Genomic DNA, 57671 nt, shown 5'->3' with positions numbered 1-57671 from the left:
GACTAGATGTATCAAAACTGTACTGAAATCGTGCCCAAAACCGTAAAGGGATCGCCCGGTCTGATGCCGCTACCTTCGTAATAAGTTTTGTCGAACAAATTCCTAAAATTCAGCCCCACTCTCCAGTTTTCGCGCCTATAAAAAATCGCCGCATCGGTACGAACATAGGAAGGAAGCACAAAAGTATTGGGCAATCGCGCCTCTCTATCTCCTAGATAAAACAACCCAATGCCAAAACCCAATCCTTGTAAATCGCCCTCTTGTATTTCATAAGTCGTCCACAAGCTAGCCCCCTCTCCAGGTGCATTGACTAAGGTATCTCCTTCTGGACTAAATTCGTCTCCTTCGGTGACAGTAGTATCGTTGAAAAACAGAGATGCAATAATTCGCCAACCTGGTAGCGGTTCCCCAGCTACATCTAACTCGATCCCTTCGCTTTCCACTTCTCCTACGGGAATCAAGAAACCCGATCCGTCTGGATCTAGAGTGAGAACATTGGTTTTAGTAATCTTATAAGCGGCTAAAGTTGCTGCCAGTTTTCCATCTAAAAATTCGGTTTTGATGCCGATTTCGTATTGCGTCCCTCGCGTCGGTTCAATGAGATCTCCTTCTCTGTCAAAGGTATTACTGGGAACAAAAGAACGGCTATAACTGGCGTAGAGTGAAATCGGTTCGATGGGTTGATAGACGAGTCCAATCCGTGGCGAGAAAGCTTCATCATAAAAAGACTCTTTTGTCTCTTCGCCTAGTAGCGTTCGTCCGTCGAGATCGAAATTTTGATTGACAGTTTGTGCGTCTATAAAATCGTATCTTCCACCAATTAACAACTTCAGATTAGGCAAAAATGAGATGAGATTTTGAATGTAAAATCCTACCGTCTCGCGCCTGAGTATATTGCGAAAGGGGCCGTAATCGAAAGACGTGGGAACTGGCGCGCCATAGTTGGGATCGAAGATGTCAATGGGTTCGGTAAAAGCATACAGCGTGTAGTCGTCAGAGGTATATCGCTGATACTCAAAACCGACTAGTAACTCATGCTCGATGGGGCCTGTTTTAAATTTGCCGATAACATCGTTTTGTAGGGAATAAGCATCGTTTCTTTGATCGCTATCTTGAAAGTATCGGAGCAGGGTTCGACCGTCGGGACTTACTCCATCGAACTCGTTTCGGAATGCAGATATTTTTGTGTTAAAAAACTGCAAGGAAAAACCGCTACGGAGTTTCCAGTTGTCACTGAAGCGATGTTCTAGGGTTAGGTTAGCCAAGTGCGACTCTCGTTGTAACGAGTCGTCGGGTTCTCCCAAAAATCGGCTTCTCGGCAAATCGAAAGCGACTGGATCGATGGGCAATCCATCATAGAAAGTGCCATCGCTTTTTAGGAACTCATAAGATAGCGAAATATCTGTAGAATCGCCAATTTTATAAGTTAAGGTCGGCGAAACCTGGATCTCTTCGCGATCGACAAAATCGACAAAACTACCAGAATTTTCGTAAGCAACATTCAGACGATAGAGCAAGCTATTATCTGAGGTTATGGGGCCGGAAAGATCGAAAGAAGGTTTATAAAAGTCGTAATTGCCAATTTCAAATTCTGCTGCATAGTATGGTCGCTCTAACGGTTGTTTGGTAATGAAATTTATAATGCCGCCCGGTTCAAATTGACCGTATAAAACCGAAGCTGGCCCCTTCAGTACTTCTACCCGTTCGATATTACTGGGATTGACATCAACGCCAGGTGCAAAGAAACCATTGCGAAGGCGATCGAAGGTTTCAAATCCTCTAATAACATAATCATTATTCGACCCGCCAAATCCAGATCTGACGCTTACACTGCTGACGTTGCGAGTGACATCGGAAATGCGAGTAATGCCTTGGTCTTCAATGACCTGGCGCGGAATGACTTGAATCGATTGGGGAATGTCGCGAATAAGTGCGTCGGTTTTGGTAGCAGTTGAGGCATCGGGGACGCTATAGCCCGTCTCTTGTTCGCCTGTCACTACTAGCTCAATCTCATCTTCTCCTTGGGCTGAGGGAGCTTCTAAGTCGGTTTGAGCGCTAAAAATTAACCCTTCTTCGGAATCAAATAACTCTACCATCGGCTGTTTTTCTTCTCCGGTTACTGTCAGGCGAACGGTATTTTCATTTTGATTGGTTGCCGTTACCTCGCTAACCCCTTCTACGGGTTTTTCTTGTCGGAATGGTTGTTGTAACTGGGCGTTGGGAATGTCGGCAATAAAGTTATTCCCCTCAGAAACATTAACCACGCGCAACTGTTGTGCAACTCCTGTGGGAGTCAGTAAAAGTACTTCAAATCCCGTCTCGGTTGGATTGAGTTGTACGCGATCGATAAATACAATTTCTCCTTCTGTTGGGGGTTGAGAAGGCGAGGTTTGTGCCGACGAGTCAGTCGGAGTAAAGCTAAAAATTAATCCTTCATCCGAGTCAAATAATTCTACTTGTGGAATCGTTGTTTCTCCGGTGGCGGTAACTCGAATCGTACTGGGATTAAAGTTAGTCACCGTGACCTCGCTAATTCCCGCTATTGGTTTCTCTTGGCGGAATGGTTGACCGCTTGGTAACTGTAATTGGGCGTTAGAAATCTCTGTAATAAAACGATTCCCCTCGCTGAGATTGTTTGGTTGCAGGAGTTCGGCACTTCCTGGTGGAGTTTGTAAGATTAGTTCTAAACCCGTCTCGCTGGGATTGAGTTGAACTCCGGTAACTGGGATTATTGTCCCTTCTGTTGGGGATTGAGTAGGTGGGGTTTGTGCTGAGGAGTCAGTTGGAGTAAAGCTAAAAATTAATCCTTCATCCGAGTCAAATAGTTCTACTTTTGGAACGGTTGTCTGACCCGTAACAGTTAATCGAATCTTATTGGAGTCTTGATTGGCGATTGTTATTTCGCTAATCCCTTCTATGGGTTTTTGGGCACGGATTGGCTGACCCGATCGCAAGTCTATCTGGGCGTTAGGAATCTCTACAATATATGAATTGCCTTCACTATTGGTTGTAATTTGTAAGTTTTCACTCTCAGTCGTGACTAAAATTATCTCAACTCCTGTATCGGTTGGGTTGATTTTGACTTCGCTTACTCGTACTATCGCGCGGTTGTTAGGTTGTTGAACTAATAAATCGGCAGCACTAGTTGAATTCTTTTTTAAGTCGTTAACTCTAAGAATTTGACTTTCGCTTTCTAAGCGTTTTTCTTGCGCCCAAGAAGGCTGCGCGATCGCTAGTGACACAGTTGTAATCGCAATCTTCAAAACAAGTAATGCTATCTGCCAATTTTTCACTTCCTAACCTCACACGCAAAAAATACCAACGGAAAGAATTCTTTACTTATCCCTTTGCACGAGAGAAAAGCAAAGTTGAGTTTAAATACTCTGCTTATTGAAAGAATCTCTCAAAAATACTGTGCAAAGAGTATAGGGAATTTACGCCATTTAGATCTACTCTCAGAAGGCGACATCGATCCCGCGAAGGCGAATGAGACGCGATCGCAAATCTAATCAGCAGCCTGCAATCGGCTTTTCTCCAGTACGAAAAGTGCTGGGCGTTATCCCAAACTTACGCTTGAAAGCTGCCGCAAAGTGACCTGGATTGGCATAACCTACCGTACAGGCGATCGCGGTTACTCGCAGATTAGTTTCGCAAAGCAGTTGTCTGGCTTTTTCCATGCGGTAGTCGTGCAGATAACCAAAGACTGTCGTACCAAACACATCATGAAATCCTTGCTTGAGTTGATGGTGATTCAATCCGACTTGCTGGGCTAAATCGAGTACAGAAGGGGGATTATCAAGATTTTTCAGCAAAATTTCTTTGGCATGATACAGGCGATCGCGTCGTTTGATATCCAATAACTTAGTAGAATTTAGTGGCTCGTTATTATTTATCTGTTCGAGTCGCAGGGCTATTAATTCTAGGACTTTGCTCTCTAAATAGATTCGCCTAATTAATCCTTGATAGGGACAGTGCAAAATCTGATGGATAGCCATTTGCATCGCAGGGGTAGTGACGCTTAATTGAAAGAAATCTCGATCGCTTTGCTCTTGAAGTACTCTTTGTAAATTTAAGGGAAGTTGTTCGAGTCGATCCCTCAGAAGTACCCTAAATAGCAGAACATCGATGTGGATGTCAAATTTAAGTATTTGTCCGGCTTGCCATTTAAACTCCCCTCCTTCGCCATACAAACCAGCACAAACAAAATTTTCTCCCGCCTGCACTCCCTCGCTTCGATTGTGACCCGAAATCTCAAAACTAAACTCTACTCCGTAGCTAGGTTCGCTAGAAGGGACTTTCACTAATAAATCTTCATGTAAGGTGTATTCATCGATGAGAAAATCTAAGCCAGGACAAAGCTCTGTGTAGCGACGATATCCCTTACTTATATGCTTGGGGTCGTTTAGGCACATCTCTATGCTTTCTGAGTGCAAGTCTTCGCGATCGCCCGATTTCTTTTGGGTTAATTGTTCGTAAAATTCTGTTTCTGAGAGAATCAGGGTCATGGTGTTACGGTCAATGGCAATATTTTAGTGAAAAGAATGGGTTTTAAATAAGAAAGATTATCAACTATTAACAAAAAAGAAGCAAGAAATCTTTATTAGTCTTGTTTGACTTAAGATATCTGTTGAGCCAGACTTTGAAGTAAAAGCGATCGTGCTGAGTGAAGGAAAAAATGATCGCCTGGAAACATCTGTAATTGAAAAGAATCGTGCGTCTGCTCCCGCCAAGCTTCCAACTCGATCCCGCTAACATCTCGATCTTGTAAGCCACCAAAAACCGCGATCGGACAAGCAAGTGGAGGCTCTGGAGTGTAAAGATAGGTTTCTAGAACGGCAAAATCTGCCCGCAAGATAGGAATCATTAACTCCATTAATTCCTTATGTTCTAAGACTTCGGCAGGCGTGCCATTAAAAGCGCGTAATTTTTCTAAAAACTCGGTTTCTTGAAGGTCGTAAATGGGAGCATGAGAATTGGGAATTTGAGGGGCGCGACGACCGGATACAAACAGATGAACTGGAAAAATCCCCCATTCTCGACGTAAAAAACGGCTTACCTCAAAGCTAACCAGTGCGCCCATACTGTGACCGAAGAAAGCAAACGGTTTGTCTAAGTAGGGTTGCAGGGCGATCGCGATCGCTTTAACTAGAAGCTCCATTCGCGTAAACGGGGAGGACAAGATCCGAGTTCCCCGTCCGGGAAGTTCGAGCGCACAGACTTCAACATTAGTAGGTAAGTTGCTATGCCAAGTGCGAAAGTTCCAAGCTGCACCGCCTGCATAGGGAAAGCAAAATAGTCTCAGTTTTGCTTGAGGATTTGGTTTAGGACAAGTAATCCAATCGTTAAAAGTTTGGGTATGGGTCATGATTTTATCTACAAATCAAATAAGCAAAGCAATCCTAAAATCATTCAGAAGATAAGCTGGAGTGCGAGCATCTTGCTCGCGTTTGATGTATTTCTCCTAATTTCATTAGGATTACTACGGCAACCTGTAATAAAGGGAGGAAGCGATCGCATAAATCCCTTCTTTACATTTGCACTAAGCGTTACTATAGCGAGTCTATTTCATTGATGAACGCTAATTTTTATGTATTGCGAAGCTCAAAGTCCGCGCGGGCAAGATGCCCGCACTACTGCTATATTCGTGATTCATTTCGACTTGCTATAGCAGCTTCATCCATCTGCTTGCGGAGGCTCAAAGGTCGCATATCCGTCCAAACTTCTTTGATGTAATCAAGACATTCTTGTTTTAAGCCGCTTTTTCCTACGTCTTTCCAGCCAAGAGGGTTATCGCGATCGATTGCCCAAATAGAATACTGTTCTTCATGATTGACTACAACTTTGTAGATTGTAGTGTCTTCTCTGTCATTGTTACTCATGTTAATCTCCTGTAATGTATTAAGGTAAAAAACCGACTTCTCGCAGTTCTTGGACGCTATCTTTAACTGCTTGAATGACGCGATCGCAATCTTCATTTGTATGTGCTGTAGACATTAAACCGCCACCTGGTAAGATAAATATTCCTTTATCGATAAGGTGATAGTAAATTAAATCGATATCTCCTCCAGGATGGGAATTATCTAAAACATCAGCATTGTCCAAAGGAACAGAATTAAAAATCGAGCCACAATTCGCAAGTGCGATCGATACTCCTTCTTCTTCAAAATAGTTATTGAGCGTGTTAATGAATTGGTTGGTTTTTTCGTTGAGTCGTTCCTGTAACGTAGTCCCTTGACTTTTGAGATATTCGAGAACCGCTTTAGCCGCCGCCATCGCTAATGGATGCTTGCAATAAGTGCCCGCAAAGAACGTCTTTTCGACTTGAGGCGAGGATGAATCCCCATATTGCCACATTCCGCCGTCAATCTTGTCCATGTAGGCAGCTTTGCCAGCAATAACGCCGATGGGCATTCCACCGCCGACGATCTTTCCATAGGTAGCGATATCTGCTTCGATACCGAACCATGCCTGCGCGCCGCCGAGATGAATGCGAAAGCCAGTCAGCATTTCATCGAAGATTAATGTAATTCCCGAACTTTGCGTTAACTGCCTTAACTGATGCAAAAACTCTCGCGGTTGTAAGCCAGGGCGATCGTTTTGGATGGGTTCGATGAGAACGGCTGCTAATTCATCGGCATTCGCTTTGATGATTTCGAGTGCTTGGAAATTGCCATAATCAAGAACTATAACATCTTTAACACTATTGGGCGAGACACCAGGAAAACTCGGTATTGCATGGAAATTTTGGTTTTCATCTGTCGTGTTAGCTTTGACCAGAGTTCCGTCAAAATGTCCGTGATAGGAATTTGAGAACAAAGCAATCTTATGGCGACCTGTTGCCGCTCGTGCTAAACGTAACGCTGTCATGACAGCTTCCGTGCCCGTATTGCTGAAGGTTACGCGCTCCATTCCCGTAAGTTCGCTAAATAACTCAGCAACTTCACCCGCGAGATCGGATTGCGGCCCAATGTGTATGCCTTGTTCGAGTCTTTTTGCCAATGCTTCTTTAATAAAGGGGGGATTGTGACCGAATAAATTGACCCCAAAACCCATAACGAGATCGATATATTCATTGCCATCAACATCCCACATCTTAGAGCCAGATGCTCGATGCCCGATGATGGGATAGACGATCTCTTTGATGACAGAATGGAATCCCGCCGAACCCCTGACATCAGCGAGAACGGGACGATAGGTTTGGGTCATTTGTTTTGAGGTTTTCGTCCGCTGAGAGTAGCGTGCGATTAAAGTCTCTAGATGTCTCTGTTGAAGTATTTCAGGGCTAACGGGCGGAGATGTTATAGAATCGGTTGATAAAGTAGATTTAGCTGACTGCATTGTCTTTATTTCTCCTTTTGTGAGTTATTGGTATTAGGACTTATGCACTCAATGGCTAAAGACTCGATCCCCCCTAGCCCCCCTTTTGAAGGGGGGAATCCGAAAGCCCCCTTGAAAAGGGGGTTGGGGGATCGACTGGTAAGTCCTGGGTATGAGAGGATGGCGGATTCAAGAAGCCGCCTTGTGCGAGGTGAGCGAGGTAAGTTGCAAGCAGTTGCTTGTCGATCGCGGGACAAGCGATCTCTGTACCTGCTAGTCCTGTTAGGGTATTGTGACAATCGAACTGTAAAGACGCGATATATCGCGTCTCTACCGAACCAGAAGGTTTTTCTTGGGATTCCCTTGCTGGAAAGAACGGGACGAGAGGATATAAAGGATGTTCGGGGGAATGAGTGGCAATTTCGATTAGTTTTTCTCGCCAGCGATCGTAAGAAACTTGTTGTAGGGGATAGCCAAGGGAATGAATTGCGTCGATTAGCATATCGGAGTGAAGCAATTGAGGATTGACGAGGTGAAAAGCTTTGCCAAGAGAAGTTGTTTGTCTCGATAAATGCGCGATCGCGCGACTGACATAATCGACGGGCATAATGTCCTCCATAATGTCGCCTTCTGGTGCAATGCCCAGTCGAACGCAGCCTACAATTAATCTGTATAAAAAGTCATTGGCATTAAAAACACCCGTTTGGCTGTGTCCCGATACGCGCCCCAAGCGATAAATAGAGATAGGAAGTCCTCGACTCTGGGCAATTTTAATTAGCTTTTCGCTAACCCATTTCGTCTGAACGTAGCCATTATCGGGAAGGAGAAAATCATTAAAACTATCTCCTTCTTTAACAACTTTAATTTTCTCAAAATTAGAGGCACAAAAGACACTAGAAGTAGAAATGAAATGGACGGGTTTGGTTTTGCTTTGACAAGCCAATCTAAGAACTTCTTGTGTGCCTAAAACGTTAGCAGCTTTGAGTACGGAGTAAGGATAGATATGATGAACCCATGCGCCATTGTGATAAATAAGATCGATTGTTTGTGCTATTTCGTGGAAATTTTCTTGAGAAAGTCCTAAAAGTGGCTTAGATAAATCTCCTATTACTGGGACGATTCTAGAGCTAAAAGATTCTTGCCAAATCAAATAGGATTCCAGACATTTTTGCAGTTTATTTTTTCCTTCCTCAAGATTAGAAGCACGTACCAAACAATAAATATTGGCTTGGGTTTGTTGCAGAAGTTCGTAGAGTAAAAAAGCTCCTAGAAATCCGGTCGCTCCGGTCAAAAAGATTGAATTTGGATCGGTTGTTAGTTCGACTAAATTATTTTCTGGGAAAATTGTATCATCGAGAACGGCTTCAGCATTTAAATCTAAAATCGTTTCTTGACTCAATGTGTGGGACAATCCTGCTTTAAAAATTTGTTCTAAACTTTCGGCTAAACTTGCGATCGTAGGCGATTCAAAGAGAATCCGCAGAGGCATATCTACCCGAAAAGCTTCTCGAATTTTGACCATCAGTTGAGTGGTTAATAAAGAATGTCCTCCCAATTCAAAAAAGTTGTCATGAATGCCGATGTTTTCTACCCCTAAAATCTGAGTCCACAGATTAGCAAGAACTTTCTCTAATTCGGTGCGAGGTGCAATAAAGGTTTCCTCTAATTCGCGTTCTGGGATAGGTAAGGCATGGCGATCGATTTTTCCATTGGGTGTCAGCGGCAATGACTCCAACCAGACAAAGGCGGAGGGAACCATATAATTAGGCAATCGTTCTTGTAGGAAGCGTTTTAGAGTAACGTTAGAGCGATCGCTATTAGAAACGATATAAGCGACTAAACAGCTATTCCCGTACAAATCGTTTCGTACTAAAACCGCCGTCTCTCGCACGGTTGGGTGTTGTCTTAAAACTGCTTCAATTTCTCCTAATTCGACGCGAAAACCGCGAATTTTTACTTGATGGTCGGTACGACCGAGTAATTCAATGTTTCCGTCGCTTAAATAACGTCCCATGTCTCCCGTTTTATAAAGACGAGTTCCCGTGCTAAAAGGGTTGGGGATGAATTTTTGAGCGGTTAAATCTGCTCGATTGAGATATCCTCTAGCTAAACCCAAACCGCCGATATAGAGTTCGCCAATAACGCCAATGGGAACTGGCTGGAAGTAAGAGTCTAAGATATAAATTTGGGTATTGGTGAAAGGAGATCCAATCGGAACTAACTTTTCTGTAGGTACGACTGTCCCTGCTTCAAAATAAGAACTATCAATGGTTGCTTCGGTTAAACCAAAGGAGTTGATTAGTCGCGTCTGAGAACCGCAAAAGGTTCGGAATTGTTCGTACTCTTTCACGTACCAACTATCGGAACCGCAGATTAACAACCGCATGAAATCGAGACGCTGTTGGCTAGACTCTAAATATTGGATGAGGTTTCTTAGCACGACTGGCACGAATTCAGCACAGTCAACTTTTTCTCGAACCATTAATTGATAAAGTTGTTGGGGTTCGAGCAGTATTTCTTTTGGACAAAGAACGAGTTTACCGCCGGAACACAAAGCGCGAACTAAATCCCCAGCAAAAACATCGAATGAAAAACTCGCCATCTGTAAATGACTTGTGACTTCTCGCAGGCGATAAGCTTCTTCCCAGGCAAAATAAGCATTGACTAGATTACGATGACAAACCATTACGCCTTTTGCTTGACCTGTAGAACCGGAAGTATAAATTACATAAGCAAGGTTTTCTGGAGTAACTTCGCTGACGAGATTTTCTTTTTCTTGTTGGGCAATTTTGGGATCTTCTAGAGTAACGATCGCTGCTTGGTTAGTTGGCAATTGATTTGTTAGTTGAGTTTGGGTAACTAGCACGGAAACTTGAGCGTCGGCTAACATAAAAGCTAATCGCTCTTGAGGATAGGCGGGATCGAGAGGAAGATAAGCGCCACCTGCTTTAAGAATTCCTAAGACTCCCACGACTAAATCTAGGGAACGTTCCACACACAGTCCTACTAGCGTTTCTGGTTTAACGCCGAGCGATCGCAGGAAACGAGCGAGTTGATTTGCTTTAGCATTTAATTGCAAATATGTCAACTGTTCGCTTTCATAAACCACAGCGATCGCATTGGGTGTTAGTTTTACTTGTTGCTCGAATAGGGTATGGATGCAGCGATCGATTTTGGATTTTCGATTTTGAATTTTAGATTGGTTAAACTCTACAAGCAGTTGTTGGCGTTGGGAGTCGGTGAGGATTGGCAAGTCTGATATAGTGCGATCGCAATTAGTAACAATGCTTTCTAACAACGTCTGGAAATGTCCTAGCATTCGCGCGATCGTTGTAGCATCAAATAAATCGGTATTGTATTCTAACCACCCTATTAGTCCGCGATCGCTCTCGCTCATTGAAAGAGTCAGATCGAAATTCGCCGTTACACTCTCAACTGGCAAAGTATTTAAGGTTAGTCCTGGAAGTTCTAAAGCTTCCATTGGCGCATTTTGAAGGATAAACATGACTTGAAACAGCGAGCTATGACTTAAATCTCGCTCTGGTTTGATTTCTTCGACTAACTGCTCGAAAGGCAAGTCTTGATGGGCATAAGCGCCTAAAGTCACCTCGCGCACTCGTTTGAGAAGTTGGCGAAAACTGGGATTTCCTTGTAAATTGGTACGCAACACTAAGGTATTGACAAAAAAGCCAATTAACTCTTCGGTTTCTGTTCGATTGCGGTTGGCAATGGGAGTGCCGATCGCGATGTCTTGTTGCCCAGTGTAGCGATACAATAAGACTTTGAAGGCTGCTAGCAGGGTCATGAATAGCGTTACGCCTTCTTGTTGCGAGAGATCTTTTAAAGCTCTAGTTAAAGATTGGGATAGAATAAGCGATTGAATAGCACCGCGATCGCTTTGAATGGATGGACGCGGGCGATCGGTTGGCAACTCTAAAGCAGCAGGAGCATTACCTAACTGTTGTTTCCAGTAGTTGAGTTGGCTTTGTAAAACTTCTCCCTGTAACCATTTTCGCTGCCAGACGGCAAAATCTGCATACTGGATGGGGAAATCGGGAAGCGGCGAGGGTTGGCCAGCACAGAAAGCTTTATAGAGTATTACTAATTCTTGGATGAGGATGCCCGTTGACCAGGCATCAGAAATAATGTGATGCGTAGTAAATAAGACTATATAGTCGTCAGGCGCTAATCGCAGCAATTTAAAGCGTAATAAACAATCTTTTTCTAAATTAAAAGGTTTTTCTGCTTCTTCTCGCGCGATTCTTTGACTTTCTTCCTGTTGTTGGGTTGGCGGTAAAGCTTGTAAATCTATTACGGGTAAGTTTATAGGAGAATATTGACGAATAATTTGAACGGGTTGCCCGTTGATTTGAGTAAAATTAGTTCTTAAAGCTTCGTGTCGTTGCGCGATCGCGTTAATGCTTTTTGATAATGCTGGTACGTCGAGCGCTCCCGTCAAACGCACGGCGGTAGGAATGTTATAAGCATAACTATCCGGTTCTAGTTGAGCAAAAAACCAGAGTCGGGTTTGAGCAAATGAGAGAGGGAAAGTATTAGTATCTCTGTTTTGAGGTTCGATTTTTGTTGGCGAGATGTTTCCTTTTTGCTGGTTGAGTTTTTGCAAAAGGAGTTCGCGTTTTTCGGGGGAGAGATTTTCAATTCGTTTTAGCAGGTTACTCATGATTGTTTTTATCTCGCACAGAGGCGCAGAGGCACAGAGGAGAAGGGGAGAGGTTACGGTTAGTGACTTAGCTTTCTAATTCTGCGAGTGCTTGAGCGAGTATGTCTTCGTCTGCTTGTTGGGCGAGTTGTTGTGTTATTACTAAAGCTAAGTCTGCGATGGTGGGAGTTTCAAAGATTTGCTGGATGGACAGTTCGATTTGAAATATGTCGCGCAATCGAGAGATTAATTGAGTGACGAGCAAAGAATGTCCTCCTATGTCAAAAAAGTTATCGTGGATGCTAATGCGATCTCGTTTCAGGATTTCTGCCCAAATTTTGGCGATTTTCTCTTCGGTTGAGTTTCGAGGAGCAATATAATTTTCTGAGCTAGCGCTTGCTGGTTCTGGTAAGGCTTTTCTGTCTATTTTGCCATTGATGGTTAATGGAAAAGCGGTTAAGGAAACGATGTCTGAAGGAATCATGTAATCGGGTAGTTTTTGTTTGAGGTAATGGCAAAGGTTGTCGGAGAATTCTTGTTTGAGGACGATGTAAGCGACTAAACGGCGATCGCCTGGTGTGTCTTCACGTGCTATAACTACGGCATCTTTGACGTTAGGATGTTGAGACAGTAGCGTTTCTATCTCTCCGAGTTCGATACGAAAACCGCGAATTTTCACTTGGTTATCAATGCGTTCGAGAAATTCTAAATTGCCGTCGGATCGAAACACGACTAAATCGCCTGTTTTGTAAAGACGTTCGCCTGATTCGTTGCTGAAGGGGTTGGGGATAAATTTTTCGGCAGTGAGTTCGGGACGGTTTAGATAGCCTCTCGCTACTCCCGCACCGCCAATGTATAATTCTCCTGGCACTCCTATAGGTACTGGTTGCAGGTGACGATCTAAGACATAAAGTTGGGTATTCGCGATCGCACCTCCGATGGGAATGGAACCAGATTGAAGATAGTTTGTCGGGACTTGATAGATGCAGCAACCAACTACGGTTTCAGTTGGGCCGTATTCGTTAATTAACATCGTATTTGGGGCGAAATCCTGCCAAAAGGCGATTTGCTCAGTTGTAAGGTTTTCGCCGCCGATGATGAAAGCGTTAGTGCGATCGCTTGCTTCTTGGGGAGATAGTTGTTGACTGAGTAATTCTAGATGAGCGGGTGTAATTTTGATGAGGCTGAGATTAGATTTTTGACGTAATTTTTTCCAAAGTGCATCGATTCCCTGGTTTTCGGGAAGTAGTTCGACTCGATTTCCTACCACTAGCGGCGACAAGAGACTAGTAACGGTTAAATCGAAGGCAAGGGAAGAGTGAACTAAGGTTCCCGTCCCTTGTGCGACTGCATACGCCTGCGTACACCAGTTGAGATAATTAACCAAACCACGATGAGGAATTAAGGTTCCTTTGGGTTTGCCAGTTGAACCGGAGGTATAGATAACGTAGGCTAAATTATGTTCGTTGGTTTTGCTGACTAGGTTTTCTGTGCTTTGCCGAGCAATAATGTCCCAATCGATATCTAAGCAAATGATTTTGACTGTATCTGTGGGGATGTCTGCTGCTAAACTTTGTTGCGTCAACAGTAACGGCATCCGCGTATCTTCTAATATAAAAGCTTTGCGCTCCTGGGGATAAGTTGGATCGATCGCGACATAAGCACCCCCAGCTTTAAGAATGCCTAGGATACCTATTACCATTTCAAGCGATCGCGCTAAGCAAATTCCTACTAACACCTCCGCACCTACGCCTAATTTTTGTAGATAATGCGCTACTCGATTGGCACGGTTGTTTAATTCACGATAGGTTAATTGTTGGTTTTCGCAGATGACGGCAATATTATCGGGAGTGCGATCGCATTGTTCTTCAAACCAATGATGAATGCACTGATACGGTAAGTTTGCGGTTTTGGTGTTGTTGAATTCGATTAAAAGTTGCGATCGCTCTTTTGAACTGAGAAGATTTAAGCGATCGATTGTTGTTTCGGGGTTTTCAATCGCGCTGTTTAAAAGAGTTTCAAATTGTTCTGCTAGGCGTTGAATGTCTTCTTTAACAAAACGATTCGTGTCGTAATTAAATCCGACAGCGATCGCATTATCTAATTGACGAGTGCAGGAAAGTTTAATTTTAAAGCGATCGAAACAGACATAACATCGAGCGATCGATAAAGCTATGTCGGTAGCAATATATTTAGATGGTGCTTCTTCATACTCAAAACAAAATGGAAAGAAATCATCTTCTAATTCACTAACCTTTTCCCAGATAAAGCTTTCTTGATACTGAGATATTTCGTCTAAAACCTGGTTGATATTAACTAAAACATTGCTAAACTTTTGATTTGCCTCTAAAGAGCAAGAAAGTGGTAAGTATTTGGCGAATAATCCCAATGCTTCTTTCAGTTCTTCATAATTACGACCGTCAAAATTAGTACCGATAATTAAATCCGATTGTCCGGTAAGTCGCCAGAGCAAAATTTGCCAGCAAGTTAAAAGAAATGTTGAAACTGAAGTTTGATATTGTTGCGCGATTGCGTCTATTTTTCCGATTGGATCGGTATCGAACAATAAAGTAAGACAATCTGGATTAAAATTTGTTCTATCATTTATTCTAATTTCACTTGTTAGTTTACTAGTTTTAAGTTGAGAAAAATCTAATTGATTCCAATACTTGTGCGCTTCTTTTGCTTCTTTCGATTCTAGTAATTCGTTTTGCCATTGAGCGAGATCGGCATATTGTAATGGTTCGCCATCTAGTTCTTCTTCGTGCAAGCAAGAGTCATAACAATGACCGATTTCGCCAACTAAATTACTTAGAGTTATCGTATCTGCAATTAAAGCAGGCATATCTAAAAATAAAAGAGATTTTTCGGACGACAAAGTTACTAAAATTGTCTTTAACAAAAAATCTTTTTCTAGATTAAAATAATACTGTCTAGCATATTTAAACAAATCTTTTTCACAAAAATTACTTTCTTGAAAATATACTTTCGCACGATCGCGAATGGTTTGCAGGGGAATTTTTAAACCTTGAGACTGATGAAAATTAGTGCGTAGTATTTCATGGCGATCGCTAACTTTTTGTAAAGCTTCTCTTAAAATTTCTACTTGTAAATTTCCCTCGATAAGAATAGCGCATTGGGAACGATAAACAGCGCTATCTTGTTGAATCAACCAAAGACGCTTTTGCTGTGGAGAAAGTTGAAATCCTTGCATTTGTTCTAACATTATTTTCCCTCCCCTAAATCTTCAATATCTGCAAAACTCATCATGTCACCCATCGCAACTAATAATTGTCTTTCTCCCACAAAAGGATTGCGTCCGTGAGCGGTTAATAAATTATCTAGAACTAATACATCTCCTTTTTTCCAAGAAAAAGTTACTTCTAACTGTTGATATATATTACAAATTTCTTCCATTACCGAATCTTCAATAAAAGTGCCATCGCCGTAATAACAATTGCGAGGCAAATCTTCTGCTTGAAATGAAGATTTAAATAACTGGCGCGTTTGTTCGTCCAAACAAGCAGGATGCCAATGTTGCGCTTGAGTAAACCAGGTCATTTCTCCGGTTTTTGGATGTTTAACTGCGGCAGGACGAATAGAACGAGTTCTCAGGCGATTTTCCCGCCAATCAAAATCAATAAAAGCTTGTCGGCAGCGCGTTTCTACTTCTGCCTTATTGTTAGTTTGAAAAACTTTTTGCCAGTTGAGTCCCAATCGGTCACTATAGTTACGCAAGTACATGACTTTCTTTTTAAGAAATAGCTTTTTAATCTTAGGATTGAGTAACTCAAATACCTTGCGACTGTCAACAATTGGCGTTTCTCCTCCTTCTTGTGCTGGTTGACGACAGGCAAATAATATTTTTTGTGGGAAAAAATGGTTAAAAGAGTTTTCGTTATGCCATAACAATTTGCGATCGCTAGGATAAAAAACAGGCGTATAAACATTACCACTTACTGTTTCTCGCGGATGTTCGCCATTTTCATTGAAAAGTTCCGAACAAATCGCTAATCCAAATCGTTCAAAAACGGGTGCTGTGGTAATTTGGAAATCCCGAAGTAAAATAGCGCCATGTTTTAACAATTTGGCATCAATAAAGTCTCGGTTGGCGCAAGTCCATTCTGCTAAATCGAGATTTGCGATCGCGGGTTTGATAATTAAAGGTAAGGTTGCATTATTCTCTAGAAATTCTAAGGAAATTGCGGTTTCGGAGCGTACATCGACTGCTTTACGTTTGATGTTTTTAAATTCCAATTTTTTCATTCTGCCTCCTGAGTTGCTGTTGTGGCATTAATAAGCTTTCGTTTTACTTGGGTTAACTTTTGCTGAAATATTTCTTTCCTTTTCTGTTGTTGAATGAGTCGATTTTGCTTATCATTTTCGGTTAGTAACTCTAAAAGTTCGTTTAATGCGATTTGAGGATTTATTGCAATCTCTGATAAAAGCGTTTTATACTGTTTCGCGATCGCGCGAATGGTAGTAGCATCGAATAAATCGGTGTTATATTCCAAAGCACCATCTATTCCCTTCTCTGTCTCTGCTAACTCCAGCAATAAATCGAGTTGCGTTGTCTTTTTATTAATATTTAGATGAGTTGCCGTTAACCCCTTCAATTCCAGCGAGGAAGTTGGGGTATTTTCTAAAATAAATTTGACTTGAAAAAAAGGCGATCGATTTAATTCTCGTTTTGATTTGAGAGCATCGACTAGCGTATCAAAAGGGATATCTTGATGAGTATAAGCATCTAATGCCATCTCTCGCACTCTCAAAAGCAACTCAGCAAACGTAGGATTTCCTACAAAATTCGTCCGCAATACCAACTGATTGACGAAAAATCCGATTAATCCCAGGACTTCGGGTTGATTTCGATTTGCGATATCCGTACCGACGACGATATTATCTTGTTTGGCATACCAATGCAGCAGGGTTTGAAATGCTGCTAGCAAGATCATAAATAAGGTAATGCCTTTTGTTTTGTTTAAATTCTTCAGCTTATGGGTTAAAGACTCGTCTATGAATAAAGATTCTCTTGCACCGCAATAAGTTTGAACTTTTGGACGATCGCGATCGCGCGGTAGTTCTAAGATCGAAATATCGTTTAATTGCTGTTTCCAGTAAGCAAGTTGCGTCTCCAATTGTTCGCCTTGCAACCAATTTCTCTGCCAAACGGCAAAGTCAGCATACTGGATGGGTAAATCGGGAAGCGGCGAAGGATTCCCTAACGAGAAAGCTTCGTATAAAGCTTTAATTTCGCGAATCAGTACGCCTATCGACCAACCATCAGCAATAATATGATGCAAGGTTAATAATAATAGGTGTTCGGTTTCGCTGAGTTTTAATAAAGTAACCCGTATTAACGATCCTTTAGCTAAATTGAAAGAGTATTGTGACTCTTTTTGTGCTAATGCGATCGCTTCTATTTCTCTTCTGTTTGGAGTAAGTTGCTGTAAATCGATTATTAATACGTTAAAAGTGTCGCTAGAATGAATAATCTGACTCGGTTGACCCTCTACTAAAGCAAAATTCGTTTGCAAGATTTCATGACGCTTCACGACTTCTTTAAAGCTTTGTTCTAGTGCTGCAACGTCGAGTTTACCCATCAAGCGCACGGGTTGAAAGATATTAAAAGCAGTGTTTCCTGGTTGTAATTGGTCGAGAAACCACAACCGTTGTTGAGCAAACGAAAGAGGAAAAACGCCAGACTCTCGACTTTGGGATTTTATTTCTTTTTTGGGATTGAGACGTTGTAGTAAAAGCTTGCGTTTCTCTGGAGAAAGTGCCGCAATTCGTGTAGAAATATCGCTCATTTTTATCCTTAACTTATTTCTTTTCTTTTCATGAAATCAGAAATTTTACTTTCTCTCCTCTCTTTCTCTGTGCCTCTGTGCCTCTGTGCGAGATTTTAAAATTAACTCTTATGAGACAACTTAGTATGACTTATCGTAAGTTGGGTTATACCTATCGGCAGACTAACGCCAACGTACCTCAACTCAATTTACTTAAATTACTCCTTTTGTTTTGGTAAAGTCAGTATTTTTTGTGCTTCATCTTCAGATAGTTGCTCGATTTCTGCTAAAGCTTTAGCTAACATTTCCTCATCTTTTTGTTGTGTAATTTTTTGTACGATTGCAACCGCTAATTCGGCAACTGTAGGCGCATTAAAAAAGCTTTTATAAGGCAATTCTACGGCAAAAGTCTTACATAACCGAGCAACAAAGATAGTTGCAAATAAAGAATCACCTCCCAATTCAAAAAAGTTATCGTGTATTCCTACTCGTTCGATTCCTAATATTTCTTGCCAAATCTCAGCAATACTTTGCTCGATTTCATTGGTAGGAGCTACATAACCATTGCTCAAATGGGGGCGATCGCGATTCAATTTAGATACATCTTTTTGGGTTAATTGCTTTTCCTCTTCGGAATTATTTGAATAATTTTGTTCTGTGCGATTGCAAAAAGTTTGGGTTGAAACGATCGCTTGAGGCATCCCCTTACTCCCCAAAATTCGGCTAAAAGCTTCGATTCCCTCTTCATAACTCATTGCTGCTGTCAGTGTTTCTCCGGTAATCTCTTGGTGTCTCGCTTCGACAGCAACCGCCATACCAAGACCATTCCAACGATCCCAGTTAATCGAAATAACGTTTTTGCCTTCTTGGGAAGCGCTATAACGAGCAAAAGCATCGATAAACGCATTTTCAGCCGTATAATCGACCATTCCCGCCGTACCGATAAAAGAACTTAGCGAGGAACAAAGGACAAAGAAATCTAATTCGGCATCCTTAAACAGAGACTCTAATACGCGCGTCCCCGTTACTTTCGGTGCAAAAGCGCTGGCGATCGCATCTGGCGTTCTAAGTTGAATCGTACCGCCACCTGGCACTGCTGCGGCATGGATTACCCCATGAATGCAACCGAATTTTCGATATACTTGCGCGATCGCGGTTGACATTTGATTATAATCGGCAACATCAGCCCTTAAGATCGTTAATTCTGCGCCTAATGCTTCTAAATGCTGCAATTTAAGGATTTTCTGACTCGTATTATCTCCCTCATCATGAGTCGATAGCCATTCTTGCCAATGTTGGCGATTGCAAAAGCGCGATCGTCCAATTAAAATCAGTTTTGCGCGTACCGTCCTTGCTAAATAGTCTGCTAGCGCTAATCCAACGCCTCCCAATCCCCCTGTAATTAAATAGACTCCTTCTTGTCTCAAGGGGACATTTTCTGCAAAGGTTTTATCTAATCTGATGGGTTCGACAGTTTGTATCCAGCGATTTATCCCTCGATAGGCGATAGCGCGATCTGGAGAATAACTAGTAAATTCGGCTAATAATTGGTCAACCAGTCGATTTTCCGAGGTGAGAGCAACATCAATACTACGACAAGTAATATTTGGATATTCTAGTGGAATGACTCGCACTAAACCGAGTAATAGCGCTTTCTCTGGACAAAGTAATTCTGAATTTGTCACCTCCTGCATATTATTCGAGACGACATCAATTTGTATGGCATCGGTGAGATGTTGTTCGCCGATCGCTTGTGTTAGAAATAACAAGCTGTAGAAACTCGATATTTCTGTGTTTTTCGAGTCATTATTCGGCGTAACATTCCACAAATGGACGATTTTGTTAGGAATTGTTTGCTGTTTGCGTAGTTCTTTAAACAGCGTCTCGTAATCCTCTCGCTGTTGAGGAGAGATCTGATAATCGCGATCGCCATGACACGCGAACTGTTGGCCAATTTTTACAATAATGACATCTTGTTTTGCCATAACGAGCTTTTGGGCGATGTTCTCTCCTAAACCGCACTCATCAACGAATAGCAACCAAATATCACCAACTTTGCTAGAAAAGCGCTGAGGCGGTAGAGAACGTTTCCAAGAAGGAATATAAAACCAGTCGCTCAAATCGGGTTTTTGCTCGGATAAATTATGATTAGAAGCTTGCGCTAGCAAAACCTGTTCGCCAAAAGTCGCCGTTTCCGAGATGACATCTACTCGCTCAAAACCGCGCGATCGCAATGCTTCTTGCCACTGTTGTTCGGATAAAAACGGATTGCCTCGACTCCGTTGTCGATCTTCTAAAGGATTCATTAATAGAGCATCGGTAATGTCAAAATTCAATTGAGGTGCAACGATTTCCCACAAGATTAATAAACCCCCAGGCGCTAATAAAGAACGAACATTTTTGAGCGTTGTTTCGATATTCTTAGTGACGTGCAGCACGTTAACAGCTACTACGACATCAAAGCTATGATGGGAGAATCCTTGTTCGGTTGGGGGTTTTTCGATATCTAGGGAACGATATTCGACAAAAGGATAAGCGCTAAATTTCTGTTGAGCTTGCTTGAGAAACCAACCGCCTACATCGGTGAAAGTGTAGGTTGTTTGTGAAGGTAGGATGGGGAGCAATTCTGAGGTAGCAATTCCCTGTCCGCCTCCAATTTCTAAAATTCTCAGCCTTTTATCCGATGGTTGCGATCGCACTAACTCTTCGATGGTTGTCCGCATGATGCTTTTGAGATAGGCATTCAAAGGCAACTCAGCAGTTATCTCCTGGGTTTTGTTGCCTAGTTCGATAAATAATTCCAACGGTTCTTGTTTTCCCGTCAGTACAGATGCGAGGCGATCGCCAAAATGCTCGATTCCCGCTAACATTTGGGAAGATGCCCATTCATTTCTAATAGTCTTTAGATTCTCTTGAGAACAAGGGATAAAGTGACTAAAATTGTCGTTTTGGCGCTGTAATTGACCGCTTTCCACCAATACATCCAGCCAGCGACACAGCAATTGTCGATAGCGAGGCAGAATCCCAAAGCGATCGCATAATTCCTCAACAGAATATTTCTCAGAAGGATTCTCAAATGCTCCCAAACGTACGAGAGTTTGGTTAATATAAGCAACGCATAAACGATCCAAACATTGTTTGTTCTTGAGATAACTTTCTTTGTCGAGTTGCGAGATTTGGTTGCGAGATTGTTTTCGCGCCGCTTCTAGCAAAGAATCCCAAATGGATTGAGGTTGTTGCTGTTTTGGGGGTTCAATCCAGTAACGCTGACGCTCAAAAGGATAGGTTGGGAGAGGAATGCGATAATGTTTGCGATCGCCCCTAAAACCCGACCAATTAATATTAACTCCAGCCATCCAAAGACAACCCAAAGTATTGAGGAGAAAGGCTGAATCCGATTGTTGTTCTTGCGGATGGCGAATCGAAGTGAGGACTAAGCGATCGTCGCTTTGGTGTTGCTTGGCAAAGGTAGATAAAGTCCGTCCCGCCCCGACTTCTAATAAAATACGTTCTGGTTGCTTCATTAATTCTGCAATCCCCGCGCTAAAACGCACGGGTTGGCGCAGGTGTTTTGCCCAATAGTCGCGATCGCAAGCTTCGGCAGCAGTAATCCAAGTCCCGCTAACGTTAGAAATAAAAGGAAATTGGGGAGGATAAAGCTCTATTTGGCGCAACTGTTCTGTAAATGGCTCGATAATGGGTTCGACCATAGAAGAGTGAAAAGCGTGGGACGTATGCAAACGCCGACAAGGGATTTCTTGCGCCAGTAATTTTTGTTGCAATTGTTCTACTGCTGCGATCGTTCCCGAAACCACACAAGAAGACGGCGCGTTGATACCTGCAATAGATAATTCCGTCCCCAACCAAGGTTGAATCTCTGACTCAGAAAGTCGCACCGACAGCATCGCGCCTGCTGGTAGTTGTTGCATCAACTTTCCTCTAGCAGCGATTAGCGTCAAGGCATTTTCCAACGAGAAAACCCCTGCTAGGGTTGCAGCAACGTATTCGCCGATGCTGTGCCCGATCGCGGCTTCTGGTCGCACTCCCCAAGACATCCACAATTGCGACAGCGCGTATGCGATCGCAAATAAAGCTGGTTGGGTTATAAAGGTTTGGTTGAGTTGCTGTTGAGTATCTATCTCATCAGGGTAGACGATCTGGCGTATATCTAAATTTAAATGCGGTTTGAGGAGTTCGGCACAGCGATCGAACCAGTAAGTAAAAACGGGTTCGTTTTGATAGAGTTCCCGCCCCATATTGACGTACTGCGATCCTTGTCCGGGGAACATAAAAACCACAGGACGATGAGAGGATTGGCAAGATTGTGTCAAAATATTTTTAGGATCTCTAGATTTCAGTGCTTGCGCTGCATCCTCAAGATTTCGACAGACCAACATTCGACGATAATTAAAAGCTTTGCGACCGACTTGAAGCGTATAAGCCACATCTGCTAAATTCAACTCCGAATGCTTATCCAAATGTCGAGCTAAATTATCTGTAGCCGTCTCCAACGCCGATTCCGTTTTCGCGGAAAGCACTAATAGCTGCCAAGTTAGATTTTGGATTAATTCTCCTTGTCTCCTTGTCCCCTTGTCCCCTTGTCCCCTTGTCCCTCCTTCCTCTCTCTGCCCTCTGCGTCTCTGCGCCTCTGCGTGAAATTCTTCCAAAATGACATGAGCATTCGTACCCCCAATCCCAAAAGAACTAACCCCAGCACGGCGAGGAGTGCCATTCGTTTTCCATTCACTCAGTTGAGTATTAACGAAAAAAGGACTGTTGGCAAAATCGATTTGAGGATTAGGCTGCTCGAAATGCAAGCTAGGCGGTATCTGTTTGTGTTTTAACGCTAAGACAGTTTTGATTAAACCTGCTACTCCCGCCGCCGCGTCTAAATGCCCGATATTGGTTTTGAGCGATCCAATAGCACAAAAGCCTTTTTTCTGAGTCCCCCCTTGAAAAACTTCCCTCAAAGCGGCTATTTCGATGGGATCTCCTAGCGCGGTTCCCGTCCCGTGAGCTTCAATATAAGTAATCGTTTCGGGTTCGACCTCGGCGATGAGTTGCGCCGTTGCGATCGCCTTGGCTTGACCCTCAATTCTCGGCGCGGTATAACTTACTTTGAGAGAGCCATCGTTACTAGTAGCAGAACCTTTAATCACAGCATGAATCGTATCTCGATTGGCGATCGCATCTTCTAATCGCTTCAAAACGACAATACCGACTCCTTCACCGCCTACAATGCCACCTGCTTTAGCATCAAAGGCGCGACAATGACCGTCACGAGAGTGAATTCCGCCTTCTTTATAAAAATAGCCCGTTTTTCGAGACGCACTAATAGAAACGCCTCCCGCCAGCGCCAGATCGCATTCGCCATTAAGCAAGCTTTGACAGGCTAAATGAACGGCAACTAATGAAGTCGAGCAGGCGGTTTGTATGGTATAGCTAGCTCCGGTTAAATTGAGTTTGTAAGAGACGCGCGTCGCTAAATAATCTTTATCTCCCGCGATCGCGAGTTGATGAAAATCGACAGAATTAACAATATTTGGATTTAAATAAGCATTAAGTAAGTAACCGCTCAAACTAGAGCCAGCATAAACCCCAATCGAACCAGAATCGGTTTCCGAATTGTAACCCGCGTTTTCTAGCGCTTCCCAAGCACATTCCAAAAACAGGCGATGTTGCGGATCGGTAATTTCTGCTTCTTTGGGACTAAAACCAAAAAAGGCTGCGTCGAATAATTCGGCATCTTCTAATACTGCTCTTGCTTTGACGTAGTTGCGATCGCTGAGAACCGATTTATCGATTCCCTCAGCTAACAGTTCCTCATCGCTAAAAAACGAAACTGACTCCACGCCATTCTGTAAATTTTGCCAAAATTCCTCTAAATTTTTTGCCCCAGGGAAACGTCCTGCCAATCCAACGATCGCGATTTCCGAACCATTAGTATTCATAAGCTATTCCACATTTAATTTGCATATTAATTAAGCTAAAAATGAATTCAGGAGTAGAGACGCGATATATCGCGTCTTTACAGGAGTTCAGGATTAAATAGTCTACCTTGTCTCCCTTGTCTCCCTTGTCTCCCTTGTCTCCCTTGTCTCCCTTGTCCCTCTTGTCCCCCTTGTCCCCCTTGTCCCCCTTGTCTCTCCTACTTCCTCTCCCATCGATCTAATTTTTTCAAGGCGCTTTCTTTGTCGTGCTTTTCCAGATGCGATTTTTTCAGTTTGAATCTCGTCTACAGAAGAGGATTTTTCCTCGTTGGTTTGACTCAAAAATGCTGCCAAAGAACTAATTGTTGGATATCTAAATAAATCGAGCATTAATAAATCTTTCGGATAAATTTCGCGTAATTGGCTATAAATTCGAGCAAGCAACAAAGAATGTCCGCCAAGTTCAAAAAAGTTATCGTGAATGCCAATTTGTTCGAGATTGAGCGCTTTTTGCCATACTCCAGCCAGAGTTTTTTCGATCTCGGTTTGAGGCATTACGCAAGCAACTTCTAACTCTGGACGAAGGTTATCTGGTACGGGAAGCGATCGCCTGTCGAGTTTCCCATTGCGCAATAAAGGTAAAGCTTCGAGGATAATGAAGTGAGAAGGGATCGCGTAATCTGAGAGTCGTTCTTTGAGAAAACTGCGCAGTTGAGTTATTGTTATTTCTCGTTCTGAATGGGGACTGACATAAGCAATTAAACGTTTATCGCCTCGTTCTTCCCACACAATCGCACACTCGCGCACGTCGGGATGCTGGCTTAATATTGCCTCGATTTCGTCTGGTTCGATGCGAAAACCGCGTATTTTAATCTGGCGATCGCAGCGTCCGAGTAGTTGAATATTGCCATCATTAAGATAGCGAGCTAAATCGCCAGTTCGATACAGACGCGCTCCTACTTGCGTACTAAAAGGATTGGGAATAAACTTTTCGGCAGTTAGTTCTGCTCGATTGAGATAGCCTCGCGCCAGACAAACACCGCCAATATAAAGTTCGCCCGGTACGCCAATAGGTGTAGGATTTAAATGCTTATCGAGTATATAAACCTGTGTGTTGTCAATGGGACGACCGATAGGCACAAAAGAATATAATTGGTCGCTATTACTACTCGCTCGATAAATAGTTGCTCCGATTGTCGTTTCTGTGGTTCCGTAAGCGTTAATCCAGTCGATGCGATTCCCGACTAATTGTTTCCACAGCGCTAGTTTGTCAGAACGCGCTTGTTCGGTTCCGACGATGACTAAACGCAGCGTAGGAGGTAAGGGGGTTTTTGTGCGATCGAGTTCGGACACCCACTCATGCCAGTAAGCAGTCGGTAAATTAAGAACTGAGATCTTTTCTCGTTCTATAAACTCAAGAAAATCGCTAAAAACGATTAACGAATCCGGTTTGATAACAACTGTCGCGCCGCTCGACCAAGCTGAAAATAACTCTTCTGCTGCAACGTCGAAGCTCACAGAAGCAAATTGAAGAACGCGATCGCGATTTTGTAATTGATAGGCTTTAGCCGCAGCAAGACTATTATTGACTAAAGCTTGGTGCGTAACTAAAACTCCTTTGGGTGTCCCCGTCGAACCGGAAGTATAAATAATATAAGCAAGGTTTTTCTCGCTGACGTTGCTATCTAAATTCGCTTCGTCGCCATCTAAATCGATCGCCTGCAAACGCTCTTTGGTCAGCACCAGCAAAGGTTTTACATCCGCCAAAATTAGATTCAATCTTTCTGACGGATAAGCCGGATCTAGCGGCACGTAAGCGCCACCCGCTTTAAGAACGGCTAGAATCGCGATCGCCATCTCTAATCCTTTCTCCAAACAGATCCCCACTGGAACATCGGCTTTTACACCCAGAGAGCGCAAGTAACGCGCTAGTTGATTTGCAACAGCATTTAATTGCCAATAAGTCAAGGTTTTATTGGTAAAAGTTACTGCGATCGCATCGGGGGTTTGCCTTACTTGTTCTTCAAATAAGCTGTGTATGCAAGGATCGATTTTGGATTTTGGCGCTGCTCGGACGCCGATGCTCCTCCCGCTTCGCTGTCGCTCGCGGAGCGTGCGCGTCGGTCGCTTGCTGAGTGCGCGGCGGTTTTGGATTTTGGATTGATTAAACTCGACCAATAATAAATGTCGTTCGGCTTCTGTAAGAATCGGTAACTCGGAAATTCGTCGTTTGGGGGTAGCGACAATACTTGAGAGTAATGTCTCAAAATGCTCCAGCATCCGAGCGATCGTAGCTGTATCGAACAAATCGGTACTGTATTCTAATGACCCATAGATTCCCTGCGTTCCTTCTGCGACAACCAAGCTTAAATCGAACTGCGCCGTCTCTTTTGGGATATTTAATGGACTGTAAGTAAGCTCCGCAAGCTCAAAATTACGCAACGGTGCGTTTTGAAAGGCAAACATGACTTGGAACAGGGGATGATGGCTCAGATCCCGTTGCGGTTGCAATTCTTCAACCAATACCTCGAAAGGCACGTCCTGACGAGCATAAGCGCCTAAAGTCACCTCGCGCACTCGTCCCAAAAGTTCGCGAAAACTGGGATCGCCTTCTAAATTAGTACGCAACACTAAAGTATTGACAAAAAAGCCAATTAACCCTTCAATTTCGGCTCGGTTGCGGTTGGCGATCGCAGAGCCGACTATAATATCTTCTTGTTCGGTATAGCGATACAACAGGACTTTAAAAGCTGCCAACAAGGTCATAAACAGGGTTGTCCCTTCCTGACGGCTTAAAGCGTTTAGTTCTTGAGATAATTCGGATGAGAGGGAAAAGGATTGAGTAGCGCCGCGAAAACTCGGTACTTGGGGACGCGGGCGATCGCTTGGCAACTGTAAGATCGGTAAAGTACCGCCTAGTTGCTTTCTCCAGTAATTGAGTTGTGTTTCCAAGACCTCTCCTTGTAACCACTGTCGCTGCCAGAGAGCAAAATCGGCATACTGGATGGGAAGTTCGGGTAATGCAAAACCTCGATAGAGCGCCATCAACTCTTCTAGCAGCACTCCCAGCGACCAACCATCTGAGATGATATGGTGCATGGTTAGTAGAATTGCGTGTTCCGTCTCTTCTAACTGCAATAGAGTGACTCGTAGGAGTGGAAGGCGATCCAGTTGAAATTGCTGTGCGTGCGCGAGCGCCATTCGCTGTATTTCTGCTTCCTTTTGCGTTTGGGAAAGCTGTTGCAAATCCACCACAGGAATTTCTAGCGTCAAAGTCGGCGCAATCTCTTGTACGGGTTGTTCTTCTACCGTAGTAAAAGTGGTGCGTAAGATTTCATGGCGGCGTACAATTTCGTTGAAGCTTTTTTGTAAAAGCGCGACATTGAGCTTACCTTTTAAGATCGCGGCAGTAGATATGTTGTAAGCGGCGGAACTTTCTGGTTGTAATTGCTCTAAAAACCAGAGTCGCTGTTGGGCAAAAGAAAGCGGGATGGGGGTTTGGCGCTCGCGTCGAGGTAAAATTTTAGACGGCTTGGTTGCTGCTTCTTGCTGTAAAGCTTTTAGCAGGCGCGATCGCTGTTGGGGAGAGAGATTTTGTAACCGTTGTAGGCGATCGCTAGTCATCGGCAAACCTCCTCATCGTTAGTAGGTATTTGGGCGGCAATTTTAAGCTGGTCTTCTAAAACTGCGTCGATATCGCTTTCGGTGGTAAGCGGGTTAGCAAGGACGGCACGCAAAGCAATAGTCGGTCTTCCGTCGATTTCGATAGTTGTGCGAGAAACGAAAGTTCTACCCGTCTGAAGCTGAAGACTTTGCAAGCATTCGTTAAATCGATCGAGCTTTTGGTTATCTAATTCTGTTATTTGTCCCGCAGCTACTTTTTGTCTCCAAGGCTGAGGAATATAGCGATATAAAAGAATATTAATTTCTGGTGCGACCAACAATTCAAATTCAGCTTGTTTGCGAATGCAGTCTGCCATGTATCGAGCTTTGCGGATACCTTCATCAATTAAAAATTCATACCCTTTTTTCCCGATAATTTTTAGGGCTGCTTGTAAAAATAAAACCATACCCGGACGAGAACCTTCTAGGGCGCGCTTTCCCAAATCGATTGAATCTTTGCGGATGGTATAGGGAGCGCATTTTTCAATATTCTTTGCCAGGTAGGGATTGCGGAATAAAACCATGCCAATACCCATCGGTAAATACAGTTGTTTGTGTCCGTCGATAGTGACTGAATCCGCCATTTCGATACCAGCCAGTTTTTCTCGGTGTTGGGGAGAAAATATAACTGGCCCTCCCCAAGCTGCATCGACATGAAAATGAATGTTAGCTTCTTGGGCAATTTCTGCCATTTCTAAGAGTGGATCGATCGCGCCGCAATCGGTAGTTCCAGCAATGCCTACTAAAGCGATAATTCGTTGACCGCGATCGCGACAGGTTTGAATCGCTTGTCGTAGTGCCGATAAATTTAAACGTCGATCGCGATCGACGGGAAGTTTAATTAAACTCTTCTCGCCGATGCCTAACAATCCCGCTGCCTTATCAAAAGAATAGTGCATTAGCTGCGAGCCAATAATCGCCGCGCCTTCGCATCCATAAGCATTAAATGCAGCCGTCAGACCTTCGTTTTCGATGCCTGTAAACCCTTCTTTTGAACCTAAGACAAAGTTACGAGCGCACCAAAGGGCGGTAAGATTGGCAAGCGTACCGCCAGTAGTCAGCACGCCGAGCGTACTTTCGTTTTTTTGGATGTGAGTTTGATAAAAATCCTCAGCAAAATCGTAAATAGAGCGGTGAATCGTTCCCAAAACCTGACGCTCCAACAAGCTAAAAGATTTTGAGGTTTCCATCTTGACGACGTTTTGATTGAGCGCAGTCATCAGCTTCCCTAGAGGACGAACGAAATAGGGAAGTGCGGAAGTCATGTGACCGATATAGCGAGGCGAATAAGTATTAATGGAGTGTAAAACTACATTTTCCGTTAAATCCTTTAAATAGCTGCTGAGATCGGAAGTTTCTGCCGAAATTTGACTTTCTCTAAATTGTTCGACAATCGAACCGAGATCGAGATTGGTACTGATGCGATCGCGCCTTAAGAATTCCTCGGCGATCGCGTCAATTTCTCTTTCGATCGACAAGGCGCGATCCGAGCTAGAGAATAGTTCCAGAATGCAGTCTTCTATGCAGTTGTGTCTATCTAATTGCGCGATCTCTTCTTTCATTTAATGCACCTTTAGTTGGATTAATTCCGCTCTGTAGGGGCGCATGGCGTGCGCCCTCCCTCCTCTTAATTAAGGTGAGGAGTTTCCTTAGTTAGGGGGGCGAAAACTCGTTGTTAACTTGCTCTAGGCGATCGAGCATGGCATCGAAATCGACCGAATCGGCATTAAGCAGGATCGCTTCTTCCACCTTTTGAGCCAAACTGCTAATAGTAGGAGCGATAAACAAATCTTGTAACGATAACTCCACTCCAAAACTGTCACCGATGCGCGACATCAACTGTGTCGCCAACAAGGAATGACCGCCGAGAGCAAAAAAGTTATCTTCAATTCCAACTCGATCGACACCCAAAACACGACTCCAAATCTGCACGAGTTCTATTTCAGTGAATGACTGAGGCGCTACAAAAATGTTTTCTTGCTCTGGGCGATCGCGATCTGGCGCGGGTAAATCTCGACGGTTTACCTTACCATTTGGCAATAGCGGTAGTCGATCAAGAAACACAAAAGCAGTAGGAATAGCGTACTCTGGTAACATCCTTTGAAGGAAACGACGCAGATCGCTCGCATGAATCTTTGATTCTGAAACCACATAAGCGACAATTTGCTGTTGGGGGCGATCTTCCCGTATCGATACGACGGTTTCTTTTATTTCTCGATGTTTAACTAATGCTGCTTCAATTTCTCCTAGCTCGATGCGGTTTCCGCGAATCTTGACTTGGTTATCGATGCGTCCTAAGTATTCTAAATTGCCATCGTCTGAGAAACGAGCTAAATCTCCAGTCCAATAAAGTCGCGCTCCTGGTACATCGCTAAAGGGATTGGGGATAAACCTTTCTGCTGTGAGATCGGAGCGATACAGATAACCTCTCGCTAGATTTTCGCCGCCGATATACAGTTGACCTCTAACGCCAATGGGGACGGGTTGTAGGTTCTCGTCTAATAGATAAACTTGCGTATTGGCGATCGCTCGACCGATACTAACACAAGAATTTTGTTCGCTCAGATCGCAACAAGTCACATCAGCAGATACCTCGGAAGAACCATATAAATTTAAGAGGGTACTTTGTGGCATCGCCTGTTGGAATCTTTGCCATAGTTCTAAAGAAATTGCTTCTCCACTCGTTACCCACAAATTTAGATGGGGAAGTCGTTCTTGTAGGTTTGTGTCTGCATCCAAAAGGGCACGTAGCAAGGAAGGGACGAGAACGATTCTAGTGACTTTATAGCGGGCGAGGGTGGCGATTAATTGCGGCGGATCTTTGACAACTTTGTCGGGAATAATCGCGATCGCAACACCTTTGAGTAATGCCCCAAAAATCTCCCAAACGGAATCGACAAAACCTAAAGAGGTTTTCTGACAACAAATTTCTCCTGCTGTAAAAGGATAGGTTTGCCACATCCACTCAAAGCGGTTGACAGCGCCTCGATGCAAACCCAAGACAGCTTTGGGCGTTCCCGTCGAACCGGAGGTATAAATAGCATATAGGGCGTTATTTAGAGTAGTTCGATTGACTGGATTATCTTGTTTTTCGCGAGCGATCGCCTCTTCATCTTTATCTAGATAAACGATCTTTGCTTTGCATTCGGGAATGGCAACTAAGTTTTGTCGCGTCAGCAAGATCGGCACTTGGGAGTCTTGTAACATAAATGCCAGCCGATCTGGGGGAGAATAGGGATCTAGGGGCACGTATGCGCCGCCTGCTTTCAGGATGCCGAGTAGTGCGATTATTGTTAGGGGAGATCGCTCCAAACAAACGCCAACTAACATTTCTGGTTTGACTCCTAGCGTTTGCAAGTAATGTGCCAGTTGATTTGCTTTATTGTTAAGTTCTCGATAGGTTATTTGTTCTGACTCGAATATTACTGCTATTTCATCGGGAGTTTGTTTTACTTGTTGCTCGAATAGAATATGGATACATTGTTTTTTGGATTTTGGATATCCTTGTTGTCGTTGGAAAGACAGGGCGGTTTCATTCGTTGCGTAATCCGCCGGGAAATCAATTTCCCTGCTCACATCTAAAGTCGGTTTAAACGAAGTCAGAGGAGGCTCCGCCGTCTCACGGCGGAGTATCTCTGACCGACTTCTTTTATTAGCCAAGGAATTAATTCCTTGGCGGATTGAGGGATTTTGGATTTTGGATTGATTAAACTCGACTAATAATTGCTCTCGTTCCGCTTCTGTCAAGATGGGTAAAGTGGCGATCTCTCGCTCCGGTGTAGTAACAATGCCAGAAAGTAGGATCTGGAAATGCTCTAACATCCGCGCGATCGCATTTGCCTCAAACAAGTCGGTACTATATTCCAAACTTGCTGTCAGTCCATCGTCTGTATCGACTAGATAAAGCGTCAGATCGAACTTAGTCGCTCCCGTTTCGCTATCGAGAGGTTGCACAATTAAATCTGGCAACTCTAGAGGCGGCATTGGGGCATTTTCTAAAACGAACATAACTTGAAATAACGGCGCGCGACTGGTGTCTCGTTCCAATTGCAATTCTGATACCAATTTTTCAAAAGGTAAATCTTGATGGGTGTAAGCTTCCAAAGTGACTTCGCGTATCCGTTGCAGCAATTCTAGAAAACTGAGATTTCCCGATAGATGAGTTCGCAAAACCAAGGTATTAATAAAAAATCCGATGAGATTTTCAATCTCTTGTCTGTTGCGATTGGCGATCGGCGAACCGACTATAATATCTTCCTGACCCGTATAACGATAAAGTAACGTCTTAAATGCTGCCAAGAGAGTCATAAAAAGCGTTACTCCCTGTTTTTGACTCAACGCCTTAATTGACTCGGCGAGAGTCTTGGAAATTAGGATAGATTGCGTCGCACCTTGGAAAGATTGTACTGCTGGACGCGATGGCGTCGGCAATTCCAAAACCGAAGGGTCGCTCAATTGCTTTCTCCAGTAAGCGAGTTGGGTTTCTAGGACGGTTCCTTGCAACCAATTTTGCTGCCATAAAGCAAAGTCTGCATACTGGATGGGCAATTCGGGTAGTGGCGAAGGTTTTCCCTCACAAAAAGCGTTATAAAGTGCCGCAACTTCCCGCACGAGGATGCCTGTTGACCAACCATCTGAGACAATATGGTGCATGGAAAATAACAATACGTTTTCTTGTTGAGAAAGTCGCAATAATGTTAGGCGCAGGAGAGGATCGCGGACTAAATCGAAGCCTTTTCGCGCTTCTTGGGCAGCTAAATGCTGTACTTCGATTTCTCGCTCCGATTCGGTTAAATGCTGTAAATCGATGACGGGTAGGCTAAGTTTAAAAGGCGCTGCGATTTTTTGGCAGGGTTTTCCTTGTTGGCTAACAAAATTGGTGCGTAACGCTTCGTGGCGGCGCACGATTTCGTTAAGACTATTGAGTAGTGCTGTTACGTTGAGTTTTCCACTAAAACGAATCGCTCTAGAAAGATTATAAGCACTGCTAGGATTAAGCTGTTCTAGAAACCAAAGTCTTTGTTGAGCAAAAGATAGGGGCAATTCTCGATCGCGTTTGCTTCTAACAATTGCTGGCACTTCTAAATCTTTTCCCGCCTTCATTGCGGTTTCGATTTGCTTACCTAATTCCACTACTGTCGGCATCTCAAACAGTTGGCGCAGCGATAGTTCTACTTTAAAAGCTTTACGCAAACGAGAGATGACTTGAGTTGCTAGCAGCGAATGTCCGCCTAAAGCAAAGAAGTCGTCGTAAATATTTACTTGCTTGAGATTGAGAATTTCAGCCCAAATACTTGCAATAACTTCCTCGACTGGGTTGCGAGGTGGAACGAAATTGTTAGATAATTCATCGCGATCGGGTAAAGCATTGCGATCGACTTTACCATTAGCAGTTAATGGAAGTGCCTTAAGCGCGATAAAGGCAGATGGCACCATATATTCAGGTAATTTCTCTTGCAAGAAGTGGCGTAGATCTTCTACAAGCGTGTTTTGAGCTTGTTTTGGGACTACATAAGCTACTAAGCGTTGTTCTTCTTTTACTACCACTACCGCCTGTTGTACTTGTGCGTGTTGGCACAATACCGCCTCAATCTCTTCTAATTCGATGCGAAAACCGCGTATTTTTATCTGACGGTCAACTCGTCCTAAAAACTCGATATTTCCATCGGGTAAATAACGCGCTAAATCTCCCGTTCTATACAGTTTTGCTCCCGCTTGAAAAGGATTGTCCAGAAATCGCTCTTGGGTTAACTGTGGCGCATTTAAATAGCCGCGAGCTAATCCCGCTCCCGCAATGTAAAGCTCGCCTGGTACGCCTATCGGCACGGGTTGCAGGCGAGCGCACAACACATAAACTTGCATATTAGCTAAAGGACGACCGAGGGGAACGGTTTCAGCGATGGAACGCTCTTTAACTGGATAAGTCAACACTCCCACTGTCGTTTCTGTGGGGCCATAGTGATTGAGGATGCGACATGACGATTGTTGTTGAATTTGTTCGATTAAATCCCAATTCGCCGTTTCTCCTCCCAAAACGAGTAACTGTTTGGGTAATATCGCTTTAGCATCGACAGATGCTATCAATGCTGCAAGATGAGAAGGTACAATCTTGAGACAGTCGATCCCGTGTCGTTGAAAATAATCTGCTAGCGCTTCTGCATCGGTGGCGCGTTGTTGCGAAATGATGTGGAGACAACCACCAGTACATAAGGCTGGAAAAATCGCAGTATTGCCCAAATCGGCGGAGAAAGTGGAAACAGTGGCATAACTCGCACCAGTTGGTAAAGCGAGTTTTTCTTGGATACTGTAGAGATAGTTCGTTAGTTGTCGATGTTCGATCGCGACTCCTTTGGGTTTGCCTGTGGAACCGGAGGTAAATATTATATAAACGAGGTTGTCACTCTTTACTAAAGCGTTTGGATTGGTTGTTTCCTGTTTGTCAATTATTTCTCGATTTTTGTCTAAACAAACTAAACGAGCGTTGCTTTCTGGCAGTTTTTCAATTAAGGTTTGTTGGGTCAAGATTACTGAGATTTGTGCATCTTGTAACCGCGTGGCTAAAGCTTCTTTAGGCAAGGATAAATCTAAAGATAAATAAGCTCCACCTGCTTTGAGAATGCCAAGAATACTAACAATTGTATCGAGCGATCGCTCCAAACCAATTCCTACGATTGTTTCCGCTCCAACTCCTAACAATTGTAAATAGCGAGCAAGTTTATTTGCTTTACAATTTAGTTCTTCATAAGTGAGTTTTTTTTCTTCAAAAACAACGGCAATGTTATTAGGTGTTTTCTTTACTTGTTCTTCAAAAATTTGGTAAATACACTTATCAATCGGAAAATCGGTTTGAGTGTCGTTCCATTCTACTAATAACTGTTTGCGATCGCTCTTGTTTAGGATTTCTAAATCTGCGATCGGCTTTGCCGCTCCCCGGAGGGGAATCGCGATCGTTTGATTTTCTATAACACTCGTTAATAATGTTTCAAATTGTCTGGCTAGGCGTTGAATATCTTCACAAATAAAGCAATTAGTATCGTAATCAAATTCTATGATTAAATCATCTTGTTTTTGAATGCAAGTTAGGTTTATTTTAAATGATTCGATACAAGTATAATGTTGGATTAATTCAAAAAATACATCATTTTTTAAGTATTTTTGAGGATATTTAACAAACTCAAAACCAATAGGAAATTTGATTTCTCGCTCAAAATAATCTTGCCATTCTTCGACTTCATTTATGATAGTTTGAGTTTTTTCTAAAAGTTCTGAAAAGCTTAGATCGGCATTCAACTGACAGGAAATAGGTAGATACTTAACAAATAAGCCTAGTGTGTTCTGTAATTCTTCATATTCTCTATTATCGTAAGCTTTAGCGATAATAATTTCTGAGTGTCTAGTCAATCGCCACAGCAGAACTTGCCAACAAACTAGTAACAATACATCAAGAGAGATATTGTAATTTTGTGCTAATTCTTTTGACTTTGTCGTTATATCGGATGCGATTACGCTCCGCGTATTATCAAATGCGATCGCGACACTAAAGCTTTCCAATTTTAAGTTATTATTTATATTAATTTTACGTTCAAAAGGTAACTTCAGTTTATTAATTGCTGAAAAATCTTGATGCCAACAATTCTTTCCTGTTTCTGCTTCTTTGTCTTCTAATAATTGATTTTGCCATTCTGCAAATTGAATGTATTGTACGATTTCTTCAGAAGTATTTATTCCACTATCAGAATAAGCTTGCCCAATTTCCTTAACGAGATTATTGAGAGTCCAGGTATCAGCACAAAGAGCAGGTACGTTAACGAGTAAAATATGTTTGTCAATTGATAGTTTGATTAAATCTAAAGCTAAGCTATTTCCTTTTTCTAGATCGAATTGACGTTCTCTTGTCTTTTGAAATAACAAATTAATAGTATTTTGTTGCTCTCGGTCATCGAAATCGCACAAATCGATTTCTTCCCAAAAAAGATTGCAATTGTCCTCCACCACCATAACCGGAATTTTCATTCCTTCAAGACGGCGAAAACTGGTGCGAAGAATTTCATGTTTGGCGATGACTTTTTGTAGGGCAGTTTTTAAAATTTCTGCTTGAAGATTGCCTTGGATGAGAATAGCAGCTTGTACATTGTAAACAGAACTATCTGCTTGCAATAACCAAAGGCGTTTTTGTTGAGGAGAAAGCCGAAAACCTTGAATTGTTTCTGTCATTTGTTTTTTGTCATCGGTCATTGGTCATTTGTCCTTTACCCGCAAAAGTTCTAAAATTCTCAAACTATCTCAATAAAATTGCCTATTCACTGTTCCCTATTACCTCATCTTCGCAAGTCATTTAAAAGCGTGACAACTTATTAGTTAACAGTAACCATTTCACCCATTGCAACGACAATTTTGCGGGGTTCGATATAGGGATTGCGCCCGTGAGCCGCTAGCATATTATCAAGCATCAAAATATCGTCTTTTTGCCAAGGAAAACTAACTGTTGCTTGTTGATAAATAGCTTGAATTTGAGTCATAACCGAATCCTCAATAGTGGAACCATCGCCGTAGTAAACATTGCGCGGTAATTTATCCTCGCCAAACAAAGATAGCAGCGATTCTCTAACTTCCAAATCCAAACAGGATATGTGGTGTAACTGTAACTGATTGAAAAATACTAATTCATTGGTTTTGGGATGTTTTGCGATCGCCCGACTGAGTTTGCGAGTTCTCAAACCGCCATCAGGAAGCCATTCACACGCGATCGCAGCTTGACGGCAATAGTCTTCTACTTCTGTTTTATCCTGGGTATGGAAAAACTCTTGCCAGCTTACATCTAATCCTTCAGTGTAGTTGCGAACGTATAGTAATTGCTTGGCGAGGAACTTTTCGCGCAGGTTAGGATCGAGGAGGTGATAGAGTTTACGACAGTCTACAATCGGAGTCTCGCCGCCTTTAGCTGCTGGTTGAACGCAGAAAAACCAAATCTTTAATGGAAAACGATGTAAATGCGAGCTTTCGTTGTGGAATAGGATAGCTTTGTCGGGTGGATAAGGAGTCGAACCATAAACTTTTCCTCCTATTCTTTCGCGCGGTAAATCGCCGTATTCGCCGAATAATTCAGGACAAATTGCTTGAGCGAATTGTTCAAAATCAGGGATAGAATCTAGTGGAAAATCTCGAAATAGAATTGCTCCGTGTTTTAACAGTTGTGTCTCAATCAATTCTCGATTGTTTTTCGCCCACGCGATCGCGTCAATCTCACTAACCCTTGGTTGAATAACTAATGGGAAAGTCTGTCCTGGTTGGAGATAATCTAAATTAACTAACTGTCCCGACGAGAGACTAATCGCTTTGGGAGCAATGTTAACGAACTTGGCACGCTTAAAAGCTTTTTGCTCTTTTTGTTGCATTGCTTGTTGTTGTCTTTCTGCTAGGGGTAGTATTTCTAAATCATTTATTCGCGCATCGGGATGAGTGACGATGCTTTCGAGTAACGTCTCGAAGTGAGTCGTCATGCGAGCGATCGCGCTAGCATCAAACAAATCTGTACTGTAGTTCCAAGTACCGACTATTCCCCCATCGGTTTCTTCCATGAATAGGGCGAGATCGAATTTCGTCGTATAGGAGGGAATCGCTACGTTTTGTATCGTAAGTCCCAAAAGCGATCGCGCTGGCATTGGCGCATTCTGCATGACGAAAAGAACTTGGAATAATGGCGTAGGTTGTAATTTTCGTTCCGGTTGCAATTCTTCTACCAGCTTGGCGAAGGGTAAATCTTGATGGGCGTATGCACCCAAAGCAACCTCGCGCACGCGATTTAGTAATTCTCTAAAACTGGGATTGCCCGACAAATCAGTACGCAAAACTAGCAAATTGATAAAGAAACCAATTAATCCTTCAGTTTCAGTGCGGTTGCGGTTAGCAACATCGGTTCCAACGATGATATCGTCCTGTTTGGTATAGCGGTGCAGCAGTGTTTGAAATGCTGCTAGCAATGTCATAAACAACGTGACATTTTCTTGGTGCGAAAGATTTTGTAGCGCTTGAGAAAGATTTGCTCCCAATGTAAAAGAATAGTCTGCGCCTCGAAAACTCGGAACTTGGGGGCGAGGACAAGAGATTGGTAAATTCAACCTGGGAAGACTGCCTTTAAGTTGTTGCTTCCAGTAAGAAAGCTGGGATTCTAAAACTTCTCCTTGCAACCATTGCCTTTGCCAAACGGCGAAGTCGCCATATTGAATCGGGAGTTGGGGTAAGGTTGCGGTTTTTCCCGTACAAAAAGCTTCGTAGAAAGTCGTTAACTCTCGAATTAAAACCCCCATCGACCAACCATCAGCAATGATGTGGTGCATTGAAAAAAGCATCAGATGCTCGGTTTCTTCGATTTTGAGCAGCGTTACCCGCAATAGCGATTCTTTGCTCAGATCGAATGGGCGTTCTTGTTCTGCGGTAATTAGCTGCTGGCGATCGCGCTTTTGCAGTTCGATAACAGGCAAGTTGAACGTTAGAGTCGGCGCGATCGCTTGTACGGGGCGATCGTCCACTACCGCAAACGTGGTGCGCAAGCTTTCATGACGCTGTACGATCGCGTTAAATGCTCGTTCTAACGCCGATACATTAAGCGTCCCAGACAATCGAACCACACCAAAAATATTGTAAGTAGGGTTGCCCGGTTCTAGTTGGTCGATAAACCAAAGTCGTTCTTGAGCAAAAGAAAGGGGAAAATAGTTAACACCAGCTTGGCGAGGAAGGCGAGGAATTGTCTGCTTTTTGACAACATCTTTATCCTTATTCATCAGCTTCAACTCAAGCAATGCTAACTTCTCTGGCGAGAGTTGGTCGATTAGCGCTTGTAACTCGCTGTTTTTTTCTTGACTTTTAGCACTCTCTCTGCGCCTCTGCGCCTCTGCGTGAGAATCAAACAACCCTTTTGAATACAACATAACATTAGAAACAACTGCCTCGATCGCCTGACAAACCTCAGTCACCGGATCGATCCCTACAAATCTACCTGCCAATTCTTGACAGCGTTTTATAACAGCAGGATCGAGCATTTGTTGTAAACTCTGCGCGATCGCGTCTGGTTTCCATTGCGGTTGTGCAAAACACTCGCCAACTCCCAGATAATTCAAGCAAGAACCCGTATAAAGGCGATCGGCACCGATTCCTAACACTAATTGCGGTACGCCAGCAACTAACGCCTGTCCGCTAGTCACCAGTCCGCCGTGATGGATAATTGCCCCTATGTTTGGCAAGCAGTTTGCCAGCGACGGTAAATATTCGACCCACTTAACCTTATTGGGAAGGTTTTTTGGTACTAAGTGTTTATGTTTTGTCACCACCAAACCCGAACGATCTAAAAGACGACAAGCTTCTACACTGACAGCAAAAAATTGCTCTCCTGCAAGTGCAGTTGTACCCCCTGTAATGAGAATGGGAGATTGTTCTCGATCTAAGAATTGAGGAATGTTAGTAGTGGTTTCATCGTGCCAAATAAAACCAGGTTGTAACACTTCTGGCGATCGCTCGTTAGGAGGAACAAACCAATCGGGCCACAGTCCTATCGTTTTTTCAGGAGAATTTCTCAGCCACTCTTTCCAATCGGTTATCGGTGATAAGCCGATTTTTGCGCCAATTCGATTGATTTCGTCGCTTAATACCGATTCAATTAATTCCTCAACTAATGACATGGTAGAAAGATGGCTCGGCGAAGACATCACTGTCACTAAGGGAATATTGAGCTTTTGGGCGGCAAAACGAGCAGCAATACCTGGGGTCGATCGCGCTACTATAACTGTATCTTGTAGGTGCGATCGCTCGGCAATTAAACGATATTCTGAGATAACTTTGGGCAAAACATATCGCTGATAAATCGTCAAAAAACCTTGCGGACTATTAAACAAATGTCCGTCACTAGTAAATCGTTCAAACTCATCAGGAGTATCTAGAGCGATAAAATCTAAACCAGCTTGCGCGACGGCATCTTGGAAAGAGCAATTAGTTATTAAAGTAACCTTGTGACCTCGCGCTTTTAGTGCAGTGCCGATTTTAATAAACGGATACACTTCCCCATGCGACCAATGCGTTGTTAAGAGTATGTTTGCCATTAACTTTCTCCTGAAACTCGATTAACCGCTATCAGCGCTTCCTCGTCCGATAGTTCGCCTAATTCTTCTAAAAAAGAGGCAATTTCTTCATCATCTTGCCCTTCAAGTTGGTACTGTCTGATAACTTTCGCTAACTCAGCGATAGTAAATCCCACAGTAAAGATCGATTTTAGGGGTAGCTCTACCTCGAAGTAGCTGCGAATGCGAGATAGTAGTCGAGTTGCTAAGAGTGAATGTCCTCCCAGTTCAAAAAAGTTGTCGTGGATGCCAATGCGATCGAGGTTGAGAAGTTCAGACCAAATTTCTGAGAGTGCTTTCTCGATGGGAGTGCGAGGAGCGATATAAATGGCTTCTAGATGGGGTCTAGTTGGCTCTAAGGCGGGTAATGCTTGGCGATCAACTTTTCCATTAGCTGTTAGGGGTAGCGCGTCCAGCAAGACGAAAGACGATGGAATCGCGTAATCTGGCAATTTATTTTGCAACCATTGGCGTAAATTGGTTGTCATGGAGTCGTTATTTCCCAGACGCGGCACTACATAAGCAACTAAACGTTTATCTCCAGAAACTTCTTCTCTCGCCAACACTACGACCTCAGCAACATCAGGATATCCTGCTAATACTGCTTCAATTTCCCCTAATTCGATGCGAAAACCCCGTATTTTAACTTGTTGGTCGATGCGCCCTAAGTATTCTAACTCTCCATTAGGCAAGTAACGCGCCATGTCTCCGGAACGATAAAGACGCGCTTCTGGAGCGTTACTAAATGGATTGGTAATGAACTTTTCTCGTGTTAACTCCGGTCTGTTTAAATAACCTCTCGCCAACCCCGCACCGCCGATGTAGATTTCGCCTGGAATGCCGATAGGGACGAGTTGTTGAGCTTTATCGAGTAAATAGACTTGTAAATCGGGAATCGGACGACCGATCGCGCTTCCAGTGTTTTTTTCTATATCTTCAATCGATAGCGATCGATAGGTTACATGGACGGTAGTTTCCGTAATTCCATACATATTAACCAACTGCGGGGATCGATCTGAGTGGCGATCGCACCACGGTTTCAAGCTTTGCAGTTCTAATGCTTCTCCACCAAAAATAACAAAGCGCAGTTTTAAAATTTTAACTCGTTCGGGAGAGTCTTCGACTCGTATCAGTTGGCGAAAGGCAGAGGGAGTCTGATTGAGGACTGTCACCTCTTCTTGCGCTAACAATTCATAAAAAGCTTCGGGAGAACGACTAACCCAGTAAGGAACGACGATTAAACGTCCTCCATAAAGTAATGCTCCCCACATTTCCCACACCGAGAAATCAAAGGCAATGGAATGAAAAAGCGTCCAAACATCGTGTTGGCTAAAGTTGAACCAAGATTGAGTAGCGCGAAAGAGGCGAATGACATTGTGGTGAGTACACAAAACGCCTTTAGGCTGACCCGTGGAACCCGACGTGTAAATGATGTAGGCTAAGTTGTCAGGGGTAACTTCTAGGTTTGGACTATCTTCTTGTGTAGATGAGATTTCCTCTAATGCGATGAGTTGTACTCGCGTTTGGGTAAATCTCTCTAATAAATGCTTTTGAGTCAGTACCAAGACAACTTGAGCATCTTCTAATATAAAATTCAACCGTTCTTGAGGTTGAGTTGTATCCAGAGGAACGTATGCACCGCCTGCTTTAAGAATTCCTAGAATACCAGCTACCATTTCTAGAGAGCGATCCACACACAAACCGATTTTGTCTTCCGGTTTGATGCCTTGAGAATTTAGATAATGAGCGATTTGATTCGCTTTTTGGTTGAGTTGTCGATAAGTTAATTGTCGATCTTCAAATTCGATCGCGATCGCATCTGGTGTCTTCTCTACCCACTCCTCAAATAACTGATGCAAACAAGTATCTTGAGGATATTCGCTGCCGAGTTGATGCCATTCTTTCAGTGTATCGCGTTCTAGCTCAGTCAGCATTGGCAAGGATGAAATCACACAATTACTGTTAGCGAGAATGCTTTCTAGCAATGTTTGATAATGTCCCAGCATTCGCTCGATTGTAGCTGCATCGAATAGATCGGTGTTGTATTCTAGCGTCCCAGTCAGTTGACCATTTGTTTCTTGCCAAGAAAACACTAAATCAAAAAATGCTGTTTGGTTTTCAACCTCTAAAAGATTTAATGTTAGATCCGGCATTGCTAAAGCTGCTTCTGGAACGTTTTGGAGGGAAAACATAACTTGAAATGGGGAGCGATCGCTTACACTACGATTAGGCTGTAGGGTTTCTAATAGCTTCTCGAAAGGTAAATCTTGATGTGCGATCGCGCCTAACACGACTTCCCGCATTCGTCCCAAAAATTCCCGAAAAGTCGGATTTCCTGACAAATCACCGCGCAATATCAAAGTATTGACCAGAAACCCAATCAGATTTTCAACCTCAGCTTGGTTGCGGTTAGCGATGGGAGATCCGATTAAAATATCTTCTTGTTCGGTGTAGCGATGCAACAGTACATTAAATGCAGCTAAAAGCGTTACAAATAAAGTAACTCCTTCGCGACGACTGAAGTCTTTTAATGCCTGGGTGAATGCGTGAGGTAAAGTTAAAGACGCACTCGCACCTTGATAAGATCGATCTGGCGATCGCGAGCGATCTGTAGGTAAATTTAATAAAGGAAGTTCGCCTCGGAGTTGCTGTTGCCAGTAGTTGAGTTGCTTCTCTAATACCTCTCCTTGTAACCAATCTCGCTGCCAAAGGGCATAATCTGCATACTGGATGGGAAGTTCTAGCAAAGGCGAAGGTTTTCCCGTACAAAAGGCGGAGTAAAGTGCTGCTAGTTCCCGAAATAAAACGCCTCGCGACCAAGCATCGGCGATAATATGGTGAGTCGTCAACAGCATCAGGTATTCTGTCTCGTTTAATGTTACGAGAGTGATTCTCAGTAAAGATTCTTGCGTCAGATCGAATGAATGTTTTTGTTCTTGAGTTATTAATTCTTGTATGGCGCGATCGCTTTTGGGTACATTTTGCTGCAATAATACAAATTTAGGTTCGTCAGAAATAACTTGAACTGGTTGACCTTCTATTGTGGTGAAATTTGTTCGCAAAGTTTCGTGACGTTTGACGATCTCTTTAATGCTATCTTCTAGTGCTTTTACATTTAGTTTTCCTTTAAGGAATACGGGAACGACAATATTGTAAATAGGAATATTAGATTCTAATTGGTTTAAGAACCATAGGCGTTCTTGAGCAAAAGACAAAGGCACATAATTGGCTTTTTCTCTTTGATAAATTGTTAAGTTTTTGGGTGAATTTAAACCTTTTTGTTTTAGCCGCTCCTCAAATAAGATTCGCTGTTCTGGCGAAAGCGCTGCAATTCGTTGAGTTAAATCTTTCATAGTTAATAAAATTAATAAGTATTTTGGTAGTGCGAGCATCTTGCTCGCCTGTTCAATTTATTAATTAGAATAATTGGTTTCTACTTCTTCTAAAATCTTCTCTATTTCATCAATATCCTTTTGCCTATCTTTTTTATCGACTACCAACACGGCTAATTTGCCTACAGTCGTCGCCTCAAACATTAGTTCTTTTACAGATAATTCTATTTGAAATATTTCTCGTAATTTAGAAGCGATCTGAACGGCAAGTAAAGAATGTCCTCCCAAATCAAAAAAATCATCATGAATGCCGATCTTTTCAAGACCAAAAAATTGTTGCCAGAGATAAGAAATTGTTTGTTCGACCTCATTATCAAAATTTTGTATTGAGATTGAGGAATGAGTTATAGATAAATCAGGAATTGCTGGTGAGGCAATAGAAAAATTCTTTTGTTGCTCAATAACTTCCGGTAAATCTCTCGTCGAAACAATAACTTGAGATAAACCACTTTGAAGAATGCGACTAAAAATATCTATGCCTTCAGTGGGTGTTATTCCTTGTTTAAGTATTTCTTCTCGTTGCTGTTTAAAAGCATTTGGAATGTTAGCATTAACCGCCATCCCAACTTCTTGCCAAGTATCCCAGTTAATTGCTACTGTCGGATAGCTATTTTGAGACGCTTTGTAGTGACTAAACGCATCTAAAAAAGCATTTGCACCACAATAATCGACTTGTCCGAATTCCCCTAGTATCGAACTTAGTGACGAACAAAGTACCCAGAAATCAAGATTAATATCTTTGAGTAATTCATCGAGTATTAATGTTCCTTCTACTTTAGGTGCTAGGACTTTTTCAGCCGCTTCTAATATTTTTAATTGTATCGCTCCACCGCCAGCAATTCCCGCAGCATGAATGACTCCATTAATTGTAGCAAATTGTTTGATTGCTGTCGCGATCGCCTGTTGCATTTGGTCATAATTAGTAACATCGGCAGACAAGATTAATACCTGAGAACCGAGTTTTTCTAGCGCCTGTAATTTTCCAATTTTTTTACTAGTAATATCTTGAGGTGGATGAGTTGCTAGCCATTCCTCCCACGCTTCTTTTTTAGGTAATTGAGAACGTCCAACTAAAATTAATTTAGCTTGTACTGTCCGAGCAAGATATTCAGCTAATACTAAGGCTATTTCTCCCAAACCGCCTGTAATTAAATAAACTCCTTCTTGTCGTAATAAAGTTGGCTCTTGAGTATTTTTTTCTAAAGAAATAGGTTCAAATATTTGTACCCAACGACGATTGTTTCTGTAAGCCGCGATCGCATTTTCTGAAGTAACTTTAATTTCTGCTATCAATTGCTTTATTAGTTTATCTTTTTCTGACGCATCAATTTCTACATCGATTAAACAACAATTGATGTTCGAGCAGTCTTGAGGAATAACTTTACAAGCGCCCAAAATAGTTGCTTTTTGGGGAGATAATAATTCATTGCCGATAATTTGATAAAGATGGTTAGCAATAACGACAAGTTGAATGGGATTGTTTTGTTTTTCTAATGCTTGTGCCAAATAGAGTAGGCTATCAAAACCGAGAGTTTGATTAGTTTCTAACGACTGAGTAACACTCCATAAATAAATAATCTGATTGGGAATATTGCCTTGTTCTGTAATGAATTGAATTAAGGCAAAATAGTCATTAGGATTAGTAGGATTAATAGTGTAATTGTTGCGATCGCGTTGCTCAAAATTTTCTCCTGTTGAAATTGCTATCGCGTCTTGTCCTGCTAACTGCAATTGTCGAACGAGTTGAGAACCGATGCCGCATTCATCAACAAAAACGAGATAACAACCAGAAGGAATCTCTTTTGTTTTTATCAGTGGAACTTGTTTCCAAGAAGGAACATAAAACCAGTCATTAATATTTGATTTTTTAGCGAGTTTTCGGACGGTTGTTTGAGGTTCGATCCAATAACGCTGACGTTCAAAAGGATAAGTTGGTAAAGGCACTCGCCCCCGTTGTTTGCCAGCATGAAAACCCTCCCAATTAACAGCAACTCCAGACAACCAAAGTTGCCCTAAACTCTTGAGTAAGAACGTTACATCCGAATCTTGTTGCTTGGGATGGCGCAAGGAAGAAAAGACTTCTTGAGTGGGATTTTGCTGTTTAACCAAAGAAGATAAAGTACGTCCCGGCCCCACTTCAATTAATATTCGATCTGGTTGCAGTAATTGAGAAATCCCCCCTGCAAATTTCACAGTTTGGCGTAAGTGTTTCGCCCAGTAATTTGCATCTGTCGCTTGTGTTGATGTAATCCAAGTTCCCGTTACATTAGAAATAAAAGGAATAGTCGGAGGATTTAGTTTTACTTTCTTCACCTCTTCCAAAAAAGCTTCTCTAACAGGTTCCATCATCTGAGAATGAAACGCATGGGAAGTATGAAGGCGACGACATTCTATTCCTTTTGCTGCCAATTGTTCGATAAGCGTTTCTATTGCTTTTTCAGTCCCCGAAACAACGCACAAATTCGGCGCATTACTAGCAGCTAACGATACATTTTCATTGAGTAAGGTTTTTACCTCAGCTTCGGGTAAAAAAACAGCTAACATTGCCCCTGTCGGCATTTGTTGCATCAGTCGTCCGCGTTTAGCTACTAACATCAAAGCGTCTTCAAACGACATGACACCAGACAAGCAAGCAGCAACATATTCTCCAATGCTATGTCCGATCGCAGCCCCAGGAATAATGCCCCAAGAGATCCATAATTGAGCTAAAGCATACTCGATCGCAAACAGCGCTGGTTGAGCAAATTCTGTTTGTTTTAGTTTCTCTGCTGCTTCTACTTCAGACTCGCTTGGGAAAAGAAGCGATCGCAAATCTAATTTTAAATACGATTCGAGCAATTTCGCACTGCGATCGATCCACTCTCGAAAAACTGACTCAGTGTGATACAGTTCTCTCCCCATATTGACATACTGAGCGCCTTGACCGGGGAAGAGAAACGCGATCGCGCGATCTCCTGGTTCCTGAAAGCGAGTAAACACTTTTTGAGGATCTCGCGATGTTAAGATATCGATTGTATCTTCGATGTCAAGAGCGATCGCAATGCGACGGTAATTAAACTCTCTTCGTCCCACTTGAAGCGTATAAGCCACATCTGCTAAATTCAACTCCGAATGCTTATCCAAATGTCGAGCTAAATTATCTGTAGCCGTCTCCAACGCCGATTCAGTCTTCGCAGAAAGCACTAATAGCTGCCAAGTTAGATTTTGGATTAATTCTCCTTGTCTCCTTGTCCCCTTGTCCCCTTGTCCCCTTGTCCCTCCTTCCTCTCTCTGCCCTCTGCGTCTCTGCGCCTCTGCGTGAAATTCTTCCAAAATGACATGAGCATTCGTACCCCCAATTCCAAAAGAACTAACACCAGCGCGGCGAGAAGTGCCATTACTTTCCCATTCACATAGCTTAGTATTGACGAAAAAAGGACTGTTAGCAAAATCGATTTGAGGGTTAGGTTGCTCGAAATGCAAACTAGGTGGTATTTTTTTGTGTTTTAATGCTAGAACGGTTTTAATTAAACTAGCAACACCTGCTGCTGTATCAAGATGTCCGATATTTGTCTTCACAGACCCGATTGCACAAAATCCTTTTTTCTGAGTTTTAGCACGAAAAGCCTTAGTCAGTGCCGCAATTTCGATGGGATCTCCTAGCGCGGTTCCCGTTCCATGAGTTTCGATGTAAGCTATAGTTTCTGGGTCGAGATCTGCTAAAGCGATCGCCTCAGCAATGACTTCTGCTTGTCCATCGACACTCGGCGCTGTATAACCCACTTTTAATGCACCGTCGTTATTCATCGCCGAACTTCTAATCACTGCATGGATGCAATCGTTATCCGCGATCGCATCTTCTAATCGCTTCAAAACCACGATCCCCACGCCATTGCCAGGAAAAGTTCCCTGCGCTTTGGCATCGAAGGCGCGACACCGCGAGTCGGGAGATAAAATACCTCCTTGTTGATAAAAATATCCAGCTTTGTGAGGCACAGAAAGAGTAACACCGCCAGCTAGTGCCATGTCGCACTGGTAAGTTTGTAAACTTTGACAAGCCATACATACTGCCACTAAAGAAGTCGAACAGGCAGTTTGAATGTTGATACTCGGCCCAGTGAGATTGAGTTGATAAGAAACGCGCGTTGTTAAATAATCTTTTTCATTGCCGATCAGCGTTTGATAGCCTTCTGCTGAAGGTTGCAGCAGTTCGGGGTTAGATGCCAAATTCGATGTTAAATAGCTATTCCAACCGACACCCGCATAAGTTCCGATTCGACCTGCATAAGTTTGAGAGTTATATCCCGCCGCTTCTAAAGCTTCCCAAGCACATTCTAAAAAAAGGCGATGTTGGGGGTCGATAATTGCTGCTTCTCTGGGATTAAAGCCGAAAAACGCCGCATCAAACCGATCTATATCCTCTAAAATCGCCCCAGCTTTAATGTAATTGGGGTCATTTAACAGCGATGGATCTATCCCCGTTGCTTGCAGTTCCTCATCGCTGAAAAAAGTCGTTGACTCCACGCCATTGCAGAGATTGAGCCAAAACTCATCCAGATTTTTAGCACCAGGAAAACGACCCGCCATACCAATAATGGCTACAGAATTGGAAATGTCTAATTCACTCATCAATTTTCCCTTCTCTTCATCAGTTGTTTGTGTTGAGTCAATGCTTGTTTGCGTTTTTGGACTCGATTCTGGATCGGTTCGTCAGTCGCTTGGTTCGGTTGCGTGTCACTTAAATGTTTTGATAGTGCAGCAATCGTCGGATATTGAAACAGTTCGACAACTGATAACTCTCTTCCTAAAATGGCTTGTAATTTATTATGCGTCTCTACAATGAGCAATGAATTGCCACCAAGGTCAAAGAAATTGTCGTGAATGCCAACTTTATCGACCTGTAAGACCGCTTGCCAGACACTAGCGAGTGTTTGCTCGATTTGAGTTTGCGGGGCTATGTAGGCGATTCCCAACTCCGCACGAGAACTCATCGGCGGTGGAAGCGATCGCCGCTCGACTTTACCATTAGGTAGCATGGGCAAGCGATCGAGCATGACAAAAGCAGCAGGCATCGCGTATTCAGGCAGTTTTTCTTGCAGAAAACTTCGCAGTTGAGGAATGATTGTTTGGGTTTCTTGGGGTCGCTTATTGCTATATTCGTGCCAAGGACGAAGGCTAATAGGATTTTGGATTTTAGATTTTGGATTTTGGATTGAGAAAGTATTTTGCGCTTCCCGACTCAACACTACATCATAGCTGCCATCAGTACCAGAATCCGACCAGCTAATCTCAACTGCATAAGATAGTTCGTCGCCTAATGTCCAGAAGTCTTCGGGATCTATGCCTGTTTCTGGCTCGTTTTGCAGGATTTCTCGAAATTCTCCAATAGTTTCTGCACAATTACGAGTTTTCAGCCATTGTAGTAGTTGAATTTCCTTAGCAAGACGAGCGTTAGGAACTCTTCGTAATCCAATTACTTCAGGTTTTGTATCGGTTAGCAACTGACGTATCGATGAAACAATTAGTTTTTCTTGCTGCCATTCCAACCAAGACGGATTTTCGAGTATTTGTATATTTGAATTAACATAAAGAATAACATCGTATTTAAAGCGTGTTAATTCGTTGCGATCGCGACCTCCTTTAAGTTGAATCTGTACGCGATCGATTTCTGGTAAATGTTGTTTTAAAGCAGTAAAAAAGGCAGGATCGATAACCAACTCATTATCTGCTTCTAAATGCTCTTGTATTCGTTGCTGTAACTGTTCTCGTTTGAGACTTTCGGATGCGCGATACAGTTGCACGGAGGCGTGAAACATCTCTAGCAGTGGCAGACTGCGGACACCGCCAATAAAAATGCAACCATTGGGTTTAATAACTTTAACCGCTTGTTCTAAAACATTAACTAAATAATCAATGCTAGGAAAGTTCTGAACGATTTCATTAAGGATAATCGTGTCAATTTCTTGTGCTGTTACTTTGTTGAGGTCGTGCGCCATTCCCTGTAACAGTTTTACCTTCGACGATAACTCTGGTTGGCGCATCGATAAGTGCTGCTGGAGATAGTTTAGTGCCACTTCTGAAATATCTATCCCGCAATAATGATGGCACTGAGGGGCAATTCTCGATAACAGCAAACCCGTACCGCATCCAATTTCTAACACTCGTTGCGGATGTAAAGCTAGAATTCGACTGACAGTATTATTCACGCATTCGAGAATTTCTGCTTCTGGTAACGGTTGTTCGGTGTAACTGCTTTTCCACACTCTCAGGTTGATCGATGGATCGGATTGAGAAAATTCCCAACTATAAAACTGGTCGTAAACTGTTTGTAACTGAGACACATATTGGATGTCTGATGTCCTTTCATTAGCATCAGAAATTTGCTCTGATACTATTTCATTTATGTTGCTAGTTATAAGTTTTAGCCTTCTCGATCCCCCTAAATCCCCCTTGAAAAGGGGGACTTTTTCGTCATTTTCCCCTACCTCCTTTTTTAAGGGAGGTGCCGAAGGCGGAGGGATGGGGGGGGCTAGGGGGGATCGAACACTTCGATTTTTGTAACAATCGACTGGTACTACATAGGCAACTATCCGCTTATCACTCTCCTCGTCTTCTCGTGCAATGACAACAGCATCTCGTACTAAAGGGTGTCGTCTTAATGTTGCCTCGATTTCTCCTAGTTCGACGCGAAAACCACGGATTTTGACTTGAAAATCCGATCGCCCCAAAAATTCTAAATTGCCGTCGGGTAAATAACGCGCGCGATCGCCTGTATAATACAACCTTTCTCCAGCGCGATCGCTAAATAAATGCGGAATAAACGCCTCTGCGGTTAAATCGGGACGATTGAAATAACCTCGCGCCAGTCCGACTCCTCCTAAGTAAACTTCTCCAGGTATCCCCACGGGTACGGGTTGTAAATGACTATCTAGCAAATAAATATCCGTATTTTGCACCGGACGACCAATAGGGGTCTTTCTATCCTCGGATTTATTAGCAGCTAAAGCATAGAGAGTAGAGCAAATGGTTGCTTCCGTAGGGCCATAACCATTGATAATCTGTAAATTAGGAATGTTTTGCGCGATCGCGACGAGCAGTTGTTCGGGAATGGGTTCTACGCCTACTAGAAGTCTTTGTAATGTTAGTTTGTTTGGATTTTGTTCGATCCATTCTGATAGGGTTTCGATCTGAAACGGTGGCACGTAGGCACTTTGAATCTGATGAACGTTCAACCATTCGACAAACTGTTTAGCGTCAGAGCGTATTGTTTCTGGGACAATATATAGGGTTCCTCCTGCTAAGAGAGTGGAAAAGATTTCATACACAGAGACATCAAAATTTAAACTCGTCCACAAACTACAACGAGTTCCCACCGCAAGAGGTTGTCTACGCTCAAAATCTTTTAAAAGGTTGACCACACCTAGATGGTGACAACAAACACCTTTGCTTGTGCCTGTAGATCCAGAAGTGTAGAGAATATAAGCAAGATTAGACGGTACTACATTACTAACAGGCGTTAAAGGACTTTCTGGCGCGATTGCATCCCAATCCGAATCCATATCAACAATTTTGGCAACCTTATCGATAGGTAATACTGAAGTAAGTTGTGCGTGAGTCAATACAACTGTCACCTCAGTATCTTCGAGAATGAATTCTAAACGCTGTTGAGGATAAGTTGGATCTAAAGGAACGTATGCACCGCCAGCTTTAAGAATTGCCAAAATCGCCACCAGCATTTCTGGGGATCGATTCAAGCAAACTCCTACTAAAACATCAGGTTTAACTCCAAGTTTTTGTAAGTAATGCGCGAGTTGATTAGCTTTGCGTTCCAGTTGTTGATACGTTATCCGCTCATTTTCCCAAACTACAGCAGGAAGATCCGGTGTCTGTTTTACCCTATCTTCAAATAGATGATGCAAGCAGCGAGTTTGAAGCGGATAGCGATCGCGATGATTCCAATCGACTAACAGTTGTTGCCGCTCTGACTCGGTTAAGATGGTTACGTCAGAGAGCTTGTCTGTAGGGCGATCCACAATACTTTGCAGTAAGGTTTTAAAATGCGCGATCGCTCGCTCAATCGTTTCATCAGCAAACAAATCGGTGCTGTACTCAATCCATCCAACCAGTCCTTGAGATCTTTCCTCCATATCGAGACTCAAATCGAGTTGTGCAGTCTGGTTATCAACACTCAAACGAGTTAAAGTCAACCCCGACATCTCCATAGGTGGCATAGGTGTATTGTGTAGTGCAAACCAGACTTGAATCAATGGATTGCGACTCAAATCCCTTTCAATCTGTAATTCTTCTACCAGGCGATCGAACGGTAATTCCTGGTAGGTATATGCTTCTAATGCCACCTTCCGCACTCTAGCAAGTAACGCTTGAAAGGTAGGATTGCCGCTTAGATCGGTTCGCAGCACTACAGTATTGACAAAACACCCGATTAATGATTCTAATTCCTTGCGATCGCGATTGGCAACGGGAGAACCTACCAAAATATCTTGTTGTCCGGTGTAGCGATAAAGCAGTAAATTGAATGCCGCTAGCAGCATCATGAACAAGGTGACATTCTCTCGTCGCGAGAGTGCTTTTAATTCTTCTGTCAAGGACTTAGATAGCTCGAATGCTTGTTTTGCACCTTTAAACGTTTGAACGGGGGGACGCGGATAATCTGTAGGCAAATCCAGTACGGGTAACGGATGGCTTAAATGCTGCTTCCAATAAGCGAGTCGCTCGTTTAACACCTCTTCTTGCAACCACTGTCGCTGCCATAGGGCATAATCTGTGTATTGGATTGGTAGTTCGGGAAGTGGCGATCGCTCTCCTTGGAAGAAGGCATCATAAAATGCTGTTAGTTCTTGTAGCAAGACCCCCATAGACCAACCATCGGCAGCAATGTGATGAATTGTCAATAGCAAGATTTGCTCGGTCTGATGGAGTTGTAGGAGCGTACATCGTAATAACAACCCTTTGCTCAAATCGAACGGTTGACGAGCCTCCTGGCTAATTAGTTGCTGCACTGCTGCTGTCTGTTCTGTTTTTGACAGTTCTCTAAGATCTACCATCGAGAGAGGGAAAGTTAACTCTGAGGAGATAACCTGAAGCGGTTTGCCTTCTTTGGCGATGAATGTCGTTCGTAATGCAGCATGACGCTGGACAATGGCTTTGAGACTTTGTTCGAGTATGGCAATGTCGATCGCGCCACCACTTAATTTTACAGCAGCAGAAATATTATAAAATGGGTTCCCTGGCTCCAACTGGTCAAAAAACCATAAACGCTGTTGAGCAAATGAAAGCAGATATTCGTTTATGTTTGTTTCAATTCGAGGTATGGCAGTTACAGGGGTAGCATCGACCTTGATGAGTTGTTCGCTTATCTGTGCTGTCAGTCTTGTAATGCTAGTGCCTTCGAGGATCTGTGCAAAAGATATCTCTACTCCCAAATCGCTTTCGATGCTGTTTTTTAACTCGACTGCTGCGATCGAATCTATTCCCAGTGCATTTAATGACTGGTGTAGACTCAATTGCGATAAATTGATTTTTAAAACTCGCGCTATCTGTTGTTGTAGGTAAGCTTCTAATAGTTGCTGGCGCTTTTCTGGTTTGTCCAACAAATCCTGTCGAGTCAGCTTAGATTGAGACGGTGTTTCATCAAAGCGATCTAAAATACTGCTGCCAATAACATCTAATTCGCCTGCAAGAAACTTAGTGCGGGTTGCACGGCGCTGAATTTTACCACTAGAGGTTTTAGGAATACTGCCTGGTTTAATTAAAACTACTGCATAAACTTGTACTTCATGTTTTTCAAAAACTGCCTGACGAATTGCTGCAATGACCTCTTCTGGATTGGGTTTAGCGCGAAATTCTAATTCTTGCGCGATCGCAAGTTTTTCTTCATTATCAATCTCCACTGAAAACGCCGCACCACTCCCTAATCTTAAAGATGAATGGCTGCTTTGAGCCGTTAACTCAATGTCTTGTGGATAGAGATTGCGACCGCGAATGACGATTAAATCTTTGACTCTACCAGTTATGTAAAGCTCTCCATTCTCTAAAAAGCCTAAGTCACCCGTGCGTAAAAAAGGCCCCTCACCCGTGTCTGCTATATAAGCGCGAAAAGTTTGCTCGGTTTCCTCTTTTGTGTCCCAGTAACCTTGACCTACACTCGCTCCCGATACCCAAATTTCCCCTATCTCATTCGGTTGACATCGCTTTAAGCTTTCGGGATGCACGATGGCTATTTGCTGTTGGGGTATCGTTTGACCGCAACTTACTAATGTTTGACCGCCATCATCCAGACAATCGACAACTAAATTTCGTGAAAATGCAGATTTTTCAAGCGTTTTCACTTTCGGCACAACTGTTTGAGTGCCTCCAGAAACCATTAGCGTTGCTTCTGCCATCCCGTAACAGGGATAGAAAGCTTCTTTGCGAAAACCACACTCGGCAAAAGCTTTTGCAAATCGCTCTAATGTTTCGTGTCGAACGGGTTCGGCACCGTTAAAAGCAACACTCCAGCTACTTAAATCGAGAGAAGATTTCTGTTCGGGTGTAATTTTTTGGACGCACAGTTCGTAAGCAAAGTTAGGGCCGCCGCTAGTTGTCCCCTTGTAGTTAGAAATAGCCTGCAACCATCGATAGGGACGCTGTAAAAAGGATGCCGGAGACATCAAGATGCAAGGAAATCCCCCATATAAAGGCTGCAAAATTCCGCCAATTAAACCCATGTCGTGATAAATTGGCAACCACGAAACAAACTTACTCGCGGCTGAATGTCCCATGAGTTGATAAGTTGTGGCAGCATTGTGCAGCAAATTGCCATGACTGAGCATGACACCTTTAGGCGTACCAGTGGAACCGGAAGTGTATTGTAAAAAAGCGAGACTATCTGTTGCGATCGCGTTTTTATCCCAAGAATCCTCGCTCCCAAAATCTACATCGTCGGTAGTCAGCCACTGTAAATTTTTGGGTAGTAAAGTTTGTAGTGTAGACAAAAGTCCTGTGGTTGTTAGTGCGATCGCCGCACGGGAATCTGTTGCTATTGCTTCGATCCTAGGCGTATTGCGCTCGTTGCGAGGGGGATAGGCAGGAACGGCAATTACTCCTGCGTATAAGCAACCAAAAAATGCAGCGATGTAATCTAGTCCTGGCGGATAAAGGAGCAAAGCGCGTTCTCCACTCATCCCCATCGTTTGTAACCGCACTGCGATCGCTCTACTGCGTCGATCTAACTGTTGATAAGTTAGTGTCTTTTGCGCGTTTTCTCCATCTTTGAGAAATGTAAAAGCTTCTAACTCCGGCTGATGTAAGGATCTATAGCGCACAAGCTCGACAATCGTCGAACAGTTTTTAACAACTTTTTCCAATTCATCAACAAATTTTGCCATTACACTCTCACAACCTTAATTTGCACAGAGAATTTTGACGATCCCGCACGAACGAGCGCTTAAATTTTTTATTTCGCCTTCACAACCTTTCGTTGTTAAGTTTCACCTGCTTGTTGAAATTTATTATCAACTAACCTCATATAGCCTAGTAGAATCAGATGACATTTGCAACCTCTAATTGATAAAAAAATATTATCAATAACTGAGCGACTTAATTCTAAATCTTATCTTTGATGCTTAAGATGCAGGTTAAGCGAGCAAGCTTTTTCGGGCGATCGCTTGACCTAGTTGGACATAACATGATAAAAATTCTCAGGATTGTTGATAATAGTTACTGACAAATGGAGAAACTTAATGCTAAACAACTCGGCAAATCTTAGCAAAAGCTTGTTGTACCTTTAGTAGTATTAGTGCGATTGAAAGTGAAAATTAAAATGCAACTGGACGAACTAATCTCAATTGAGTGATTAACAAACTTCTCCATCGTTTGTTCAAACTAATTTTCTTGGCAAGCTTTATATTGTTTCTAGTCATGGCTTGTTATAACCTTAATTTGAACGATCTCGATTTTCCCAAGATACAGTTACCAACCTCTGAGTGCAAAAAAATTAGACATTCACTAGGAGAAACCTGTATCCCTACTAAACCTCAGCGTTTGATTGTCACCGATGCAGCCATCTTAGATGCAGTAGTAGCGCTTGGGATTCAACCCATAGCAGCAGCAGAATCTAATGCTGTAGGCAACATACAAAGCTATTTAGTCAGGTCGAGCAAATTGAAGGAGCCAATTTCTCTAGGCAAAGAAAGCCTGCTGAATTTTGAAAAGATAGTACAGTTACAGCCAGATTTAATTCTAGGATTTTCCATTAACGCACAAGATTATCATATTCTGTCACAGATCGCTCCGACAGTTTCTCTGCCATATAGCCCTATAGCTTGGAAAGACAATCTCCGACAAGTTGGTACGATCTTAGGCAAAAGTGAAGAGGCAAAACTTGTTTTACGCCAGTATCAAAAGCGAGTAGCAACATTGCGGTCAGTCATAGCGCAGAAACCAAAAAAAACAGAAGTCAGCGTGAGTCGCTTTTATGCAGGATGGCAAACGACAGAGTTTCAAACTAAATACTCATTTTCTGGAAGCGTTTTAGAAGATGTTGGTGTAACTAGACCAGCAGTGCAACTCCGGCTTGCTAACCCAAACGAACAGTATGTCACTGTCAGCTTAGAACGTCTAGACTTGCTGGATGCCGATGTCATGTTTGTCGCACTAGATCCTGGTTCTGAAGAATCGTTTAAACAATATCAAAACAGCCAGTTATGGCAATTACTCGATGTTGTCAAGAACAATCGCGTCTATAGAGTCGATTCGGCTTACTGGATTTCTGGAAACGTGCTATCAGCCAATGCGATCCTTGATGACTTGTATAAATACTTGCCAGATGGAGAGTAGCAGTTGTGTTTTCGCCCAAATTATTTAGTTAGAGACATTATTTAATGGCACAAACAAATCTTCCGACCAGTATGCGTAACTTCATTATCGTCTGGCTCGGTCAAATGGGATCGAATCTTGGCAGCAGCATGAGCGGATTTGCCATTAGTATTTGGGCATGGCAGTTTACAGGTCAAGTGACAACTCTAGCATTAGTAGATTTTTTTACCTTACTTCCAGGCATTTTTATTACTCCCATAAGCGGCGTTATCGTAGATCGTTGCGATCGCAAATTATTGATGATAATAGGCGATACGGTGGCTATAATCGCTACAATTGTTATTCTTTTGCTACAGTTAAGCGATCGCCTGCAAATTTGGCATTTCTATGTATCTGGGGTTGTTGTCGGGATTTTCAATCAGTTTCAGTGGCTTGCCTACTCAGCATCAGTAACGCTGATGGTTCCCAAACAACAGTATACTCGTGCTAGCAGCATGGAATTTGTGTCGGGTTACGGAGCCAATATCCTTGCGCCGCCTTTAGCTGGCTTTTTGTACCCAGTTATTGGTTTGGCTGGTATTTTGTGTATCGATCTAGTCACTTTTGCGATCGCAGTTAGCAGTATCCTTTTTGTCAACATTCCCAAACCTTCAGTTAGCGAAGCAATACAAGATCGCCTCAACATTTGGCACGATCTAGGATTTGGCTTGCGCTACCTAAAAGCACGTAAAGGTTTACTTGCTTTGTTGTTGATTGGATTATTGTTTGTTTTACCCCACGACATCAGCGATGCACTCTATGCGCCGATGATTTTGTCGCATACGGAAAATAATACTGTCTTGCTCGGCAGTTTAGCCTCAGCCGCAGGACTAGGAGGCGTGACGGGAGCGTTAATTTCTAGCGCTTGGGGCGGTCCCAAACGTCGCATTAGAGGAGTATTATTCGGCATGGTGGGTGCTGGCTTGAGTAAAACTGTTTTTGGCTTGGGTCAATCGCCTTTGGTTTGGATTCTCGCTCAATTCTGCTCCTCGCTTAATTTTCCTGTCAGCGGTAGTTGTGAAACCGCGATTTGGTTGGCAAAAGTTGCGCCTAACGTTCAAGGACGAGTTTTTGCGGCTCGTTCGCTGCTCGAACAGTTAGTTTCTGCTGTTGCTTACTTAATTGCTGGCCCTTTGAGCGATCACGTGTTTAAACCAGCTATGATGCCAGGAGGTAGCCTAGCACCTATTTTAGGAGGAGTATTTGGAACTAATGCTGGTAGTGGCATATCGTTAATGTATGTTCTGTGCGCTTTGTCGATGATGCTGGTTGGACTGTGGGGTTATAATTTCCATATGCTGCGTGATGTTGAAGCTATCATACCCGATAGCGATCGCCTGACGGGGTGACGAACTAGCTAGAAAGCTTGCTGTATAACGGTCATAGCTCTAAGACCGAATGGCACTAAAATAAGCGAAAATACTTAGTCGTCCCTGAAAAAATAGGGGTTAGGTTGATACAGGAACAGGAAAACATGAAGACGTAGAAAAAAAGCGGCAGAGTTTTCGGAGATTAAAGCCACACCCGGCTAGCAGTGCATTAATGCGATCGCCCATTGTCCCTTGTAAGTAATTGCGCCCCATGCCGTGGTCTTGCTTGCTGTGTCCAATCACGGGTTCAATTGCACTACGACGTTTGAGCCATTTTTTGAGTGTGGCTGAAAGCTTACGTTTGCCATTGACTAGAACATCCACATCAGTAGGATGATGTGAAGACCCCCGAAATCCTCGATCTACGATAGCCTGCTGTACTCGAACATTGGTCAAATGCTCTACTTGAGTTAGTGCAGGGGCAAGTGTAGCTCCATCATAAGGATTACCATGCTTGGCATCAATGCCCACAATCCAGTTACTTTTTTGGGTGGTGGTGACTACCACTTTACAACCAAATTCATAAGTTTTGTGGACTTTGCCCTTAGCAATAGACTCGTCCGAAAATTGGCAACACGCTCTAAGCCTGGTTTTGAACGGAGTTAA

20 protein-coding genes are annotated in these 57671 nt (G+C 42.9%); 2 read left to right on the top strand and 18 right to left on the bottom strand.

Annotation, left to right across the window (positions count from 1 at the left end; all coding sequences use genetic code 11):
- Window positions 1–11: 11 nt before the first annotated feature.
- From NIES593_RS17400 to NIES593_RS17315, 17 genes are all read right to left on the bottom strand, one after another.
- Window positions 12–3293, bottom strand: coding sequence for a TonB-dependent siderophore receptor (locus tag NIES593_RS17400; protein WP_083602479.1), 3282 nt, complete (start codon window positions 3291–3293; stop codon window positions 12–14).
- Between the two features lie 216 nt (window positions 3294–3509).
- A complete protein-coding gene (locus NIES593_RS17390) occupies window positions 3510–4505 on the bottom strand; it encodes a helix-turn-helix transcriptional regulator (protein ID WP_073600784.1) in 996 nt (331 codons plus the stop codon).
- Between the two features lie 110 nt (window positions 4506–4615).
- Entirely contained in the window at window positions 4616–5365 is a 750-nt protein-coding gene (locus NIES593_RS17385) for a thioesterase II family protein (RefSeq protein WP_073600783.1), read from the bottom strand.
- A 271-nt stretch (window positions 5366–5636) separates the two neighbouring features.
- Window positions 5637–5879 (bottom strand): MbtH family protein, encoded by a 243-nt coding sequence (locus tag NIES593_RS17380; protein WP_073600782.1) that lies wholly within the window; start codon window positions 5877–5879, stop codon window positions 5637–5639.
- Window positions 5880–5898: 19 nt separating this feature from the next.
- Window positions 5899–7338 carry an aspartate aminotransferase family protein gene (locus NIES593_RS17375; RefSeq protein WP_083602478.1) on the bottom strand — a complete coding sequence of 480 codons (1440 nt, stop codon included), beginning with the start codon at window positions 7336–7338 and terminating at the stop codon, window positions 5899–5901.
- Window positions 7339–7411: 73 nt separating this feature from the next.
- Window positions 7412–11998, bottom strand: a complete 4587-nt coding sequence (locus tag NIES593_RS17370) for a non-ribosomal peptide synthetase family protein (protein WP_073600781.1) — start codon at window positions 11996–11998, stop codon at window positions 7412–7414.
- A 67-nt stretch (window positions 11999–12065) separates the two neighbouring features.
- Window positions 12066–15203: a non-ribosomal peptide synthetase gene (locus tag NIES593_RS17365; RefSeq protein WP_073600780.1), complete on the bottom strand. Its 3138-nt coding sequence runs from the start codon at window positions 15201–15203 to the stop codon at window positions 12066–12068.
- On the bottom strand, window positions 15203–16243 hold the full coding sequence (locus NIES593_RS17360; RefSeq protein WP_073600779.1) for a TauD/TfdA family dioxygenase: 1041 nt from the start codon (window positions 16241–16243) through the stop codon (window positions 15203–15205). The genes NIES593_RS17365 and NIES593_RS17360 overlap by 1 nt, the downstream gene beginning before the upstream one ends.
- A complete protein-coding gene (locus tag NIES593_RS17355) occupies window positions 16240–17787 on the bottom strand; it encodes a condensation domain-containing protein (RefSeq protein ID WP_073600778.1) in 1548 nt (515 codons plus the stop codon). Before NIES593_RS17355 ends, NIES593_RS17360 begins: the two co-directional genes overlap by 4 nt.
- A gap of 197 nt (window positions 17788–17984) precedes the next feature.
- Window positions 17985–23717, bottom strand: coding sequence for a type I polyketide synthase (locus NIES593_RS17350; protein WP_073600777.1), 5733 nt, complete (start codon window positions 23715–23717; stop codon window positions 17985–17987).
- 102 nt (window positions 23718–23819) lie between these two features.
- Entirely contained in the window at window positions 23820–27320 is a 3501-nt protein-coding gene (locus tag NIES593_RS17345; RefSeq protein ID WP_073600776.1) for a non-ribosomal peptide synthetase, read from the bottom strand.
- Window positions 27317–28921 (bottom strand): aminotransferase class V-fold PLP-dependent enzyme, encoded by a 1605-nt coding sequence (locus NIES593_RS17340; RefSeq protein ID WP_073600775.1) that lies wholly within the window; start codon window positions 28919–28921, stop codon window positions 27317–27319. The genes NIES593_RS17345 and NIES593_RS17340 overlap by 4 nt, the downstream gene beginning before the upstream one ends.
- 91 nt (window positions 28922–29012) lie before the next feature.
- Window positions 29013–35594, bottom strand: a complete 6582-nt coding sequence (locus NIES593_RS17335) for a non-ribosomal peptide synthetase (protein WP_073600774.1) — start codon at window positions 35592–35594, stop codon at window positions 29013–29015.
- A 119-nt stretch (window positions 35595–35713) separates the two neighbouring features.
- Entirely contained in the window at window positions 35714–39451 is a 3738-nt protein-coding gene (locus NIES593_RS17330; RefSeq protein ID WP_073600773.1) for a condensation domain-containing protein, read from the bottom strand.
- Entirely contained in the window at window positions 39451–42822 is a 3372-nt protein-coding gene (locus tag NIES593_RS17325) for a non-ribosomal peptide synthetase (protein ID WP_139253735.1), read from the bottom strand. Before NIES593_RS17325 ends, NIES593_RS17330 begins: the two co-directional genes overlap by 1 nt.
- Before the next feature lie 60 nt (window positions 42823–42882).
- A complete protein-coding gene (locus NIES593_RS17320; RefSeq protein WP_073600771.1) occupies window positions 42883–47469 on the bottom strand; it encodes a type I polyketide synthase in 4587 nt (1528 codons plus the stop codon).
- Window positions 47469–54227, bottom strand: a complete 6759-nt coding sequence (locus NIES593_RS17315) for a non-ribosomal peptide synthetase (RefSeq protein ID WP_073600770.1) — start codon at window positions 54225–54227, stop codon at window positions 47469–47471. Before NIES593_RS17315 ends, NIES593_RS17320 begins: the two co-directional genes overlap by 1 nt.
- 463 nt (window positions 54228–54690) lie before the next feature.
- Between NIES593_RS17315 and NIES593_RS17310 the strand changes: the two genes are divergently transcribed.
- Window positions 54691–55677 (top strand): iron-siderophore ABC transporter substrate-binding protein, encoded by a 987-nt coding sequence (locus NIES593_RS17310; protein ID WP_073600769.1) that lies wholly within the window; start codon window positions 54691–54693, stop codon window positions 55675–55677.
- 44 nt (window positions 55678–55721) lie between these two features.
- A complete protein-coding gene (locus NIES593_RS17305; protein ID WP_073600768.1) occupies window positions 55722–57044 on the top strand; it encodes an MFS transporter in 1323 nt (440 codons plus the stop codon).
- 99 nt (window positions 57045–57143) lie between these two features.
- On the opposite strand, the gene NIES593_RS17300 is transcribed toward NIES593_RS17305, so the two are convergent.
- Window positions 57144–57572, bottom strand: coding sequence for a transposase (locus NIES593_RS17300; RefSeq protein ID WP_139253734.1), 429 nt, complete (start codon window positions 57570–57572; stop codon window positions 57144–57146).
- Window positions 57573–57671: the final 99 nt, after the last annotated feature.

Source organism: Hydrococcus rivularis NIES-593, from assembly GCF_001904635.1.
In the GTDB taxonomy this organism is placed as follows: Bacteria; Cyanobacteriota; Cyanobacteriia; order Cyanobacteriales; family Microcystaceae; genus Hydrococcus; species Hydrococcus rivularis.
Note: the sequence above shows the minus strand (reverse complement) of the source record. Positions and strands in the feature narration are given on the sequence as shown.

What these genes read in the sequence shown, in the direction of transcription:
- NIES593_RS17390 (WP_073600784.1), bottom strand. Translation starts at nt 4,505, where the DNA reads ATGACCCTGATTCTCTCAGAAACAGAATTTTACGAACAATTAACCCAA.
- NIES593_RS17385 (WP_073600783.1), bottom strand. Translation starts at nt 5,365, where the DNA reads ATGACCCATACCCAAACTTTTAACGATTGGATTACTTGTCCTAAACCA.
- NIES593_RS17380 (WP_073600782.1), bottom strand. Translation starts at nt 5,879, where the DNA reads ATGAGTAACAATGACAGAGAAGACACTACAATCTACAAAGTTGTAGTC.
- NIES593_RS17375 (WP_083602478.1), bottom strand. Translation starts at nt 7,338, where the DNA reads ATGCAGTCAGCTAAATCTACTTTATCAACCGATTCTATAACATCTCCG.
- NIES593_RS17370 (WP_073600781.1), bottom strand. Translation starts at nt 11,998, where the DNA reads ATGAGTAACCTGCTAAAACGAATTGAAAATCTCTCCCCCGAAAAACGC.
- NIES593_RS17365 (WP_073600780.1), bottom strand. Translation starts at nt 15,203, where the DNA reads ATGTTAGAACAAATGCAAGGATTTCAACTTTCTCCACAGCAAAAGCGT.
- NIES593_RS17360 (WP_073600779.1), bottom strand. Translation starts at nt 16,243, where the DNA reads ATGAAAAAATTGGAATTTAAAAACATCAAACGTAAAGCAGTCGATGTA.
- NIES593_RS17355 (WP_073600778.1), bottom strand. Translation starts at nt 17,787, where the DNA reads ATGAGCGATATTTCTACACGAATTGCGGCACTTTCTCCAGAGAAACGC.
- NIES593_RS17350 (WP_073600777.1), bottom strand. Translation starts at nt 23,717, where the DNA reads ATGAATACTAATGGTTCGGAAATCGCGATCGTTGGATTGGCAGGACGT.
- NIES593_RS17345 (WP_073600776.1), bottom strand. Translation starts at nt 27,320, where the DNA reads ATGACTAGCGATCGCCTACAACGGTTACAAAATCTCTCTCCCCAACAG.
- NIES593_RS17340 (WP_073600775.1), bottom strand. Translation starts at nt 28,921, where the DNA reads ATGAAAGAAGAGATCGCGCAATTAGATAGACACAACTGCATAGAAGAC.
- NIES593_RS17335 (WP_073600774.1), bottom strand. Translation starts at nt 35,594, where the DNA reads ATGACCGATGACAAAAAACAAATGACAGAAACAATTCAAGGTTTTCGG.
- NIES593_RS17330 (WP_073600773.1), bottom strand. Translation starts at nt 39,451, where the DNA reads ATGGCAAACATACTCTTAACAACGCATTGGTCGCATGGGGAAGTGTAT.
- NIES593_RS17325 (WP_139253735.1), bottom strand. Translation starts at nt 42,822, where the DNA reads ATGAAAGATTTAACTCAACGAATTGCAGCGCTTTCGCCAGAACAGCGA.
- NIES593_RS17320 (WP_073600771.1), bottom strand. Translation starts at nt 47,469, where the DNA reads ATGAGTGAATTAGACATTTCCAATTCTGTAGCCATTATTGGTATGGCG.
- NIES593_RS17315 (WP_073600770.1), bottom strand. Translation starts at nt 54,227, where the DNA reads ATGGCAAAATTTGTTGATGAATTGGAAAAAGTTGTTAAAAACTGTTCG.
- NIES593_RS17305 (WP_073600768.1), top strand. Translation starts at nt 55,722, where the DNA reads ATGGCACAAACAAATCTTCCGACCAGTATGCGTAACTTCATTATCGTC.